The organism is Pontibacter liquoris (genome assembly GCF_022758235.1).
GTDB lineage: Bacteria > Bacteroidota > Bacteroidia > Cytophagales > Hymenobacteraceae > Pontibacter > Pontibacter liquoris.
The window spans coordinates 287,665-345,335 of sequence record NZ_JALEBG010000001.1; the positions used below are offsets into that span (position 1 = coordinate 287,665).

General features: G+C 49.9%; 54 protein-coding genes and 2 tRNA genes (2 of these 56 only partly in view). 33 read left to right on the forward strand and 23 right to left on the reverse strand.

The genetic code is table 11. The features are described from left to right. Positions 1–513 carry the 3' portion of a LysR substrate-binding domain-containing protein gene (locus LWL52_RS01155; protein WP_242916293.1) on the forward strand. The gene continues 390 nt to the left of window position 1, outside the view, so the window shows 513 of its 903 coding nt (coding positions 391–903); its start codon lies off the left edge, out of view; the stop codon is at positions 511–513. 72 nt (positions 514–585) lie between these two features. After that, complete coding sequence (locus tag LWL52_RS01160; RefSeq protein WP_242916294.1) at positions 586–1,527, forward strand: YeiH family protein; 942 nt, start codon at positions 586–588, stop codon at positions 1,525–1,527. 34 nt (positions 1,528–1,561) lie between these two features. On the opposite strand, the gene LWL52_RS01165 is transcribed toward LWL52_RS01160, so the two are convergent. Then, a complete protein-coding gene (locus LWL52_RS01165; protein ID WP_242916295.1) occupies positions 1,562–3,460 on the reverse strand; it encodes a BamA/TamA family outer membrane protein in 1,899 nt (632 codons plus the stop codon). A gap of 460 nt (positions 3,461–3,920) precedes the next feature. On the opposite strand from LWL52_RS01165, the gene LWL52_RS01170 reads away from it, so the two are divergent. Then, on the forward strand, positions 3,921–4,064 hold the full coding sequence (locus LWL52_RS01170) for a hypothetical protein (protein WP_242916296.1): 144 nt from the start codon (positions 3,921–3,923) through the stop codon (positions 4,062–4,064). 120 nt (positions 4,065–4,184) lie between these two features. Here the strand turns inward: LWL52_RS01170 and LWL52_RS01175 are convergent, their stop codons facing one another. Next, the gene (locus LWL52_RS01175) at positions 4,185–4,325 is read right to left on the reverse strand and encodes a hypothetical protein (protein ID WP_242916297.1); all 141 of its coding nucleotides are present in this window, start codon (positions 4,323–4,325) and stop codon (positions 4,185–4,187) included. 258 nt (positions 4,326–4,583) lie between these two features. Between LWL52_RS01175 and LWL52_RS01180 the strand changes: the two genes are divergently transcribed. From LWL52_RS01180 to sigZ, 7 genes are all read left to right on the forward strand, one after another. Next, on the forward strand, positions 4,584–4,952 hold the full coding sequence (locus LWL52_RS01180; protein ID WP_242916298.1) for a hypothetical protein: 369 nt from the start codon (positions 4,584–4,586) through the stop codon (positions 4,950–4,952). A gap of 485 nt (positions 4,953–5,437) precedes the next feature. Further along, on the forward strand, positions 5,438–7,480 hold the full coding sequence (locus LWL52_RS01185; RefSeq protein WP_242916299.1) for a DUF3858 domain-containing protein: 2,043 nt from the start codon (positions 5,438–5,440) through the stop codon (positions 7,478–7,480). 114 nt (positions 7,481–7,594) lie between these two features. Then, the gene (locus LWL52_RS01190) at positions 7,595–9,484 is read left to right on the forward strand and encodes a DUF3857 domain-containing protein (protein ID WP_242916300.1); all 1,890 of its coding nucleotides are present in this window, start codon (positions 7,595–7,597) and stop codon (positions 9,482–9,484) included. Positions 9,485–9,493: 9 nt separating this feature from the next. Next, positions 9,494–10,282 (forward strand): hypothetical protein, encoded by a 789-nt coding sequence (locus LWL52_RS01195; protein ID WP_242916301.1) that lies wholly within the window; start codon positions 9,494–9,496, stop codon positions 10,280–10,282. Between the two features lie 82 nt (positions 10,283–10,364). Continuing rightward, complete coding sequence (locus LWL52_RS01200; RefSeq protein WP_242916302.1) at positions 10,365–10,781, forward strand: ArsI/CadI family heavy metal resistance metalloenzyme; 417 nt, start codon at positions 10,365–10,367, stop codon at positions 10,779–10,781. Positions 10,782–10,870: 89 nt separating this feature from the next. After that, a complete protein-coding gene (locus LWL52_RS01205) occupies positions 10,871–11,380 on the forward strand; it encodes a GNAT family N-acetyltransferase (protein WP_242916303.1) in 510 nt (169 codons plus the stop codon). Continuing rightward, positions 11,377–11,994 carry an RNA polymerase sigma factor SigZ gene (gene sigZ / locus LWL52_RS01210; protein ID WP_242916304.1) on the forward strand — a complete coding sequence of 206 codons (618 nt, stop codon included), beginning with the start codon at positions 11,377–11,379 and terminating at the stop codon, positions 11,992–11,994. The genes LWL52_RS01205 and sigZ overlap by 4 nt, the downstream gene beginning before the upstream one ends. 701 nt (positions 11,995–12,695) lie before the next feature. Here sigZ and LWL52_RS01215 read toward each other — a convergent pair. From LWL52_RS01215 to LWL52_RS01225, 3 genes are all read right to left on the reverse strand, one after another. After that, the gene (locus LWL52_RS01215) at positions 12,696–14,786 is read right to left on the reverse strand and encodes a ComEA family DNA-binding protein (RefSeq protein ID WP_242916305.1); all 2,091 of its coding nucleotides are present in this window, start codon (positions 14,784–14,786) and stop codon (positions 12,696–12,698) included. A gap of 156 nt (positions 14,787–14,942) precedes the next feature. Next, positions 14,943–15,776, reverse strand: coding sequence for a PorV/PorQ family protein (locus LWL52_RS01220; protein WP_242916306.1), 834 nt, complete (start codon positions 15,774–15,776; stop codon positions 14,943–14,945). Between the two features lie 375 nt (positions 15,777–16,151). After that, a complete protein-coding gene (locus LWL52_RS01225) occupies positions 16,152–18,482 on the reverse strand; it encodes a S46 family peptidase (RefSeq protein WP_242916307.1) in 2,331 nt (776 codons plus the stop codon). An 89-nt stretch (positions 18,483–18,571) separates the two neighbouring features. On the opposite strand from LWL52_RS01225, the gene yidD reads away from it, so the two are divergent. From yidD to LWL52_RS01250, 5 genes are all read left to right on the forward strand, one after another. Continuing rightward, positions 18,572–18,793 carry a membrane protein insertion efficiency factor YidD gene (yidD, locus tag LWL52_RS01230; RefSeq protein ID WP_242916308.1) on the forward strand — a complete coding sequence of 74 codons (222 nt, stop codon included), beginning with the start codon at positions 18,572–18,574 and terminating at the stop codon, positions 18,791–18,793. Positions 18,794–18,939: 146 nt separating this feature from the next. Continuing rightward, entirely contained in the window at positions 18,940–19,242 is a 303-nt protein-coding gene (locus tag LWL52_RS01235; protein WP_242916309.1) for a hypothetical protein, read from the forward strand. A 436-nt stretch (positions 19,243–19,678) separates the two neighbouring features. Continuing rightward, the gene (locus LWL52_RS01240) at positions 19,679–20,314 is read left to right on the forward strand and encodes a peroxiredoxin (RefSeq protein ID WP_242916310.1); all 636 of its coding nucleotides are present in this window, start codon (positions 19,679–19,681) and stop codon (positions 20,312–20,314) included. A 123-nt stretch (positions 20,315–20,437) separates the two neighbouring features. Further along, positions 20,438–21,370 carry a DUF1684 domain-containing protein gene (locus LWL52_RS01245; RefSeq protein WP_242916311.1) on the forward strand — a complete coding sequence of 311 codons (933 nt, stop codon included), beginning with the start codon at positions 20,438–20,440 and terminating at the stop codon, positions 21,368–21,370. 304 nt (positions 21,371–21,674) lie between these two features. Next, on the forward strand, positions 21,675–22,337 hold the full coding sequence (locus LWL52_RS01250; protein ID WP_242916312.1) for a thioredoxin family protein: 663 nt from the start codon (positions 21,675–21,677) through the stop codon (positions 22,335–22,337). A gap of 85 nt (positions 22,338–22,422) precedes the next feature. Here LWL52_RS01250 and LWL52_RS01255 read toward each other — a convergent pair whose 3' ends face one another. Then, positions 22,423–24,381, reverse strand: a complete 1,959-nt coding sequence (locus LWL52_RS01255; RefSeq protein ID WP_242916313.1) for a peptidylprolyl isomerase — start codon at positions 24,379–24,381, stop codon at positions 22,423–22,425. 417 nt (positions 24,382–24,798) lie between these two features. On the opposite strand from LWL52_RS01255, the gene LWL52_RS01260 reads away from it, so the two are divergent. The 4 genes from LWL52_RS01260 to cysK all read left to right on the forward strand — a co-directional run bounded on the left by LWL52_RS01260 (position 24,799) and on the right by cysK (position 28,997). After that, positions 24,799–25,242, forward strand: coding sequence for a hypothetical protein (locus LWL52_RS01260; protein ID WP_242916314.1), 444 nt, complete (start codon positions 24,799–24,801; stop codon positions 25,240–25,242). Between the two features lie 218 nt (positions 25,243–25,460). Beyond that, entirely contained in the window at positions 25,461–26,645 is a 1,185-nt protein-coding gene (locus tag LWL52_RS01265) for an MFS transporter (RefSeq protein ID WP_242916315.1), read from the forward strand. A 581-nt stretch (positions 26,646–27,226) separates the two neighbouring features. Next, positions 27,227–28,060, forward strand: coding sequence for a serine O-acetyltransferase EpsC (gene epsC / locus LWL52_RS01270; RefSeq protein ID WP_242916316.1), 834 nt, complete (start codon positions 27,227–27,229; stop codon positions 28,058–28,060). Positions 28,061–28,079: 19 nt separating this feature from the next. Continuing rightward, positions 28,080–28,997 (forward strand): cysteine synthase A, encoded by a 918-nt coding sequence (cysK, locus tag LWL52_RS01275; RefSeq protein ID WP_242916317.1) that lies wholly within the window; start codon positions 28,080–28,082, stop codon positions 28,995–28,997. Between the two features lie 75 nt (positions 28,998–29,072). Here the strand turns inward: cysK and LWL52_RS01280 are convergent, their stop codons facing one another. The 3 genes from LWL52_RS01280 to LWL52_RS01290 all read right to left on the reverse strand — a co-directional run bounded on the left by LWL52_RS01280 (position 29,073) and on the right by LWL52_RS01290 (position 30,645). Beyond that, a complete protein-coding gene (locus LWL52_RS01280) occupies positions 29,073–29,858 on the reverse strand; it encodes a hypothetical protein (RefSeq protein WP_242916318.1) in 786 nt (261 codons plus the stop codon). Positions 29,859–29,939: 81 nt separating this feature from the next. Next, positions 29,940–30,374: a DUF2267 domain-containing protein gene (locus LWL52_RS01285; RefSeq protein ID WP_242916319.1), complete on the reverse strand. Its 435-nt coding sequence runs from the start codon at positions 30,372–30,374 to the stop codon at positions 29,940–29,942. 199 nt (positions 30,375–30,573) lie between these two features. Continuing rightward, positions 30,574–30,645 (reverse strand) — tRNA-Ala (locus tag LWL52_RS01290). 144 nt (positions 30,646–30,789) lie between these two features. Between LWL52_RS01290 and LWL52_RS01295 the strand changes: the two genes are divergently transcribed. From LWL52_RS01295 to LWL52_RS01340, 10 genes are all read left to right on the forward strand, one after another. Next, a complete protein-coding gene (locus LWL52_RS01295; protein WP_242916320.1) occupies positions 30,790–32,079 on the forward strand; it encodes a site-specific integrase in 1,290 nt (429 codons plus the stop codon). An 11-nt stretch (positions 32,080–32,090) separates the two neighbouring features. Next, positions 32,091–33,602 carry a hypothetical protein gene (locus LWL52_RS01300; protein WP_242916321.1) on the forward strand — a complete coding sequence of 504 codons (1,512 nt, stop codon included), beginning with the start codon at positions 32,091–32,093 and terminating at the stop codon, positions 33,600–33,602. 120 nt (positions 33,603–33,722) lie between these two features. Beyond that, positions 33,723–34,007: a helix-turn-helix domain-containing protein gene (locus LWL52_RS01305; protein ID WP_242916322.1), complete on the forward strand. Its 285-nt coding sequence runs from the start codon at positions 33,723–33,725 to the stop codon at positions 34,005–34,007. A gap of 106 nt (positions 34,008–34,113) precedes the next feature. Next, positions 34,114–34,296 carry a hypothetical protein gene (locus tag LWL52_RS01310; protein ID WP_242916323.1) on the forward strand — a complete coding sequence of 61 codons (183 nt, stop codon included), beginning with the start codon at positions 34,114–34,116 and terminating at the stop codon, positions 34,294–34,296. Beyond that, the gene (locus LWL52_RS01315; protein WP_242916324.1) at positions 34,293–34,745 is read left to right on the forward strand and encodes a hypothetical protein; all 453 of its coding nucleotides are present in this window, start codon (positions 34,293–34,295) and stop codon (positions 34,743–34,745) included. Before LWL52_RS01310 ends, LWL52_RS01315 begins: the two co-directional genes overlap by 4 nt. An 11-nt stretch (positions 34,746–34,756) precedes the next feature. Beyond that, positions 34,757–35,617 (forward strand): DUF4373 domain-containing protein, encoded by an 861-nt coding sequence (locus LWL52_RS01320; RefSeq protein ID WP_242916325.1) that lies wholly within the window; start codon positions 34,757–34,759, stop codon positions 35,615–35,617. Between the two features lie 102 nt (positions 35,618–35,719). Beyond that, the gene (locus LWL52_RS01325; protein ID WP_242916326.1) at positions 35,720–36,241 is read left to right on the forward strand and encodes a terminase small subunit; all 522 of its coding nucleotides are present in this window, start codon (positions 35,720–35,722) and stop codon (positions 36,239–36,241) included. Then, positions 36,238–36,498, forward strand: coding sequence for a hypothetical protein (locus LWL52_RS01330; RefSeq protein WP_242916327.1), 261 nt, complete (start codon positions 36,238–36,240; stop codon positions 36,496–36,498). The genes LWL52_RS01325 and LWL52_RS01330 overlap by 4 nt, the downstream gene beginning before the upstream one ends. A 36-nt stretch (positions 36,499–36,534) precedes the next feature. Next, on the forward strand, positions 36,535–36,780 hold the full coding sequence (locus LWL52_RS01335; RefSeq protein ID WP_242916328.1) for a hypothetical protein: 246 nt from the start codon (positions 36,535–36,537) through the stop codon (positions 36,778–36,780). A gap of 98 nt (positions 36,781–36,878) precedes the next feature. After that, a complete protein-coding gene (locus LWL52_RS01340) occupies positions 36,879–37,535 on the forward strand; it encodes a hypothetical protein (RefSeq protein ID WP_242916329.1) in 657 nt (218 codons plus the stop codon). Positions 37,536–37,590: 55 nt separating this feature from the next. Here the strand turns inward: LWL52_RS01340 and LWL52_RS01345 are convergent, their stop codons facing one another. Next, a complete protein-coding gene (locus tag LWL52_RS01345) occupies positions 37,591–37,776 on the reverse strand; it encodes a BrnA antitoxin family protein (RefSeq protein WP_242916330.1) in 186 nt (61 codons plus the stop codon). 136 nt (positions 37,777–37,912) lie between these two features. On the opposite strand from LWL52_RS01345, the gene LWL52_RS01350 reads away from it, so the two are divergent. From LWL52_RS01350 to LWL52_RS01360, 3 genes are all read left to right on the forward strand, one after another. Continuing rightward, positions 37,913–38,215 (forward strand): hypothetical protein, encoded by a 303-nt coding sequence (locus LWL52_RS01350; RefSeq protein WP_242916331.1) that lies wholly within the window; start codon positions 37,913–37,915, stop codon positions 38,213–38,215. Between the two features lie 65 nt (positions 38,216–38,280). Next, complete coding sequence (locus LWL52_RS01355) at positions 38,281–38,505, forward strand: hypothetical protein (RefSeq protein ID WP_242916332.1); 225 nt, start codon at positions 38,281–38,283, stop codon at positions 38,503–38,505. 112 nt (positions 38,506–38,617) lie between these two features. Continuing rightward, positions 38,618–38,890, forward strand: coding sequence for a helix-turn-helix domain-containing protein (locus LWL52_RS01360; protein ID WP_242916333.1), 273 nt, complete (start codon positions 38,618–38,620; stop codon positions 38,888–38,890). A gap of 262 nt (positions 38,891–39,152) precedes the next feature. On the opposite strand, the gene LWL52_RS01365 is transcribed toward LWL52_RS01360, so the two are convergent. The 11 genes from LWL52_RS01365 to LWL52_RS01415 form a co-directional block, all read right to left on the reverse strand. After that, positions 39,153–39,434 (reverse strand): hypothetical protein, encoded by a 282-nt coding sequence (locus LWL52_RS01365; RefSeq protein ID WP_242916334.1) that lies wholly within the window; start codon positions 39,432–39,434, stop codon positions 39,153–39,155. 164 nt (positions 39,435–39,598) lie between these two features. Then, a complete protein-coding gene (locus LWL52_RS01370; RefSeq protein ID WP_242916335.1) occupies positions 39,599–42,361 on the reverse strand; it encodes a hypothetical protein in 2,763 nt (920 codons plus the stop codon). Positions 42,362–43,005: 644 nt separating this feature from the next. Further along, positions 43,006–43,470 carry a HEPN domain-containing protein gene (locus tag LWL52_RS01375; RefSeq protein WP_242916336.1) on the reverse strand — a complete coding sequence of 155 codons (465 nt, stop codon included), beginning with the start codon at positions 43,468–43,470 and terminating at the stop codon, positions 43,006–43,008. Then, entirely contained in the window at positions 43,467–43,982 is a 516-nt protein-coding gene (locus LWL52_RS01380) for a hypothetical protein (protein ID WP_242916337.1), read from the reverse strand. The genes LWL52_RS01375 and LWL52_RS01380 overlap by 4 nt, the downstream gene beginning before the upstream one ends. A gap of 799 nt (positions 43,983–44,781) precedes the next feature. Continuing rightward, positions 44,782–45,369, reverse strand: a complete 588-nt coding sequence (locus LWL52_RS01385) for a hypothetical protein (RefSeq protein ID WP_242916338.1) — start codon at positions 45,367–45,369, stop codon at positions 44,782–44,784. Positions 45,370–45,682: 313 nt separating this feature from the next. Beyond that, positions 45,683–46,189 (reverse strand): hypothetical protein, encoded by a 507-nt coding sequence (locus LWL52_RS01390; RefSeq protein ID WP_242916339.1) that lies wholly within the window; start codon positions 46,187–46,189, stop codon positions 45,683–45,685. Positions 46,190–46,208: 19 nt separating this feature from the next. Next, positions 46,209–47,231, reverse strand: a complete 1,023-nt coding sequence (locus tag LWL52_RS01395; protein ID WP_242916340.1) for a hypothetical protein — start codon at positions 47,229–47,231, stop codon at positions 46,209–46,211. Between the two features lie 97 nt (positions 47,232–47,328). Next, positions 47,329–47,402: transfer RNA gene (locus LWL52_RS01400), tRNA-Ala, on the reverse strand. A 150-nt stretch (positions 47,403–47,552) separates the two neighbouring features. After that, positions 47,553–51,341 (reverse strand): TonB-dependent receptor, encoded by a 3,789-nt coding sequence (locus LWL52_RS01405; RefSeq protein ID WP_242916341.1) that lies wholly within the window; start codon positions 51,339–51,341, stop codon positions 47,553–47,555. A 216-nt stretch (positions 51,342–51,557) separates the two neighbouring features. Beyond that, entirely contained in the window at positions 51,558–54,671 is a 3,114-nt protein-coding gene (locus LWL52_RS01410; protein ID WP_242916342.1) for a TonB-dependent receptor, read from the reverse strand. Positions 54,672–54,800: 129 nt separating this feature from the next. Further along, positions 54,801–55,415, reverse strand: coding sequence for a C40 family peptidase (locus LWL52_RS01415; RefSeq protein WP_242916343.1), 615 nt, complete (start codon positions 55,413–55,415; stop codon positions 54,801–54,803). Positions 55,416–55,495: 80 nt separating this feature from the next. On the opposite strand from LWL52_RS01415, the gene LWL52_RS01420 reads away from it, so the two are divergent. After that, positions 55,496–56,944 (forward strand): FAD-binding oxidoreductase, encoded by a 1,449-nt coding sequence (locus LWL52_RS01420; protein ID WP_242916344.1) that lies wholly within the window; start codon positions 55,496–55,498, stop codon positions 56,942–56,944. A 98-nt stretch (positions 56,945–57,042) separates the two neighbouring features. On the opposite strand, the gene LWL52_RS01425 is transcribed toward LWL52_RS01420, so the two are convergent. After that, positions 57,043–57,228: a hypothetical protein gene (locus LWL52_RS01425; protein ID WP_242916345.1), complete on the reverse strand. Its 186-nt coding sequence runs from the start codon at positions 57,226–57,228 to the stop codon at positions 57,043–57,045. Between the two features lie 84 nt (positions 57,229–57,312). Beyond that, on the reverse strand, positions 57,313–57,671 hold the final stretch of the coding sequence (locus tag LWL52_RS01430; RefSeq protein ID WP_242916346.1) for an alpha/beta fold hydrolase. 529 nt of this gene lie beyond the right edge of the window; only the last 359 of its 888 coding nucleotides appear in the window; the start codon falls outside the window, past its right edge — the gene reads right to left on this strand; its stop codon occupies positions 57,313–57,315.

Here is a 57,671-nt window from a genome sequence, read left to right on the forward strand (position 1 = left end):
GAAAAGATCGAGCAGCTGCTACTGGAAGGAAAGGTGGATGTAGGCCTGATTGAAGGAAGCGGAACCCTGCCGCAGCTGCAGTATAGCCCGTTTGTGCACGATGAGATTGTGTTGGTAACCAGCACCAGCAACAAAAAAACGTACCCGGTCGAGTTGCCGGTGGCGCAGCTCAAGCACATCCCGCTCGTTATCCGCGAGGCAGGCTCGGGCACGCTTGCCGTTATTGAACAGGCGCTGAAACAACACCACCTCAGCCGCAAAGACCTGCAGATAGAGATGCAGCTGGGCAGCACCGAAAGTATAAAACAGTACCTGCAATATGCCCGGGCCTGCGCGTTCTTATCAATCCATACAATCATAGAAGAGCTGGCAGCCAACAAGCTGCAGGTGATCGAGGTGACCGGCTGTGAAATAAACCGGACCTTTCAGTTTATCAACCTGCATGGACGGCAATCAAAGCTGCTGCACCTTTTCCGGCAGTTCTGCATCAGGCAGTATAACCTTAGGCAATAGCTTAGCACTTTTAGTGATTGGTACCCCCTGCGCAGCGGGCGTAAGTTTGCAGAAAATAAAGCAAACAAGGCAATGCAGACACTAACGCTAAAAGAGAGGGGTTTTCAAAAGATTATTTTTATAGGGGCGTTACTGGTGTGTGCTACGCCCTGGATCAGTGCGCCCGTTGCGTTGGTAGGCGGCTTTCTGTTTACTTACTGCTGGGGCCACCCGTTTCAGCAGTTGGGCCGCAAAGCAACAGGCTGGCTGCTGAAAGCATCGGTGGTGGGCCTGGGGTTTGGCATGAATCTGCCCCAGGTTATTCGGGTGGGGAAGGAAGGGCTGGTCCTGACGGCTGCCTCGATCGGGGCCGTGTTTGTGCTGGGTGTGGTAGTGGGTAAGCTGCTCCACATGAGCGGCCGCTCCACGCATCTGGTTTCGTCCGGGACAGCTATTTGCGGGGGCAGCGCCATTGCGGCGGTGGCGCCCGTGGTGAATGCCTCCGAAAAAGAGATCTCGGTGGCGCTGGGCACTGTTTTTCTGCTAAACGCCGTGGCGCTGGTGGTTTTCCCGCCGGTGGGGCACTTCTTTCATTTATCGCAGCACCAGTTTGGGTTATGGAGCGCCATTGCCATACATGATACCAGTTCGGTGGTGGGAGCGGCTGCCACGTATGGCCAGCAGGCGCTGCAGGTTGCTACTACCGTGAAATTAGCCCGCGCCCTTTGGATTATACCTGTCAGCCTGCTTTCGGCGCTGGTGTTTAAAAGTGATGCCAAAAAGATTTCTATTCCTTGGTTTATTGCTTTGTTTATGGGGGCGATACTGGCCAACAGCTACCTCTCTTTTGCCGGGTTATTTAACACCCAGGTGGTAGCAGCCTCCAAAGCGGCTCTGGTGGCCACACTCTTTCTTATTGGCGCCGGGCTGTCCGTAGAACAGATAAAAGCTGTCGGCTGGAAGCCGCTGGCACTGGGGGTGGTGCTCTGGTGTTTTATCGCTGTGGCCTCGCTGCTCGTTATCCTGCATCTGTAGCTGCAGGTAGAATGCCGAAGTATAACCGCACTTTTTACCTGAAATCGGCTACGCCGGGGCTGGAGAACCTAAAATCGGTGAAGTCATAATAGGAGCGCGAGGAGCCGAATGTTTTAAAGCTGCGGTCTTCATTTACCGGCAGCCGCGGGTAATAGCTCACCAGGAATTGAATGGTGCTGAAGGCCAGGTACTCGTTGCGCAGCCGCACGCCCAGGCCGTATCCGCGGTAAGGCGTTTCTTTAAACGGCGAGCTTTTGTTGCCCGTCGAGAGCCAGGCCACATCAGCAAAGGCCACGGCGGCCAGGCGGAAACCGAAGAGCGAGAGGGGCGTGTACAGGTTTGCTTCGTAGTTTAACGTGACGCGCCGGGAGCCCCGCACCCGGTCGGAACGAAAGCCCCGCAGGCCGCTTTCGTTGTTGATGGAGAGTAGTTCCTCGGGGTGGCGGTTGATGCCAAAGGTAGCCCGACCCTGGATGTAATGCCGCAGTTTCCATTCCTGCCATTCATACAGCTTTGTGAAGTATAGCGACTGCACTTCCAGCACGCCCTGCTCGCGGTTGCTGTTGCGAAGAAAAGTGCCATAGTTCACGCTGCCGTACAGGTAGCCAAAGCTCTTGCTATACCTGGCCAGCGAGGTGGAGGCGCCAAAATACCGCCTGTTGGTAAGGGCTCCCTTCTCAAAGCCTGAAGTAATGGTAAGCAGGGCGCCTGCCGGAATATCCTCGGTGCGGCCAAAACCAAACAGGTACCGGTCTTTGTAGTACTTTCGGATGCTATAGCCCAGGCTTCCCAGCAGCAGCGTGTTATTCTGGAAATTGTCGGTAGGCGTGGTCCCATACCGGGTGTCGATCACCCGCGCGGCGGCAATCATACGTCCCTTCGATTCGTAACCAAGATTATAGGATTTAAACTTAAAAGAGCGCCCCAGCCAGGCATCGCGGCGCGAGTAGCTCAGCTGGCCATATTGGGCCACGGTATCTTCGGGCAGGGAGGGCAACAGCAACCGCTCGTCAATGTAGCTCACACCCACGGCACCGGCATACTTGGTATTGGTTGCGTAAAAATCGCGCCGCAGAAAGGCGCTTTTCTCTTTGTAATAGTTTTCGTTTACATAGTTGATATCCGCCGAAATGTAGCTTTTGCTGATGTTCTCTATCCGGTAAGAGCCCGAAAGTTCCCAGGGCCGGGGGCGGTCCAGGTTAAAACGGTAGCCGGTGCGGAACTGATGGCCCTGCCCCAGGAAGTTGAGCTCGCGCAGCGAGATGCGGCCGGAGCCGGAAGAGGGTGTGAAAGACCCGGAACCTCCCAGGGTGAAAATGTCTTTTGTTATCACAAAAACATCCACGCTGTCGTTGGTGGTGGTTTCTTCGTTCACGATGATGCGGGCATCGAGCAGGTAATCGGTCTGGCGCAGCAAACGCTCCGATTCTACCAGCGCCAGCGGCTCCAGTGGCTCCATTTTCTCAAAAAGCAGCTTGTTGCGGATCAGGCCGCGGCCCGTTTTGACGTGCAGCGAATTGCCTGCCTTTTCCAGTATGTTCTGCGGTTTGCGGGTCGAGTCGTTGATCGAATAGCCAAAGGCATCCAGGCTCACAATATCAATGCGGCGCACGATCTTATAGTTGTGCTTGGCATACTCCTGCCGGATCAGCTCGGCGTCCATGCCATACACGGTATCATCTTTGCGGTCAAATACCAGAATGGCCTTCAGCAGCTTGCCCATAATGGTTTTGCGTTCCGATATGCGTTGCAGGTTACCCATAATGCGGTCGTCAAACGTTTGGCGGGTCGAATCAGCGGGAGGGGGTACCTGGGTCGTGTCCTGGGGTGCTTTCGGAACCTGCTGCGCCTGCCCCGTTCTGGCCCACAGGCACAGGATGCACAGCAGGCATACCGGAGCAAAGCGGGTAGAGAAGCGGTTTGGAAGCAGCATGAAATTGAGTTGGTGGCGGTAATGCTTTTTGAGCCTACTAATATAACGGATTCTGGTATCAGATGCACTAACAGCGGCCCGTAAACTGCCCGCTAGTGGCTGGCGGCAGGTTTTTTGGCAGGAAGAAAGTATACATTAAAATGCTAATATATTTAGCGTAATAGGGTTTGTTGATAACCATGTGCATAAGTAAATGCTAAAAGTATTGGCTTTGTGTCGGCGCGTTACGTATCTTTAAACCGGTAAAAGGATTGAGCAGCAGGTAAATGGCCTCTGTGATGCAGGGTAAGCTAATAAGTTTAGTATAGTCGCTTGTTAGCCGGCAATGCTGACCTGCAGCGCAGGAAACCGGGAGTGGCTGTTCTTCTACTTTTAAAAGTATAGTGCCATGGCAGTTGTTAAGAAATCGAATTTTCAGAATCATACTTCCCCATCAAGTCAACCTAAAAAGATTATTGTTATGAGAAAGAACCAGAAAGTTGCCCGCGTATCCCTGTACTGCAAACTGAATATGCTGGTACCGCACCTGCAAAGTCTTTCCGGCCGCATGCAGGGCGAAGGCAACGAGAAAAGCCGCAATGGCAGCCATACTTCCAAGCAGTAGGTTTACGGCTGTGCCGTAACAGGCGGCTGCACCAGCCCCACACCAAGGGCTATGATGTATAGCGCAAAAAAAAATGCGCAGCGGGTTTCCGCTTTTGGGCAAGCGCCAGCTTTGCTTCGGTTACAAGCCCTGCGCCTGGCGTGAACTGCCCTTTTTCTGCTTGGCTATGTAGTCGCCACAAGCAGGGGGATTGCTGATGTTGGTATTATCGCGGGAGGGACGATGCTCGACCACATGCGGCGCATACATGATCTTAGCCAAACGGGTAAGCCGTAATGCTGATTCTTCTTATTTTTTTCTCAACCAGGTAAAGCGAGCCTGTTTTTAATTGCTTCTTTTTCAGAAGGATAAGCAAAAACTGATTTCATACGGGAATTATTTATACTTGTTACGGAACTTTTTGTGGGGCAAATACGTTAAAAACAGTATATATAATTCTAATTGTACTGCACACAGACGACCTATCCGCCCGCTTTAAAATTCCGGATAGCTGTTTGCTGCAATAAAAATACTTGCTCTATGAATGCACGCGTACGAAATAAACTCATTCAGGTAGCTCGAGGCAGAGCCCACCTGATGACGTTTCAAAACCTCATTTATGAAGCCGAATTAGGACTTAACCTGGAGAATCCGTATGAAAAATCGCGATTGGCCGAGGTAGTGGACGAAATATCGGAACAGGAACATGCTGCCGGCCGCCCTTTATTAAGCGCGCTTGTGCGGGTAAAAGGACAAAAGAACCAGGGCGATAGCTTTTTCAGGCTTTGCGAACGGCTGGGCTACGGCCCCTGGAAAGATTTGAAACGCGATAACAAGTTTATCGAAGATCAACGGGAAGCTTGCCGCGAGTTTTGGCAAGATAGTACAAATTTTACCTCCTACCTATAACATTGGCTGAAGCGGCAGACCCCTGTCTCACCCTGGCTGTCGCTTCAGTTTTTCCTTTTCCTTCCTTTCAGACTGTTAATACCGTTGTTTTCCTGCCTCCCTATTTAGTTATATGGGGTGCTGCCTGCAGCCTATTCATATTTGTAACCACTGCCGGAGGGTAGCTTTAATATAGTACCTGCTTTTTCTTCAGCCCCTCTCTATTCTTTCTTTTCAAAATACTTTTATTTAGCTAAGCTGTTCATGGGCCACTACGGCGCTTCTGAATCTTTTCATTTATCCATACAGCTCAGAAACCAAGTTATTGGATGAATTGATGAACAAATTTTACAGAATTTAGTATGTGAGTTTGAATATATAATAAAAGTCCTTTTCTTTAATATATCAAACAAACAGCCTGTAAAAGAGCATATTTGCGTCTCTTTATGCCTGCCTGGCAGGCGTTGGCTGCACGTGTGCGTGTACTAATCCTTTTATGTTCATCTATGAGAACTATAACTTCTACATTATCCGGAGTGCTTCTTTTTGCGTTGGTGCTGAGCGTGCATGTGGCACAGGGCCAGGCAGCTAAATTCGGCAAGGTCAGTGAGGAGGAGCTGAAAATGCGCGTGTATGAAAAAGATACCAGCGCTGCTGCCGTTATCCTGTCCGATTATGGCTACTCGCATTTTCAATATTCCAATAGCGGCTTTCAGCTGGTCTTTGAACGGCAGATGCGCATCAAGATCCTCAAAAAATCCGGTTACGATTGGGCGGATGTGGTGGTGCCCTTCTACAAACGCGGAAGCGACAAGGAAGCCGTATCCAGCATCAAAGGCTTTACTTACAACCTGGTAAACGGAAAAGAAGAAAAGACCAAGTTGGAGTCTAAAGCTGCTTTTGAAGAGCAGATGAGCGAAAACTGGTTTGCCAAAAAGTTTACAATGCCCAACGTGAGGGAGGGCTCGGTAATCGATGTGAGCTATGTCATCTACTCCGACTTTTTCCAGAACATGCGCGAGTGGGAGTTCCAGCACACCATTCCCGTGGTGTGGAGCGAGTACAAGGCCCGCATCCCCGAATATTTCGATTACAAGCTACTGCAACAGGGCTACCTGCCTTTTTATAATTCCGGGAAAGAAAAGACTACCGAAAACTTTACTGTAAAGTCTGCAGCGGAAATAGAGCCGGGGCTAAATGGCGGCAGAACGCCCTCTGCCACATCAACAGTAAAAGCAGATGGCGATGCCTATGTATGGGTGATGAAAGACGTGCCCGCGCTGCAACCCGAAAAGTATATTACCACCCTAAGTGATTACCAGGCCAAGATTGAGTTTGAGCTGCAGCAGGTAAAATTCCCGGGGCAAATTGCGAAGGTGGTGGTAGGTACCTGGGAACAGGTAACCGATGAACTGCTCAGATCCGATCGGTTTGGCACCCAGCTAAACCGCAGCAGCTTTTTCAAAAATGAGCTGGCTGCGCTGATGATCAAACATACTACCCCAGAAAGCCGGATGGTGGCCATCCACAACCTGGTGAAAAGCAAGATGCAATGGGACGGCAAGAATAGCATCTATGCCCATACGCCGATTCGCAAAGTATATGAAAATAAAAAGGGCAGCGTGGGCGAGATAAACCTGCTGATGACTTCCATGTTGCTGGAAGCCGGCCTTGATGCCGCCCCGGTGCTGGTAAGTACCCGTACCAATGGCCGCGTGTACAAAGGCTCGCCTATGCTGAGCAAATTTAATTACCTGATCACACATGTGCGCATCGGCGACAAGGAATACCTGCTGGATGCCACCGAGCCTTTGCTGGCTGCAGGAGAGTTGCCGGTGCGTAGTCTTAACGGCGAAGGGCGCCTGATAAAAAAGGATGACCAGCGCTGGGTGGAGCTCAAGCCCGGGACGGTTTATTCCAAATTGTTTAACGGTACCATTACCATCAGCAGCAACGGCGAGATGAAAGGCACAGGCATGGAATCAATGGGTGGTTATAACGCCTTTTATACCCGCAAGTCGATCCTGGAAGAGGGCGAAGCGAAATTTGTGGAAGGTTTTGCAAAGGAAACAGGCGATATGAAGGTGCTCAAACCGAAGATTGAGAACCTCAGCGACGAGAAAAAGCCCATCAGTATTTCCTTCGAGATCGCAACTGCCGGAAACGGACAGGAGAACAGCGTGATCTACCTGAACCCGATGCTGGGCCACAACGAAAAGGAAAACCCTTTTAAGCTGGAAGAACGGGCTTACCCGGTGGATTTTGCCACGCTGCAGGACGAGACCTATATGTGCAAGTTTATTCTGCCGCCGGGCTACGAGATCGAAGAAATGCCACAGAACAAGATGGTGTCGTTGCCCGAAAACGGTGGCCGTTTTATGTATGTGGTGCAGCAGGAAGGCAATACGGTGCAGGTCATGAGCAAGGTTAATATCAACAAAACGGTGTTCTATGCACCCGAATACGGCCACCTGAAGGAGTTCTACAATCAGATCGTGACCAAACAGGCCGAACAGATCGTGCTGAAAAAAGCTACTGCCCGCAACTAATCGGACTACAAAACGGCAGCCTTACCAGCCATACTTATACCTTGCAAGTATGGCGATGATACGGCTGCCGTCTTCTCTTCTAAAAAATCAACTTACGTTGTTACCCGTCTTTTTATGCGTTATTTATACTTTTTACTTGCCTTTTGCTTCTGGGTGCCGCCAGCGCACGCCCTGCCCGCCGAGGATATTACCAAAGATGCCAACGCAGTGATCCGCTCCGAGGAAACGGTCTTTACTGTTCAGTCCGTGAGCAGCGGCACCACCTATTTCAAAACCACCATCACTATTCTGAACGAGAACGGGAACGACCGGGCCAAACTATACGTGCCCTACGATAAGCTGAAAAAGGTCGATTACCTGAACGCCACTTCCTTCGACCGTGCCGGCAAGAAGATCAAATCGCTGCGCAAAGGCGATATCGGCGATGTGAGTGCTATTTCGGGTATTAGCTTGTTTGAGGACAATCGGGTAAAAATTGCCGACCTGCGGCATACCGTTTTCCCGTATACCGTGGAGTTCGAGTACCAAACCACGACCACCAACATGCTGCTTTACCCGGTATGGACGCCGCTGGATGAAGAAAAGCTGGCGGTAGAAAAATCACGTTTTCGGGTGGTAATGCCGCAGGGCATGGAGCTGCGTTATCTGGAAAAGAACCTGCCTGTCCCGGTAAAGAAAGAGCAGACCGCTACCCAGCAATTTTATACCTGGCAGGTAGAGAACCTGGCGCCGGTAGAGATGGAGGCTTTCGGGCCCGCTCTTTCGGAGCTGGTGCCGCTGGTGCGCACAGCCCCCGTTACCTTCGAAGTGGAAGGCTACCAGGGCAACATGCAGACCTGGAAAGACTACGGCCAGTGGATAAATAAGCTCAACAGCGGCCGCGATATGCTGCCCGAAGCCACCAATCAGAAGCTGCAAACCCTGGTGGCAAATAGCAAAACGCCCGAAGAAAAGATCCACAAAGTATACGATTACCTGCAAGCCAACACCCGCTATGTGTCCATTCAGCTGGGTATAGGAGGGTGGCAGCCCTTCGAAGCTTCTTTTGTAGATAGCAAAGGCTATGGCGACTGCAAAGCCCTGACCAACTACACGCAGGCCATGCTGCAGGCGGTGGGCATTACCTCGTACCAGGCGCTGATTCGCGCCGGGGATGAGATGCCCGATATTTTAACCGAGTTCCCGAGCCAGCAGTTTAACCATGTGGTACTATGCGTGCCGCAGGAGCGCGACAGCCTGTGGCTGGAGTGCACCAGCCAGAACAAGGCCGCCGGGTATGCCGGTAGCTTTACCGGAAACCGCCATGCTTTACTTATCACGCCCGAAGGTGGCAAACTGGTTAAAACGCCGGCTTACGGCACCTCCGAAAACAAACAGATACGGAGCATCCGGGTAACGCTGGATGAAAAAGGAAATGGCACGGCGCAGGTGAAAACCCTGTTCAGCGGAGAGCAGTCGGAAGAGCGGAGCGAGGCCGTGCATAACGCCAAGCCCGACGAGCAGAAAAAGTGGCTGTATAGCCAGGTAAAAGTACCCGCATTCGATATTACCAGCTATAAGTGGGAGGAGAAGAAGGCCGCAGTGCCTTCTGTTACTGAAAACCTGGAACTGGCTTTGCGCCAGTATGCCATCGTCAGCGGCAAGCGCCTTTTCCTGAAGCCAAATTTGATGAACAAATGGACGTACACGCCTGCTTCAAAAGAAAAACGACTGACTGAGGTGGTGATGCGCGGCATAGCTTTTCAGGATGTGGATACCGTTGCGTTTGCCTTGCCGCCTGGCTTTACACTGGAGTATCAGCCGCAGGACGTTCATCTGAACACCGCCTTTGGCGAGTATCATGCAACGACCAAAGTCAGCGGCCAGCAGGTGCTTTATATCCGCAGGCTGCAGATGCCCAAAGGCCGTTTCAAACCCGAAACCTATCCGCAACTGACCGAATTTCTAAACAAGCTAGTGTCTTCTGATAACCAACAGATCGTGTTTGTAAAGAACGTGCCTTAACATACAAGGATGCAGGAGGAGCTTACAGAACAATTGCCGGTAATGGAAGAGGCGCTGCCCCCGGCCGGCAAATTATACAATGCCCGGGCCATTGCCGTCTGCGCTTTAGTGGGCGGCCCGCTGGGCGGCGCTTACCTGCTGGCAAAGAACTATATCAGCATCGGCGAAGAGGAAGCCGGCCGTAAGGCGCTTTGGTGGGGTATAGCAGCAACCGTTAGCTTTATGCTGATAATGTTTTTGCTGCCGCAGTATACCAACGTATTACCCAAATACCTGATCCCCGTGCTGGAAGCAGGCCTGTTTTACGGGCTCACGCAGCGGCTGCAGGGAGCGTTTCTGCAGGAGCACAGCCGCTTGCAGGGGGCCTTCCGGTCCAGGTGGCGTGCGGCGGGCGTGGGGCTCATCAGCGCGGTGAGCACCATTGTGCTGGCCGTGGCGCTGTGGCCCTTTTTGCCCGAGGAGCAGCCGGCGATGGTAAAGTTTGGGCAGGCAGGCCACGAGATATACTATGATGAGGCGACCGTAACAGCAGAACAGGCTAAAAAAGTAGCTTACTTTCTGGCAGATCACGATTTCTTCGGGCAGTATGTCCGCAAACAGGTGCGCGTAGAGCAAAGTAAGTGGGCATATAAAGTGCTGATTCCGGCCACCCCGGACGATTTTAACAGCAGCTCCATTATCGGGTATTACCGGCTGGTGCAGCAGGACCTCGATGCCGGGCATTTTGAGAAACCCGTTAAGCTGGTTCTGTTCTACCAACCGGAAGGCCAGGAGCGGCAAATCAAAAATATCGAGTAAAATTTTTCGGCAAACCTGCGTCTTTTCAGTTGCGGCGCCGTCATCAGGGTGAACATTAAAAAAACACTCAGACAGCAAAGCCATGAAACGATTTCACGTAAACGTAAGAGTAAAGAACCTCGAAGAATCCATCGCCTTTTACAATGCCCTTTTTGCAACAACGCCCACTGTGTGCAAAGCAGATTATGCCAAGTGGATGCTCGAGGATCCGCGTATTAATTTTGCCATCTCGCTGCACCCCGAAAATGCCGGCATCGAGCACCTGGGCATTCAGGCCGAGAGCCTCGAAGAACTGGTTCAGGTATACGGCAACCTGAAAAAAGCCAAAGGCGCCATCCGCGAAGAGGGCAAGTGCACCTGCTGCTACGCCAAATCCGAAAAATCCTGGATCACAGACCCGCAGGGGGTGGATTGGGAAGCCTTTTATACCTACGGCGAAGCCACTATCTACGGAGAAGGCCCTAATGCGCGACCAGCCAAAGAAGCCACGGTCCTTTAGTATAAAATAAAACCCCTCCGCAGCAGGAACAGGTAGCAAGTATACCTGTTCCTGCTGCGTTGTTTCTAAATTTTTAGTTTCTTAGCGCCATGCAAGCAATCACGCCAACGCTTACAATAACGGCTATGCTGCCGGAACATTACGAGCAGGTAAAAGCGATCTACGAAGCAGGCATCGCCACTAACAATGCGACCCTGGAAACCAGCGCACCCAATTGGTACGAATGGGACGAAAAGCACATGCTCTCTTGCCGGCTGGTAGCGTTGCAGGATGGACATATCGTAGGCTGGGCAGCGCTGACGTCAGTGTCGGGCCGCTGCGTGTACCGGGGCGTAGCCGAAGACAGCGTGTATGTGCACCCGGCACATGCTGGCAAGGGAATAGGGCGCTTATTGTTGCAGCAACTGGTGGCGGCCTCAGAGCAGGAAGGCATCTGGACCTTGCAGGCGCATATTTTAAAAGAGAATCATGCCAGTATACAACTGCACGAGCAGTGCGGTTTCCGGGTGGTGGGGCTGCGCGAGCGGCTGGGCCAGCTGCATGGCCAGTGGCGCGACACTTATTTGCTGGAAAGAAGAAGTAATACTATAGGCGTATGACCGAAAATTGCTGTAACTCGTCTGAAACATTTCCGGCCGCGGATGCCTGCGCGGCCGTTGCCCCTGTTTTCCTGGCTTACGAGGCCCGGTTAAAAGGCTTTGTGCTGAAGCGCATTGCCGATAAAGCCGACGCCGACGATATGCTGCAGCAGCTTTACCTGAAGCTATATAAAAACTGCGAGCAGTTGCAGGACGTGCGCGATATCAAAGCCTGGCTTTACCAGATCACGCGCAACGCCCTCGTCGATTTTTACCGCGAGCACAGCCGCCATACTAGTATAGCCGATGCCGGGGAGCTGCCGGAGGAAGACTTTTCCGAACACGCCCAGCCGGAAATAGAAGCCCTGGTGCTGCCGCTCCTTACCTTGCTGCCGCCCGAATATGCCGAAGCATTGCGCCTGAGTGAGCTGGAAGGCATCAGCCAAAAGGAAATTGCAGCACGCCTCGGCATCTCTTACTCAGGCGCAAAATCGCGGGTGCAGCGCGGCCGCGAAAAGCTGAAAGCCCTCTTTCTGGAATGCTGCCACATGGAGTTTAGCCCCGACGGAAGCATTGTTTCCGCAAGTATAAAGAGCGCTTGCAAGCCGCTGGAGCACTTAGCTGAAGGAAGGTAGGAGAGGAGTTACCGGGTCCAACCACCCCTGCCCCTCCTTATTTAAGACGGGGAGCCTGTTGTTGCTACTTTCAAAGTATAAGCATTGTTGTTTTAGCTTCGTCTCCCTTCCAATAGGATCCTTTCAGGATGACAAAGAAGAAAGAGGCGAAGAGAGAAGGTTCATACTTATACTTAGTTTAATGTTTCATAGCTAATGTTTCATGGCGAGCGTCATCGCGCGGACAGGTCGCGACCTGTCCCTACGTAAATGCAATGCTAATAAAGTTAAAGCTTATATTTATGCTCAAGTATAAACAGCAGCTATTGGAACAGATCCCAGTCCTTGGGATGAGCGCCTTGGTGTATTGCGGTGCCTGCAAGGCAGCCCGCTAGGGCAGCTTCACACCACAGCGCGATGCCCGAGAGAGTTTACCCCGAAGCATTTCGGGGAGCCCCCGCGGGCTTGGAGCGCTCCAAAGTATAAGATGAAACAAGGCAAGTATAAAACTGAGGAAGACAGCTAGCTAGCAAGTATAGCAGGAAGTATAAATCATCACATCAAACTCAAGCTGCCAAATATAGCCAAAGGATAAAACTGTCATTAAACGGCTCCTGGCAAGTATAGCGTCATAGGCTAGATCCGCATCAGAACAGTATCAATAAGTGCCACAACAGTTCCACCTTACCACTCTACCTACTTACTCTCACCACCACCATTCCTCAAAACTGATACCTGACCTGTACTTTCACATCCGAGCGGCGGGAACCTTCGATCAGATCCAGGCCGGAGCCGATGGAGTCCTGGTGGCGGTAGTGCGTGAGGCCATACTTTACCCACACATCTAGCGAACGAAGTGGACTAACCTGCAAAAGCGCATACACCCGTGTGCCGGTGCCGCTGAACGCCGGAATGGAAAACGCAGACAGCACATCCCGCTCATACACATACTGGCGCGTATCATAGCTGTCGGTATCGAAAAGGGCATAACGGGTGCTGAGGCGTATTTTACGGAAGGTAACGTTTACATCCTGCGCAATCAGATAGCCGGTCGTTTTCGGGGATTCCTGCGCATAGCTGCTGCACTGTACCCGCGATTTGAAGCTTACCACTGCGGTAGGGGCAAACTCATAGTATAAGAGGTAATTCCGGCGCAGTGCCTGGGCCACGTAGTCTATTGGCGTGGTGTTGTTGGCCATATTCAGGCCTTTGCTTTCGGTACGGAACTGCCCGTACAGCATCGTTTGCTTGTTTGGTTTAACAGATAGCCGCAACAGGTACTCATATCCGCCGGAGGGTGCATCCACGCGGTAGCGCAGCCACGGAAAACGAAAGCGGTCGTAGTAAGCGGTGAGCTCCCATGGCCCGAAAGGCTTTATTTTGATGCCCGTATACAGCCCCCGTTCGTTGATGCTGCGCGTGGCCTCGCCAAAGGCGCTGCCATAAAAGGTGTGGAAGTGACGGGTATAGGCCCGGTAGAGCATCGCCAGTTCTACCCGGTTAGACAGGCTGGCCACAAAGCCGTTTACCATGCCCAGGCCGCTACTTTTGCTGATAGCCGTTTCGCCAAATAAGTAGACATTCTGCCAGGTATAGCCATAGTTGGCGCCCAGGTTATAGTTGGTTGCGCCGCTGAACTCAAAGCGCTGGTAGGGCGCGCCGGCTTTCCGGATGGGCGAACTATAATGCAGCCCGAAGGCCGTTACGCCCAACAGCAGTGTTTTATCACGGCTCTGGTAACTAGCGTTCGCTCCGAAGAGCTGCTCCCGCGCCTGGCCCTTGTTGGCCAGCTCAGTAGGCGTACGGTGGAAGCCGGTCGTCTGGATGCCGCTGAAATATGCATCGGAATTCTCTAACGTATCCTGCTGTACCTGCAGGCTGGCGTCCACGCGCTTGTTGGAGTAAAACCCTGTCACGTCCACCATTCCTAATGTATAGGTAGCTGCCGCACCCCTGAAATAAGCATATTCCAGCACCGAGCTGTAGGGCCTGATGCCCAGGTTTGGCCGGCTCACGGTCGTAATAGTTTCGCTGCCCTTGCCCACGCTGTAACCTGACGAGAGCAGCAGGCCCTGCCCGAACTGCAACTGGTAATCGCCGAGGGCAATGGCTTTAAACCGGCCTTTGTTGTAGAACTGCAGGTGCGCCGAGTAATAATCAAATCCATAGCGGTGGGTGCGGCTATCCCAGGTAAACTGCTCGCCGGCATCTTTCTCAGCGGTTATGCCAAAACTATAATCGCGGGCGTGGCTGATGCGGTAACGTAAGTATAGTTTATCCGGCGAGCCCAGGTAGCGGCTTGTCGAACGGCTGTCCGGGTCCAAAGGGGTATAGCCGCGGCGTTGTTGCAGGGTGCGCTCATAGCGAAGTATAAGGGCATTGTTGTCTTCGCCCACCATCCGTTGCCAGAGCGGGCGCTGGTCGGCTGCCAGGCCGGCATCCTGCACCTGCACAAAATACACCAGCTTATAGATGGTGAGCAGATCAAAATCGGGGATGGCCTGCAGCTCATAGATGCTCAGCAAGGGGCCATTCGCTGCCAGGTAGCTGAAAAAGGACGTGATCTGCGGCCGTGAAAGTATAAAGAGGGCGGCCAACTCTTCGGGGCTGGTGTGGTTCAGGTCGATGGGGCGCTGGTAGTACTGGAAGAGCGTTTCGTAATAATCCTCGTAGGGCACCTGGTCGTCGTCCTGCTGGGCAAAGAGCTCCTGTACCAATAGGTCGAAATCCAGTTGCCGGCGCGGATAGTCCTGCGCCTGCAGCAGGGGCAGCCCACAAAGTATAAACCAGCAAAGCAGTAAACTTCGTCGCATAGGCAGAGGTGAACGGTTACTTGTTAAATGGCCCGTTGGTGCTTGCTAAACTGTTGTAAAAACCATGGCTGCGCACTCCCAATCAAGCAACCCTCATCATCTCCTACCTATACTTCAGTCGGGAATAGTTAAAGGTGTTCTTTTCTATTCTCCTTTCTAAGACTTTCCTTTTCTGAACTGGCAGGCAACAGATAGATGGTGGCTCTGCCCCAGCACGGTGTAGGTGCCGAACGCATACGCGAGCTGCAGCTGCCGCGCCCGGAAACCGGCTCCAAACGTAGCCTGGCCTGTCAGGGTACTGAAACCGGTGCGCAGCGCCAGTTTTTCCGGAAGCAGGAAATACTCCAGCCCCGCCTTAAAATCGGCATCGTAGTCGAGGTTCTTTTCTGTTTCAATGGCCAGCAGCAGCTTTTTGTAGGGGCGGTAAGCAAGCCCCGCTTTCATGATGGCCGGCATCCGCTCGTCGGCTATGTCGGCAAGTCGGGCCTGGTTGAGGTTATAGGCGTATGCGCCGAAGTATAAGCCTGGCACCACTTCGGCCTGCAAGCCTGCCGAGAGCGTTACAGCTTTGCGGCTGCCATACCCGCTCACCGCCACCTGCCATACTTCGGCTTTGGCACCCAGGCTAAACTGCCCCAACTTATGTGCCGCGCCAATCCCTATCGACTGCCGGCTGTACTGCGTATCACCAAACCTGCTCAGGCTTACCCCATAGCTGCCATACCTGGCTGTGGGGTAAACAGCCGTCAGAGCCACCGTCGTGAACGCCTGCACGCCAAAGCGGTTCTCGGTATAAGCGCCCACCTGCAGCTGTTGCACGCTTGCCATACAGGCTACGTTGTTATGCAGCGCCCACAGGTCAGGCAGCGTAACGGAGGCATTGCCCATACCGGCAGCGCGGCCGCCGCCGGGCACATCAGCCTGGGCCTGCGCCAGGCAGGGGAGCAGCACGAAAAGCAGGTATAAGCTGAAGCGTAAAGCTAGCCTCATTCCGTATAGGTTGGATTTTGCACTTTAAGAAGTATGATTGTACGGTGACTTGCTTTTTTGTTTACAATTTTATAGGAAAATCTATACTTCTGGTTGAAGATGAGAGTGGATGCGCAGGAGTAGCGGCAATAAGTTTAGTAGCTATACTTTGTTTCCGGTAATCAGCAACCCTGGATCTCTGCTTGAATGTAAAGCTATGAACTGCCACGAATCTGAGTGCAGCACCATCTTGTAGTTAGATGACGTCCGTCATTTTATGTGGGAAATCCAAAGGATGAGGTAACGCTTTCCCGATTGTTTAGGTAAATCAAAGCTAAACAAAAAGGCGCCGGAGATGTCTCCGGCGCCTTTCCTATACTTTAAAAGCAGGCTTGTTTAGTCTTTTACCTGAAGTTTTACCTTCGCGTCGCCTTTTTTCTTTTCGATCTTGAACTCTGTTTTGCCGGCGCGAAGCTTTTCGTTCGCTTCTTCCATGGTGGCATTCAGCAATTCAGCCTGCGGGGTTTTGGTTTTTACCTCAGCCGTGGCCGCATCGGCGGCACCCGGGTTGCCGTCGTTTACCAGCGTCATTTCCTGGATCAGGTTGGTAGCACCGGCATACTTGTCGATGATGAACAGCACATACCGGATGTCTACGTTAATGCAGCGCTTGTAATCCGGGTCATATACCAGGTCGCCAGTCATCGCTTCCCAGTTGCCGTCGAAGGCCAGGCCCATCAGCTCGCCTTTTCCATTGATAACCGGGGAGCCCGAGTTACCGCCTGTAATGTCGTTGTCGGTGATGAAGTTAACAACCAGCTCGCCTTTGGAGTTGGCATAGCGGCCATAGTCTTTGGCCTGGTAGAGCTGCTTCAGTTTGGCTGGCACCACAAATTCCTCGTTGGTCGGGTCTTCTTTTGCCATCACGCCATCCAGCGTAGTATAGTAGTTGTACATCACGCCATCCTGCGGGCTGTAATCTTTCACGGTGCCGTAGCTCAGGCGCAGCGTTGAGTTGGCATCCGGATAGTATACTTTGTCGGGGTTCATCAGGCGCAGGCCGGCCACATACAGGCGGTTGGCTTTGTCGAGGATGGCGTTGCTTTCAGCCATTTTAGGCGCTATGTTGGTCACATAGTTCATCATGATGGCGTTGATGAGCTGGAAAGCAGGATCGGCCTCCAGTTTTTTCTGCGACGGATTTTTCAAAAAGTCATTTACCTTCTGCTCCGACATCAGGAAAGAGTTGCCATACACATAATCGGCCAGCTTGCTGAAGTTGCCTTTATACTTGCTTACCAGGCTTTTGAATGCCTCGGGCTGCTGGTCTTTGGCAATGTCCTCCGAATAAGCCTTCATCATGGCAGCAAACACCTTCTTGTCGGTGGGCAGGTTGTAATCCTTGAAGTGGGACTCCACACGCGGGCGCAGATCTTCGATGGCTTTCTGGGTAGCGGCAGCATTGCCGGCTTTCAGGGAGTTGTAAAGCGGGATAAAGCGGTAGCCCAGCATCATCGCCTCGGTGCCCAGCACAGCTTCGTTGAGGTAAATGCTGCCCAGGTTATACTTCTCGATGGTGGCGTAGGCGCTGGCAATATCGCCCAGCACGTTGCCGTAAGTGGCTTTGCGCTGCGCATCGGCGTTGGCCCAGGCCTGGAACTTATCTTCGTCGGCTATTTTGCCTTCGATGGTGTGCATGCGCTTGATGCCTGCGTTCTGGCCGATAGAGTATTTGTAGTAGTTGGAGGTAGAAGCATACTTAGACGCATACTTGATGCGGGTAGCGGCGTCCTTATCCATGTCTTCCTTCCAGAGGTTCAGCTTCTGGTCGCGCAGCTTAATGCGGGACTTGTTCAGCTGGTTTACTTCCAGTTTCAGGCCATGCGAGGTCATAAAGCGCTTGGTGCGGCCCGGAAAGCCAAATACCATCGCGAAATCGCCTTGTTCTTTATCGCTCAATGAGATTGGCAGGAAGTGCTTTGGCTTGTAAGGTACGTTGGTTTTGCTGTAAGGAGCGGGCTTGCCGTCCGGGGCCATGTATACGCGGAACATAGAAAAGTCGCCGGTATGGCGTGGCCACATCCAGTTGTCTGTGTCGCCGCCATACTTGCCTACCGATTGCGGCGGTGCGCCTACCAGGCGCACGTCAGTGTAGCGGTTGTAAACGAAGAGGTAAAACTCGTTGCCATTGTAAAAATCCCGCACATAGGTTACGTACTGGTTGTTTTCGCTGGCTTCCTGGGCAATGGCTTTCGTGCGCTGCGCTACCAGTTGGGCGCGCTCTTCCTGGGTAGTAGCCGGTGTAATGCCTTCCAGCACTTTGCTGGTCACATCGTCCATGCGCACCAGGATGTCTACAAACAAACCTTCGTTCGGAAGCTCCTGGTCTTTGGAGGTGGCCCAGAAACCATCGGTCAGGTAATCATGCTCCGTCGTGGAGTGCGACTGGATTGAACCGTAGCCGCAGTGGTGATTGGTGATCAGCAATCCTTCCGGGGAGATAAACTCGCCGGTGCAAAAGCCACCGAACTGCACAATGGCATCCTTCAGGCTCGAATTGTTGACACTATAAATTTCTTCGGCAGTGAGCTGCAGGCCCTTTTTCTGCATATCGGTGTAGTTGAGGCGCTTTACCAGCATCGGCAGCCACATACCCTCGTCGGCTTTAGCGGCAAAAGGCACGCTAAGCGAGACAAGAAGTAAGAAGGAAAGGATTTTTTTTAGCATGAATTTATGTTTAAATGTAAACAGCAGCAAAATTAGCAAAAATTAACGCATTTTGCCTCTATAACAACGGATATGTGTAAAGACCAACTATGATCTGGGTATTTAAAAAGCTGGTGCTGGCGCTGCTTTGGGCCTACCAACACCTGATTTCGCCCTTAACCCCTTCTGCCTGCCGCTATACGCCTACCTGCTCGCAATATGCTGTGGAAGCCGTAAACAAGTATGGTCCCTTTAAAGGCGGGGTGATGGCCCTGAAGCGCATTGGCCGCTGCCACCCCTGGGGCGGCAGCGGGTACGATCCGGTAAAGTAAAAAGGGCCTGTGCGGGCTTTTTAGGCCCTGCTACAAGTATAATCGGCAACTTACTGGCAACTTACTCGATAATTTGTTAAACTGCACATGCTTTAGCTCAGGAGAGCTTCCGCCTAGGTTTTCATCTATTTTTAAACATAGGCAACATGGTTACCATTATACCCGGGCCCGTAGATTCCACTAGTACGACTATCAGTATCGAAGATATTGTGCGTGTAAAGGCGCATACCCTTGCCTGCCCGGGAATGAATTTTTATAGCCTTTACGTGTATGTGGCCAAGGCCGCCGGCGAGCATTTTTACCTGTTCAGCTACAAGCAACTCTCGGACATGGAGCTGGCCTACAAGCAGCTTAATGCGCTTATAAAAAGCAATAACTCCAAAGAAAACGCTGTACAGATCGTTCCGTTTGAAGGCGCTATGCCGGTCCTGCGCGACACGGCCGTTTAAACCCATACCTGCGCAGTATATCATCCCATTCCTGTTCTTACTTCATTACGTTCCTGGCATACGCTCTAGCTTGCGGCTATGAACGCCGTCTAGGCATTTCTGTGCCGCATCACTTCAGCCATACTTAATTTTTCAGAGGCCGGGAGTTTCATAATTATTCAGGCCCGGCAGAAGCGCCTGGGCAGCGAAACGCCAAAGCGGTCAGGGCAGCGCTTCAGCTGTACTTTCTCCGGAGGAAGTCTGCCTAAAGGAGCGAAATCAAAACAAATAGCTTTTCTGGGATGTTAAAGCAGTAGCATAGCCTGTCTACATTATAATCTCTACTAACCTTGTAGGAAATAAGGAGATTGGCTATATTTGATATAGGATGCTCGGGCTACCCAGGTAGTTGGAGCATGCACAGCCTATACTTATCATGTACTAAAAACTATCGAAAATGGCACTACAACTAAATGACGAGGCTCCCAACTTTAGAGCACAGACCACAGAGGGAGAAATAAATTTCCATGAATGGCTCGGTGACTCCTGGGGCGTTTTGTTCTCGCATCCGGCCGATTATACCCCGGTTTGCACCACTGAGCTGGGCGCAACGGCCCGCCTGAAAGATGATTTTGCCAGACGCAATGTAAAAGTGGCCGCCCTGAGCGTAGACGAAGTAGAATCGCATAAAGGCTGGATCAACGACATAAACGAAACACAGAACACACAGGTGGAATTCCCGATCATTGCTGACCCGGACAGGCATATTTCGGAATTATATGGCATGATCCATCCCAAAGCTTCCGGCACCCTGACCGTGCGCTCGCTGTTTATCATTGGTCCGGACAAAAAGATTAAGCTGATGATCACTTACCCGGCTTCTACGGGGCGTAACTTCCAGGAGATCCTGCGCGTGATCGACTCGCTGCAACTCACAGCTAAGTATAGCGTGGCCACCCCAGCCGACTGGAAAGAAGGCGAAGACGTGGTGATCTCGAATGCTGTGAGCGACGAAGAGATTCCAACTAAATTCCCCAAAGGCCACCGCGTTGTGAAGCCATACCTGCGCATGACGCCGCAACCCAACAAATAACAAGGCTTTTAGTTACCTGTCAACTCCTGCTCAGGCGGTGGCTCTAGGCACCTGCGCTGCGCAGGAGTTGCTTTTATACCTTCCTTTTATATTTCCCCCATCCAAGTATAAATTACTTTTCTCATGACTTACTTCTTTGGCAAGTTGCTTGCCTTGTTTGCCGCATTGCTGTTGCTGGCTGCCTGCACCCAACAAGAAAAAGCGCCTGCTGCCACCACGCCTTTACCAGATACCGAAACAGCGTATGTGGACAGTGTCAACCAGTGGCACCACGAGCGGGAGGAAAACCTGAAAAAAGAAGATGGCTGGCTCTCGCTGGCCGGGCTGTTCTGGCTGAAAGAGGGCAAAAATACCTTTGGCAGTGGCGACGGCAACGACCTTGTTTTTCCGGAAGGCAAGCTGCCCGCGCAGGCAGGTGTGCTGACACTGGACCACGGTAAAGTTACGGCAAGTATAGCCAAAGGGGTGGACGTAAAACTGAACGGAAAACCAGTGCAGCAGGAGGCCCTGGTGTATACCGAAGGGCAGGAACCTCCCCAGATGACGTATGGGCCGCTTACCTGGTTTGTGCTGAAGCGTGGCGACCGCTACGGCATTCGGCTGCGCGATGCGGAAAGCCCGGTGCGCACCGCCTTCAAAGGTGTCGATCGTTTTCCGGTGGCAACAAAGTGGCGGCTGCCGGCGCGGCTCGAGCAGAACCCGCTGCCCAAACAGATCCCCATCACAAACATACTGGGGCAAACCGAACCGGAGCCTTCGCCAGGAGCGCTGGTGTTTACGGTTGGAGACAGCACCTACCGCCTCGATGCGCTCGAAGAGGGCGACGAGCTCTTTATTATCTTTGCCGATAAAACCAACGGCACCGACACCTACGGCTCCGGCCGCTACCTTTACGTGCCCAAACCCGGCCCGGATGGCTCTACCACCATCGACTTTAACAAAGCCACCAACCCGCCCTGCGCTTTTGTGCCGTATGCCACCTGCCCGTTGCCCCCGAAGCAGAACTTTTTACCGCTAAGCATCACCGCCGGCGAGAAGACCTATGGGCATCAGTAGTATAGCCGAAAAGTGATTTTCCGGTATCGTTTACTGGTTACAACCTAAGGATGGCCAGCTTGGGGCATCAAAACTCTACTTGCTTGTGGCGGAGTGCTGTGCAGTCAAGTATGAGGACTTGCTTTCCGGTTAGGGTAACTCATTGCTTTGTGAAGTATAAGGCAGCGTACGGAAGCAGGAGAGCAGCAACCCAGCTGCGACACCCAACCAACCGCCAGCCTGCTAGAGGAACTATTTATACCAGGCACTTGTGGTATTTAGATAGTAATATATTTTATCAGGATCAAAAATAACGCATTCAATTATGACGCACATACTTAAGACACCATCTCCGGTTACGCCCGATTACCTGGCGAAAGCCCTTACCTATACACAATACCGGGAACTGGCAGACCAGCTCATGGCAGAAAACAAAACTACCGGAAACAACCACTCTGAAGAAATGGTAGCCTACACGCGCATGAACCTGCACCGCATGCGCCGCGTGGAAAAAACCACCCGCCTGGACGATGAACTGGTGCAGTTGCTATTAAGCGTACAAACCAAGATGGTATGGCTGGTGCTGACAGAAGCCTGGTGCGGCGATGCGGCGCAAAACCTGCCTGTGCTGGTGAAAATGGCCGATGCTTCGCCGCTGATCGACCTTAAGCTGTTGCTGCGCGACGAGAACCCCGAGCTAATGGACCAGTACCTGACCAACGGCGGCCGTTCCATCCCAAAGCTGATCGCTTTAAAAGCTGATACACTGGAAGAGCTTGGCACCTGGGGCCCCCGCCCGGAGCCGGCCCAGCGGTTGTATGCTGACCTGCATGCGCAAAACATCCCTTATAAAGAGTTTGCCGAACAGTTGCATGGCTGGTATGGCAAAGACCGCGGCAAGGCGCTGCAGCAGGAGTTCAAAAGCCTTCTGCCCCAGTGGTCGGAGCTGACCGCGCCGGAAGACCAGCCGCTAGAGCGCAGATATTAAAGTATAACTATTCTTAAACAGAGAAAGGCGACACCCACGTGTCGCCTTTCTCTGTTTTTGGGATGCTTCTTCTGGGCTAGCCGGTTTATAAGGTGCCTGCACCGATGAGTTCTACGTCCAGGATCTTGTCGCCTACTTCCAGCTGGTGCACTACGTCCATGCCTTCTATCACTTTGGCAAAGATAGTGTAACGGCCGTCCAGGTGCGGGGTAGGGGCGTGGGTGATAAACCACTGGTTGCTTTCGGTGTCTTTTCCGGCCGAGGCCATCCCCAGGTAACCTTCGCCATACTTCAGGTGTGCAAACTCAGAGCGGATGGAGTAGTCGGAGCTGCCCCAGCCGTCGCCGCGCTTATCGCCGCCCTGCGCCACAAAGTTGGGTACCACGCGGTGAAAGTATAAGCCGTCGAAAAAGTTCTCCTTTACCAGCGCTACAAAGTTGGCCACTGTGCCCGGGGCATCTTCTACAAACAGCTGGAGCACCACATTTCCTTTGTCGGTATGCACCACCGCCTGCTGCGCTGCCGGAATGCTGGCAACCAGCGCCCAGTCAATAGGGTGGGTGAATGGGTTCTGGGGTGTTTCGCCTTCGCCTTTTCCGCTCAGGAAATTAATGGTTTTCTGCAGCTCAATGTTGGTTTCCATGTCGCGGGGCAGTTGCAGTTTCTGCTGGGCCAGGGTCAGGAAGGTCACATCGCGGTACTGGCTCCGGAAGTTCAGCTTCGGATCACGGATGGCAGCGGCCGCCATGCCTACTAGCGCCACATCGCCGGAGCTCACCGCCCGTTGGAAAATAGTGGCAAAGTTGTTCTCGTAGCCTTTCGGAAAATCAGGCTGCTGCCGCATAAAGATCAGCGCATCCATGCCCGAAGTAGAGATAACCGGCTGCTGGGCCGCAAAAACCTCATCGGCAATAAAAGAATAATTGGCATAATCGCCGGCAAGTCCTTTCAGGAAAGCAGCTTTCTCGTAAGGAGTGCGGGCATTCTGATACTGCTGCTTGTAGCGGGTGTTAAGATAATAGCGGTTTTGCTGCGGGCTGTTGTGCAGGATTACCCATATCAGGCTGCCCCGCACCCGCGCATCCTGTAGCCGGGGCATCACCTCCAGCAGCGCTGCGGCATCTACGCCAGCAGGGTTTGCCTGCAGAAATTCGGCAGTGGCCACGGCCGTGTTAATGTTCTTGTCCTGCAGGGCAGCAAGTATGGCTGGCTTCACTTCCTCAAAATCCAGGCCGACCATCGCCTTTATAGCACTTAACCGCACCCTGTAATCGGGGTCGCTCTGGGCAATGGTAGACAGGAAACGCGCCTTGTCCGGAGCCCTTACTTTACTGAGTGCCTGCGTGGCCGCCATGCGTACCTCAGGAGCCTTGTCGGACGTGGCGGCATTTAAAACCGCCTGCCGGTAGGGCGTCAGGTCCAGTTTGGTAATGCGGGTCAGGAATTGGGCTGCCGGCACGCGGGCTTCCAGCGGGTTGGTTGGCGCCAGTAACCGGATAACCTGCTCCACAGCCTGCTGGGTATATTGCTGGCGCATGCCGGCGCGGTAAAGCCCCCATGCCTGCCCGGCAAGGGCTGTCGGGCTGGTAGCTTTGTAAGTTGCCAGGTAGGCCACGCCGGCCGGTGTGGCGATCTTGCCCAGGGCCTCGAGCAATTCACCCTGCACCTGTGGCCGCCGTTCCTGCTGCAGGTGTTGCAGTAAGGCGGTCTCTGCCTTGGCATCGCCGATCTGCCCCAGAGCATAAGCGGCAGCTACGCGAACGGCTATGGTGGTGTCGCTAAGTTGGCTGAGCAAAGGCGCTATGGCCAGTGTATCCTGCACCGAAGCAAAGGCCAGTGCTGCCTCGCGGCGGTATTCTGTTTTAGGATGCTGCAGGTAGGTAAGCAGCCCGGCTGTCTGGCGCTCATCCTGCAAGGTATGGATGCGCTGCAGAATGGCATCGCCGAACTTGTTTTTAGCGGTAGGTTTTGGACTTTGTTGCGGTACCTGCTGGCAGCCGGCTAGTGCGCAGGCAGCCACAACCAGTAAGTTGCGTATTTTCATGACTGATGCTGTTTCAATCCTCAATATAATCAAAAACTCGGAGACCGGCCCTGTTTCTCCTTTATTGCATCATCTGCATAAAAAATTTTGAAATATAGCGGGCAATACCTACATTGAACCCGATATGATACTGGAAGGATGAAGGGAATAAAAATTGGCTTCTTTGTAAGATTGAGTCTTTAAAAAATTGCATTATATTTGTTGATAGGTGCGTAAGTGTTTCACTCACAAAGAGCGGTGCGATTTTTAGTTGAAGTTTATTAAGTATAAAAAAATATTTTTTTTGCCTGCGGGCCAAGCCCAAAAGCAGGTAAGCTTAACCTGAATTATAAAACAAAACCCTGAATCCTAATTCGTCAGATCAGCATGTACGTATCCCTGTATTCTTCACAAAAACTTAAGCAGACAAAAAGCTTTATGATGTTCGTCGGTCTATTCTTTGTAGGCGGCGGCGGTTATGCCCTTGTGCGTGAGCTGCTTTGGCAAAGCCCTTTGCGCCCGGGCTGGGCAGCGGCCAGCCTGGTGTTGGTTGTGCTGGGACTCGCTTGCCTGGCTGTTGCAACCGACATTATTCGCTTAAAGGATACGTATTTCTCGATGACGCCCGAGCAGGTAGCCTACCGGGTAGCGCTTTTCGGCGGCGAGCGCACCTTGTTGTGGAGCGATGTGATAAAGCTTTGGGTTACGGAGTATTTCGTGGTGTTTGAGCTCGAAAACAGCAAGCCGGTGGTGTTGCGCCTGGGCAGCATTCAGCAGGAAGAAGTGGCCCGCAGAGTAGCGGACGAACTACGCTCGATGGCCCTTCAGAAAAACATTGCCATCAATGGGGTAAGTACTCAGCTGCACCACGCCCTGGTTTAAGGCGCACGGGTTCTTGTGCAGCCCGCAAACCATTTCTTATACTGACAGAAAGAACCTGCTAAGCGAAGTATACTTCGCTTAGCAGGTTCTTTTTTGATGATGGGGCACGAACCTCCTGTGGCGGTTACTAATTTTAGATGTTGTCCTCCGAAGCGGGGCGGCGAATAATTAGCACTTTTAAAAAAGCTTTGGCACCTTTGCAGCTGGAAAAAGCAGGTATGGAGAATCAGATTTCGCGGGTATACGGAGTGCAGTTTGGCTTGCTTTGCCTGAGCTCGTTCCTGTTCTTCGCCAGCTTTAATATGATCATTCCGGAGTTGCCCGACTACCTCACCAGCCTGGGCGGCGAAGAATACAAAGGCCTTATTATTGCGCTCTTTACCCTCACCGCCGGCCTGTCCAGGCCGTTCAGCGGCAAACTGGCCGATAAGATCGGGCGCGTACCTGTGATGCTGGTGGGCAGTATGGTGTGCATTATCGCCAGCGCCCTTTACCCGCTGACTGGCTCGGTAGCCGCATTTCTGTTGCTGCGCTTTCTGCATGGTTTTTCCACGGGCTTTACGCCGACCGGTAAATCGGCTTATGTAGCCGATGTGGTGCCATTGGAAAAAAGGGGAGAGGCTATGGGGCTGATGGGGCTTTCGGGCAGCCTGGGCATGGCGGCAGGGCCGGCTATTGGCAGTGCGGTGGCTGATCAGTTCTCCATGGATATTATGTTTTATACTTCGTCGGCCATGGCGTTTCTGTCAGTAGCCGTTATTGCACACATGCGCGAAACCATAAAACACCCGCAGCGCTTTAACTTGGGCATGCTGCGCCTTTCGCGGCAGGAGTTGGTGGAGCCGCGGGTGCTGGGCCCCTGCTTTGTGATGTTTTTCACCTACTTTCCCTACGGCATCATTTTAACGCTGATCCCGGATTTCAGCGAGTTCCTGGGCATTCACAACAAAGGCCTTTTCTTTACCAGCTTCACCCTGGCCTCGCTGGCCATTCGTTTTCTGGCCGGCAAAGCCTCCGACAAGTATGGGCGCGTACGCGTGCTGCTGCTCAGCACGCTGCTGCTGACACTGGCTATGGGGCTGCTGGGCCTGGTGCGCTCGCCGGAACTGTTGCTGCTGGTAGGTGTCTTGTTTGGCGTGGCAACCGGGATGAACTCGCCTACTATTTATGCCTGGACGATCGATCTGAGCCATGAGGCGCACCGGGGCAGGGCCATGGCCACCATGTATATCGCCCTGGAAGCCGGCATCGGCATTGGTGCCCTTGCCGCAGGATGGCTATATAACAACCGCCCTGAAAACTTCCCGCTGGTTTTCTGGACAGGGGCCGGATTTGCCGCCATTGCGCTGCTGTTTGTATTGCTTAAAACCTATCGTGCCCGGCAGGAGAGCCCGGTAGCTTAGCTTTAAGCTTTCTCTGCAAGTATAAGCAGCAGCCGCCAGGTTTCCCCGCCTTTCTCTGCCGATGCCATTCTCCCAATCTACCAGGTGCCTTTTATCCTCTTCTGTTTATCATCCTGAAAGGATCTTGGGAGCTCGTAGCGAAAGCTTCACCCCCGGAGGGTAAGGACCCTTTTTCCACTAGGTTTCTCTGTGTCAGATTCGGGATGAAAACGTAGCAGTAGGACAGGATTTATGTCGCCTGATTTAAGAATAAAATAACCCTACACCTCTCTACCTGGTTTTCCTGAACGCATGTTTTTAGCCTTTCCGCATCCTTTTGGCAAGAGGGTAAACAATCAGCGCTCTTGATAGTATAGAAAAAGGAACCAACGCTGTACCCGGTGCCGAAGGACAAGGAGGGGATCATCCGGAAAGCAGTACGGGCTATTCTTGCCTGGCTGCTTGCTGCAATACCTCAGCGTAAATCTGACCAATAAGATAGGGAGCGGCGCGAAACAAGTTGTTCTTAAGTGAAGCACGACGTATAACGTATCATCTGTTCGCGCACGGCGCTGTGTTGCTACCTGCATTGAGAATGAAGTATGAATAACCAGTTTTTACATGTGCTTTTTGAGCAGCATAAACGGGCGCTGCACCAAGTGCCGGCCTCCGCGATTTGCCACCTGATGGAGGGCGTGCTGCAATTGCTGTTCCCGGTGCTATCGGATAAACGCTTCACGTCGGAGGAGGAACTCAAAGCTTATGCAGCCGACCTGGAGCGCAAGCTAAAGCAGATCCTCAACAGCATGGAGGCGCGGCTGCCCGTACCTCCTGATGCGGTGGCCAGGGCCCTGATGGAACAACTGCCGGGCATCCACCGCCTGCTGCTCGACGATGCCGAAGCTATTGCCAACGGCGACCCGGCGGCACAAAGTATGGAAGAAGTGATCCGGACCTATCCCGGCTTCCGGGCTGTGGCCGTTTACCGGCTGGCCCATGCCCTGTATGAATTGCAGGTGCCTTTGCTGCCGCGCGTGCTCTCGGAGCATGCCCACGCCGCTACAGGTATCGACATCCATCCCGGCGCGCAGATCGGTACGCACTTCTGCATCGACCATGGCACCGGCGTCGTGATCGGCGAGACCTGCCGCATCGGCAACCATGTCAAGATCTACCAGGGCGTTACGTTGGGGGCACTAAGCGTGGATAAAGCCATGGCCAGGATAAAGCGCCATCCTACCATCGAGCACGATGTGGTGATCTATGCCGGCGCTACCATCCTGGGGGGCAACACGGTGGTGGGCGCCCACAGCATCATTGGCGGTAATGTATGGCTTACCGAAAGCGTGCCGCCGTATTCCAGGGTGTACCATCAGCCGCAGATCAACGTCCGCAAGTATGAGGACCCTGCCAGTGTACTCAATTTTTCAATTTAAACAGCAGCTAAAACCTCCTATGAAAGCAAGATCCATTTTAGAAACGATAGGCAATACACCCCTGGTGCGCATCAACAAACTTTTTGACAAAGAAGTGGACGTATGGATGAAGCTGGAGCGCAGCAACCCAGGCGGAAGTATAAAAGACAGGATTGCGCTGGCCATGGTGGAGGATGCTGAGCAGAAAGGGCTCTTAAAAGAAGGCAGCCTGATCGTGGAGCCCACCTCGGGCAACACAGGCGTGGGCCTGGCGATGGTGGCTGCCGTAAAAGGATACCCGATCGTGTTGGTGATGCCCGAATCGATGTCGATTGAGCGGCGGCGCCTGATGACAGCGTACGGCGCGCGCCTGGAACTGACGCCGCGTGAGAAAGGGATGAAAGGGGCCATTGAGCGGGCGCAGCAAATGGTGCAGGAAGACCCCGGTATCGCCTGGATGCCGATGCAGTTCGAGAACCAAGCCGGGGTGGAGATTCATGTGCAGACCACCGCGCAGGAACTGCTCCGGGACTTTCCGGATGGCGTGGATTACCTGGTGACAGGCGTGGGAACAGGCGGCCACCTGACGGGCGTGGGCAAAGTGCTTAAAAGCCGGTTCCCGGACCTGAAGATCTATGCAGTGGAGCCGGCAGCCAGCCCCGTGCTAAGTGGCGGCCAGCCCGGGCCTCACCCGTTGCAGGGTATCGGCGCTGGTTTTATACCGCCCATTATGGACAGCACGCTGCTGGACGGCACCCTGCAGGTAGAACAGCAGGACGCCTTTGATTATGCCCGCCGTATTGCCCGGGAGGAAGGCATCTTTGTCGGTATTTCGAGCGGCGCTTCGCTGGCGGCAGTAGCCCAGCTGCTGCCCGACATACCGGTTGGCGCCAAAGTACTCACCTTCTGCTACGATACCGGCGAGCGCTACCTATCGGTGGAAGGGCTGTTTGTATAAGTATAAAGTATAAGTATAACGCCGCTAAGCTGTAGGCTGAGCCTCGTTTATACTTGGTGCAGCAGTGGGTGCTGTTTAATCTCCGGAGACCAGGGCTGTCATGCGCCAGCGGCCCTGCTTGTTTTTGTTCAGCAGTGCCCTGAATCCTACAGGGCTGTACATATCTGTGTTGCTCACGTAACCTTTCAATCCGCCATCCGGCGACTCCACATACCACCACTCTTTTTCGCGCACATAGTCCTGTTGCGGATAAGATCGCTTATAATCCGTTTTCAGGATCACCCGGCCCAGGGTGCAGACAGCCGGCGCATTGATGTCGGGTTCTTTCCGAAGTATGGCCCCGTCGTGCACCACCGCTCTGAAAGAGAACGCATCCAGCGTATCAGGCCAGGCACTGTATACATAGGGCAATGCAAACAGGTTTTTGCTGTTGCCCTGCAGCACAAAGGTGCCGCCCAGCTCGAGCAGCTGGTTCAGTAACGGCCATAGCTCCGATTCTTTCCGTTCCGGGTGCCATTGTGCATTAAAGCTGGTTTTGCCGCCGCTGGCATCAAACCCGGTTGCAATGCTGGTATCCAGCAGGGAGGTAAGCAGGCGCGCATCCTGCTGCTGCACCGCCTGCCTGAGCTGTTGTAAATAGGCCTGCAATGTTTTGTCCTGCATGCTTTCGTCTTTTGGCGTGAAAAGGGGCGCCGTGGTCTGGCAGCTGACCGGATTGGCGGTACTGTCTGTTACGATCGTATCTGTGGCGGCAACGGTTTGCGGCGCTTCCTGTTCCTGTTCCAGGATAGTGGTGGTTTGGTTGCAGGCTGAAAAGGATAGCAAGGTTGCTAGCAAGGCAGTGAAGGGTGTTTTTAGCATAGCGTGTTAGGGTGGCAGGTGTAACGTGTTTTGTTGCCACCTATATACGCAGGCGAACGGTTTTGTATGTGCACACCCGGGCTATACTTCCAGTAGCTCCTGTATCTCCTCGTTAAGCGCTTCTTTTACCTGCTGCAGCTGGCCCTCGGGCATGCAGTTGTGCAGCGCCCGGAAGACGGCCCGGAAGGCGCCTATGATCTCATCATCCTGCTGGAAATCATTATTGGCCGCGAAAGCATTTTTGTTCCGGATATAATCTACCCACTCCTGGCGATCAAGGATCTGAACGGGTACTTTGTCCGGATCGTAGTGGTCGAAATAGATGCCTTTCCAGATAATGGGGAGCTGTGAGGCGAAATGAACGGCATCGGTTACGGGCAGCCGGTCGCGGACGGCATGCAGCACGGCCCGGAAAATACGGCCGGCCTGGTTCATGTCCTCGGTATTCAGTTCTGCTGCTACTGCCTCCAGCAGCACGATCGCATCTTTCCGGTTATCTTCAAAGCTAAAAGCCATACGCTACCTCCTTCCGATAATTGAAATGAATGATTTATACTGGTACGGTGCTAAAAACCAGTAGTTTGGCTTTGCTATACTTAGCAGGTGAGGGCGGCTGAAAACTGAGGGAAAACCCGCAGGCGCAATGAACTTTAGTAAGTATGTGAAGAAGTAGCAGTAAAACAAAAAAGGCAAAGCTTGCTGCTTTGCCTTTCGGTGGAGAATATCGGAGTCGAACCGATGACCTCTTGCATGCCATGCAAAATGAATTGTATTTCACCAGTTTTCTTTGCTTTATACTTTGTTTATAATACGTTGATAAATAGAACTTAAAGCGTATAAATAGACGGCATATATTTTCCTTAATTTTCATTTATTCCGTATACTTGTGTGTTCCTTGTGTGTTCCATTCACAATTGACAACAAGTATACTATGTTTGATTATTCAGATAGCGGGGTTACGCTGGCTGCCATGCTGGACACCCGAAAGCACAACAAGAGCTGCCTATACCCGGTTAAAGTTCGCGTAACTTATAGGCGGGAGCGGCAATATTACTCTACGGGTAAATCTCTCACTCTGGATGATTGGGAAAAGCTCCCAACAACCAGGAGCAAAAACCTGGCAGAAACCCGGTCCCAAATTCAGGACACCGCCGATAAGGTGAAGGACCAGGTAAAGGACTTGATTAAAAACGACCTGTTCAGCTTTGGTACCTTAAACATGCGCCTGGGGCAGGGCCTCAGCACCACCCTCAATACGGCCTTTGTGGCCAGGATTGAGGAGTTGGAAGAGAGCGGCAAAGTGAGTACTGCAGACTGGTACCGGTACACGCTCCGCAGCATTATCCTGTTTGAACACGGCAATATTGAGCTGAAAGATCTGAAAGGGGACAAGTTTAAAAGCACCGCCCTGCTGGGGAGTAGTAAAATCAACTTCTCGCAAATTACGGCCGCCTGGCTAAAGCGGTACGAAAACCATTTGCTGGACAAAGACAAAAGCTATACTACCATTTCCATGTACATGCGGGCCCTGCAGGTGATCATGAACGACGCCAAAGCTGCCGGCATTGTGAAGCTTGCGCAGCACCCCTTTGGCAAAGGCAAGTATGAGATACCGCAGCACGAGGGCCGCAACATTGCCCTGACTTTGGCAGATATTGGGAAAATAGTGAAGTATGACTGTGAAACCGATACGATAGCCATGTGCCGGGATTTGTGGTTCTTCTCCTACCTGTGCAACGGGGCCAACATTACAGACATTTGTAAGTTCCGGTACTCCAGCATTCGCAACGGAGAGATCTGCTTTTACCGGCAGAAGACCGTGGCGAAGGCCAAAAAGAAAAAGCTTATACACGCCATCATTACCCCCGAAATGCAAGCCATTATCAAGCGCTGGGGCAACCCTGCCGACAACCCGGAGGGCTTTCTGTTTCCGTTCCTGAAGGGTGGCGAAAGTCCTGGAGACGAACGCCGCCTTATCAAGAACATCACGCACCTGATGAACGACAAAATGAAAGCCATAGGGGAGAAACTAGGTATCGGCAATATCAGCACCTACACGGCCCGTCACAGCTACGCCAGCGTGCTCAAAAGGTCTGGTGCCAATATTGCCTTTATATCAGAGAGCTTGGGCCATAATGACCTGAAAACTACCGAAACCTACCTGGCCTCCTTTGAGCAGGAAGAGCGGTTAAAGAACGCGGCCTTATTAACCAACTTTTAGCAACGGTTCTTATGGATACTCTTCAGACCCAATATGGGAAACAATCCACGCCTAAAGAAAGCAGCAATAATAAACATACTACGAGGCTATTTCCGCTAGATGATATTTTTTGTGAGGCAGCTTTAAGTAAGGAAGAAATGTCTCATCTGCATGGATTAAGCGTGCACCTAAGGATCTACATCAATGATGCAAGTCAGGTTATCAATGATCAGGACTCTTCAGTTTTAGAGCTGAAGAGCCAAAAGCTATCACTAGAAAAGCATGTTGTCCAATTGATTGATGGGCTCCGCCGCACTAATCTTGATACTGAAAGGCGAGTATTAGAGCTTGGAATTGAAAAAATAAATGCACTAATAAAATCTGCCAAGCAGGCTATTGCTTATAAAAAGTTAACCAAAAAAGCGATGGCCTATAAAAAAGTACAGGGAGATTTAAACTATGTATTCTTAGCTCAACAGCCAAGATTTGAAGTACAAAGCCCTCAGCCGAGTGAAACACTTACCCCATCCGGCTCAACGCAGCCTGCAAAAGGCCCATCATTACCTCCAGCTGACATGACGAAAGAGATCCGCTATCTTTTTAGACCTAAAACCAATAAGGAAATTGCAGATGATTATGAATACTTCAAAAGGGAGTTTTTGGAAGACGAGCCAGGCTTTGTTCCACTCTCTTATGATGGCTTTACATCGAAGGTATACACGGCGGAACTTGCAACGTTATTGTGTGGCGAAAACATAACCCTTTGGGTGCAGGGCACGGAAGGAGTATCTATCAAGTTAAACAAGTTGGAGCAGGCATTCTTTGCAAAGGCGTATGTGGTAGCCTACCAGGAAGGGAGAAAACAATTTGATGCAGATTTCAGCTTAAGTTCCGACATACTATACGGGCCTAACGTTGAAAGATATGTTATGAACCTACACCACAATTGCTTCCATGCGGAGTGCTTAGGCAGTAAGGAAGGCTGGTACGCATCGAAGGAAAGATATCCAAGGATACTTACCAGTGAAGTAATGAGTGATTTTGGTTTTTATGCCGGTATGCTATCCCGGGCAGAAGAGGTGTTTAAAAAGCATCCTTTCCTGTTTCAAGCATTTGCAAAATGCGAGCACCCAAAGCAGGCAATTGTTAATACAGGAGATAAAGCAAAGAAGCCACATCACCCTAATGTGAGTACATTAGAGGAAATGTTTGAAAATGCAAAATATGCCGAAGTTTGTTTGGACATACTAAGAAAGTTGCCAAAGCCTGTGCTTGATAGTGCCAATAACTACATTGGTAAAAATAAGGGCATATTCCCCTTATGGATAAAGATACTTCAACAGCACAAGCCTTTGCCTTTAATTAAGCCTTTAAAAGATATCGAGTATAAAGATATTTTGAATGCAACTATACATGGTTTAAAGCTAACAGACGATGCAAGCGAGTTCAGAAAAGATTATAAAAGACTTGCTACAGATAATGTCGAATTAGATATGAGAGCCATTCTTTCCCAAATTTCCCAAAGTGGAAAGTTAGGAAAGTAAGCCCTTTTTCTTTGCTGACTTTTACCATATCAAACTTAAACAGATATGGAAAAGACAGTTTTAATATCATTGCCGATTGATGAATTACAGACTGTAATTATCAATTGTGTGAATGCTTGTTTGAGAAACAATAAGCACCACCCTACCGCCCTACCAAAGCCAGACCGCTGCACCTTTGATGACGCTTTAGAGATAACGGGGTTAAGCAAGTCCAAGCTTTATAAACTCACCTCCTCTAATGAAATCCCGCATAAGCGCTATGGCAACCGATTGATCTTTAATCGCAAGGAGCTGGAGGAATGGGTAGAGTCGCAAACGGTAGAAAAATACGACACTGAAAGTGTGGCCCTGACCGTAGCCAGAAGCGCCAGGTCTAAAATGAAAGGAGGTTGCCGTCATGTCTAAGACGAACAACCTCCCGCGTAATATCCAATCATGTAAAGATAACACCCGGCCGCGGCAATTATTAACCATATTTCAATTTCTTAGCCAGCATATCGCGACTGCCTCCATGGTTGCGGCAGCTACGGGCATACCACAAACAACCATCTGCCGCTATAAAAGCGACCTTGAGAAAGCAGGCAAGCTTTGGGAGGTAACAAAAGCTCCCTGCAAGCTCACCGGCTTCAAAGCCTACTACCTGACCACAAACAAGGATAAAGCCATGCAAGCCCGGGAGGGGCAACATTTATGAATGCCCTGGCCGAACTATGCCGCCTCTCGCTGGAGCGGAAAAGAGAGCGCTACCCGAACGTCCCGCCTCATGGCATAGTTGCGCCTAAGCTATCCGACAAAGACGCCAACGGCCTCACCAGGTGCATCCTGGAGTACTTTCGGCTGCATGGAGGCTATGCCGTTCGCATCAACACGCAGGGCCAGTACAACGAAAAGCTTAAAAAGTGGACCAAGAGCACCACCAGGCGCGGTACAGCAGATGTTCACTCGTGCCTGAACGGAATACATTACTCCATTGAAGTAAAGGTAGGCAGGGATTCACAAAGCGACTACCAGCAGCTGGAGACACAGGAGCAGGTAGAAGGCGCCTGCGGCCGATACTATGTGGCACAGGATTTCCAAAGCTTCTATGACTGGATAAACCAGGTTAAGTACGACTATCAGGAGGAAGGCACCCATAGTAAATAATTCATGAGAATATGGCGAAAGAAACCTACTATTTCAAGCATGATTATAATGCGCGAAATGATTTTAAAATATCAGCTCTTATTTCAGATCACGGGGCCGCTGGCTACGGTATCTACTGGTGCCTGGTAGAAATGCTGCATGAAGAATCTGAACACAAGTTGCCGCTTGAAGAATACTTCTATAGAGTGCTTGCTAAGCTAACCTCAACAAGTGTTGATGACGTGTCAAGTATAGTTCATGATTGCTTAAATATCTATCACCTTTTCACTGAGAAGGAAGGCTTCTTTTATTCAGAGCGTGTTCTTCGCAATCTTGAAGAAAGAGAAGATATAAAGAAAAAACGATCAGAAGCAGGTAAAATCAGTGCTGAGAAACGCAAAATAGCAGCACATGTTCAACAAAGCTCAACACGTGTTAAGCAAAGCTCAACAAGGAAAGGAAAGGAAATTAAAGGAAAGGAAATTAAAGAAGAAGAAAATAGAGAAGAGGAAAATCTAAAGGCATCAGGTAAACCTGATGATTCAAATCAAGATGTTGAGTTGCCTAAAATCATTTTCCCATTTAATGGACCGGCGTTCCCGGCAGCCTGGAACGACTGGAAAGAATATAAGCAGGAGCAGCACAAGTTTAAGTACAACTCCCTAAAGTCTGAAATGATGGCGTTAAAAGCGCTTTGCACCCTGGCTGAAAACAATGAAGCAAAAGCGATTGAGATCATTGAGTACAGCATAGGTTCGGGCTACAAGGGTCTTTTTGCCCCTAACAACTATTCTAAATCGCAAACGCCACAGAGTGCGGGCACGGATAAGAACCCGGGAGCAAAACCATTCAATATCAGGGAAGAAATCAGGAGACAGCAGGAACGCGCATGAACCCAAACACTAATATGAATTTTATCGATTTATAACATAGGGTAAACATGAAATCCGGCCAACTGCCTTGCCATTTTGCTTGCTACGCTTATAAAAGACAACATGAAAAAGAAGAAATTAACCGATAAACAACAGCGCTTTTGCCTGGAGTACCTAAAGGACAGCAACGCTGCAGGAGCAGCAGAACGAGCCGGCTACAGTGAGAAGACAGCCATGGAGCAGGGGTACCAACTACTTCAGAAAACTTCAGTTCAGATGGAGATATCACGCCTGCAGGCAGAGCTGTCAGAAGCTACAAGGATCAAGGTAGAAGCGTTAGTGCTGGAACTGGCAAAGATCGCTTTTACAAACCTTCCCGATATCCTGGCGCCAGGTGATCAGTTGCAGGTAAAGGATCTGAATGAACTGACAGAAGCTCAACGCGCCTCTATTCTTGAGATCAGCGAGACGCGGGGCAAACTGGGCACTACCAGAAAGGTAAAGTTACACTCTAAACTCACGGCTATTGACATGCTCATGAAGAATCTGGGTGGCTATGTAACCGCTTCAGACCTGATCGATAAGCTGCCGCCGGAAAGGCTGGACCAGTTAGTAGATGATATACTTAAAAAGTTACAGAAATGAGCATAGGAAAGGACAACGTCAGATCGCTTCTGAAGAAGATACTGACAGGCAGTTTGGCGGCCGATTCAGCGGCTCTGGAGCTGCTAAGGGCTAAAGGCACCATACCCCTGCTGATAGTCGTCCAGCATGAAAACGGGCTGTATTCCATTGGAGAAGACACGGGCTTAACGCAGGTGCAGATGAAGGAACGGGTAAAAGGAGCGGTTCATGCGATAATAGATAGCGAAGATTATCAATTAGGTTCAACAGCAATTTAGCAGGCAGAATCTTACAGTAACCAAACAGATAGACACATGGAAAATAACACAAACGAAAGCCTGCAAAGACTGCAGCAGCTGCAAGACGAGGCGGCGGCCGAAAAGATCATGGAGCATCTCTCCAGTGTGGTTGTACCCGTACGCACGGCCGACGGGCTATACACCGTTGGCGACGAAACAGGACTGACGCATGAACAGATGTTGGCCATCACGGAGGGAAAACCGCGCCTGATCTTAGACGTGAACAGCATCTTTTTAGGGGGCAACGGCGCTACATCTTAGGAAGGCAAGCCTGAAATATCAGTGAATAAACAGTGAACTAAGATTAATACCGGGAGCGGAAATTAATAAACTACTCATAACATTTAACCACTTATTTTATGAAGACCAAAATAGAAATTCCTTCAGAGCCGATCGTGTTGGAACAGGCGGCACACCACATCGATGGTTACCGGCAACGAGCCGGAGAAGCATTAGAGCGTGTGCAAAAGGTAGTGGCAGCCTACAAAGCCATAGGGATAGGTGAGCTGACACAGGCTGAACTGAAACGGATGATCAAGGAAGGACCGGAGGCCCTGGTACGGGAAAAAATTGCAGGTACAGATCCGGTGCAGATAGGGGCCCTGAAATTAGCCTCGGAGAAGGTGAAGCAGTTGGTGGAAATACCGGACCTGCACGAGCTCAGCAATGAACTGGATAAGGTGCAGGAGCTCCAGCGGCGCGAGGCCCGTAACCCTGGGCCTAACGCGCTGGATGCTGTTGTCATCGTCGAGGGCATGGCCATAGCGAACGATGAGCAGATCAGGCGGGTAGAGACGGGCCATACAACCTACGCGGAAACAGAGGCAGAGAAAGAAGCTTACTTGTACCTAAGGGAAGTGGCAGACATCCTGGACTACCTGACCGACAAGTACGGCACTACCTTCCTGGACGGCGTTTTAACTCAGCAGCACAAATGGACGCCTGGTGGGGGCTACGAAACCAAAATTAACTTTGGCTACTTGAAAGGGAAAGTGAACCGGTCAAGAGGCAGATAAAGCCATTGTTTAAGAGTTCTTTCGCTTAAAGGGCCGCTCCATTGGGGCGGCTTTTTTATACTCCAAGCTGCCCTTTGGCATTTTGTGAGGACTTCTCCTTTTCATGTTCCACTGCTTCAGTACAAAGCATCCGGATATAGCCGGCGAAGCTTATGCCTTTCTTTTTGGCCAAGCGTTTAAGATCTTCTTGCAAGCCCTGCTCCATTTGGAAATTGACAGTCACTTTTTTCTCTTCATCCATAACGTTATGTTTTATGTTCTATACAAATATATAAAACACTATCAGAATACATTTAAAATAATATCAAAAATATTTGCAAAGTATCTTTTACCGTTGTACTATTGTTGTATAACACTATCAAAACGCTATAGCAATTATGTCAAAAGAAACACATACTCTGCCCCAGATCGAAGGACAGCCTTCCACTCTCTTTCACCACATAGATGCCAGTGCTGATATGTTTGATGTCGCGCCCCTACTGGAAATAATTTTAGATGGCGCCGATGCGCCTTTGGAAGCGGCGCAGCATCTCGAAGAGGCACATACCCTATTGCTGGATCATTTCCTTAAGCAGGGAGGCTATAATAACGTTTGGGCCAGTAACATTCTCCACACTTTGCGCCAGTTACGTAATGGCTTGCTTAAAGGCTCCAAAGGAATTGATTTAGAGGACTGTTAAAAATCATCACATCCGCTGGGAAATATCACATTCCATTGCATCAGATAAAGTTCTAACTAACACTTATGGAAAAGACACTATCTGACGAAGAACTAAAGCAAGTAAAAGCTGCGATAGCTGATCGCAGAAATGTCATGCAAGAGATTTTGAATCAGGCTGAGGCAGAGAGCCCTGAAGAGCTTACTAAACATAGGGGAGTAGGTCAAGCTATATGGTCGAAAGAAGTGCTCGAAAGTGCTCTCAACAAGCTTGAGGGCTGCGTGGAAGTAGTAATACACTCGACGAACTAAGAATAGGGAAAGGGCCGGGACATTGCCCCGACTTTTCCTCAAATTCCTTTGTTTTCAGTAATATAGGATTGTGAATATGGTATCAATTTATACAAAATTAAAATACTTACTAATGGGCATTATTGAAACACTACAGGAGGAGAACAGGCAGCTAAGGCGTGATTTTGAAGAGTTCTTAGCATACGTCACCGATTACATCGAAAGTATAGATGATGAAATAAAAGGCTACACCGCAGCAAGCAAATATACGGGTGTATCCGCCCGGCAGCTAAGAAGACTGGTAGAGGCGGGCAGCCTTCCTTTTAAGAAACACGGCCGCTCAGTAAGCTTCTCCCGCAAAGACCTGATCGAATATAAGCATAGTCGCCGACTCGTCAAAGTGTAATGGAGTTTATGCAAGGTGCCGTGGGAGAACTGAGCCGGTAGGTAGAGTATAAGGCGAAGGACTTACTAGTGACGAGAAATAAAAAAGCGGCTGATGTGGCCGCTTTCCTTGTTGCATTGAATAATAAGGCCACTCTATCTGAATATTTTTAGGTAGTACTTGAATTATTTTTAAATTAAATATACTTTCCTAAAAAGTAAGGACATTTTCACTGATCGACAGCGTCAAACATGTTCTTCATATAATCACCTTCTATTAATTGCTAACTGGGTAGAATGTTGTTTAAGAGCCAAGTAGAGCCTTTATCTTTAAACCCTGCCCAAGCGGCCTCACCTGTAAGGCCAGCAACAAGTAATTCATCATTAGCATCAATATAGAGTTTCAAATCATCCCGAATATCTTTTGCAGAAGAATTGCTCTTTATTATCCAAGTTGAGTCTAAGTTATGCCACCAAATACTGGATATTTCTTTAATCCGGTTAATCAACGCATCGTAGTTCTGTCCTGATTTGTTGAGGTCATAACCTATAAGGTAAGTTTTCATAGGATTGTTTGTTTTATAATTGCAAATATTTATGTACAAGTTAATGCTTATATATTAATAACAAAGTATTTAAAATCTTTTTTGAAAAGAGAAATGTTGGAGAGTAGGTAAACAGAAAAGCCACCCATAGTAGGTGGCTTTAACTTTAGTATGTAAATGTTCTTCTATTGCTGTACCACATTTAACTTGGCTGTATACTTGTCGGCTTTGCTGGTGATCTCCTTCACTGACGCCACTACTTTGAGTTTGGCTATAGTGGCAGCTAATCGTTCATAATCAAAATCTACTCCTCGTGGCGGGGCCATCATGTTGCTACTGGCCAAGGGTGCTGTAACACGGGGTAAGCTGGTATATCCCCCGTTAGCATACCCGCCTAGGCGAATATGCTCCAGTTGCTGAATAGCGGCCCCATAGATAGGATGTTCCACCATCCAGGCTGGTGCTACATACTCGTTTTCATGCACTACGCCCGCAACCTTGAAGCCTGTTTTATCTGCAGTGCCGGCACCTGGTCCGGTAAAGCCACCTGAGGCAAACACCTTCGGCGTGTCGGTGGTAAGCGTAGAAGCAATTTGAGACCTGAACAGCGCAAAGGCTCCTTTTATCAAACCCGTGATCAGGGCCGCTTTTGCAAGGCCCGCAATGCCGAACGTGGCCACGGAATCGGGAGAGCTTAACGCCTCGGCCGTAGTCTTTAATGTGGCCTGCAGCACGGCAGCTGTCGTGGCTTTCTCTAAGGTATCCAGCAGCAGGAACATGATGCCCTGGGTAAATTTCTCCATGTCCATGCCCTGCTGCGTGAGGGACTGGGAAAACAAATCCCCTACGTGGGCAATCATGGCGGCGGTAACTTCTCCCTGCTTCTGCAACCGTGCCTTGGTAGCGGCGGCGGATTCTGCCTCCTGTTGTTCTACTTTCTGGTTGTTGGCAATACGCTGGTCTGCCAGGTAGTTGCTAAGCTCCAGCTGGCGGGCCGTGATCTCTTCCTCTATACCTACAACCTTTCCCCTGAACTGCTCCATAGCCACGATCTCGGCCACCATGCGGGCAGCGGCCGCGTTCTGCAGCTTTGCCTGGTAGGTCTGTTCATCCAGCAACCCTTCGGCCCGCTGCTGCTTCAGTTCCAGCATAGCCGCGGCAGACCCTTCGGCCACATACTTTTTAGCATTGGCCAGCTGCAGTTTAAGGCGCTGTTCTTCAGCATCCGTTTTTTCCTGTGCCTGCTGCTGCTCATAGGCAGCCCGCAAATCGGCTTCTTCCTGGGCAGCTTTGGCCCGCAACACTTTCACCTGCTGGGCTGTGAGCCCTTCGGCCAGCAGTTCTTTTTTAAGGTTGGCCCGTACCAGCTGCAGACGCAGGTCCAGCATATCGCGCTCAGAGTTCAGGCTATTCTGCGTGCGGATATCGAGCAATGCGGCTTCGGCTTCCAGCTGCTTCACCGCGGCGTCCCTAGCTTTGGCTGCCCCTTCCTTTCGTATGCTGTTGAGCTTGTTTTGCAGCTCGATGGAGCGCGTAGTGCTCTGCGCCTCCAGCTGGTAGAGCTTGGCATTCGCTTCCGCAAGTTTGTCGTTGCCTTCTGTTAATGTTTCCGTTAGACGATTTTCAGCTACAATATTAGCAATGCGCTCCTTTTGCAACTGCAGCTGCCTTTTGGTAATTTCCTGCAAAGCTTTATCGGCCTCTTTAGCTGCCTTAATGCGTACTGCTTCGGATTGGCTCGTATCATCGGCCAGCTTCTTGTTCTTTTCTATAAGAACATTCGCCTTTTCACGGTCTACGTTCAGCTGTCTTTCCGCATCCCGGAGGCGTTGCGTCTCACGTTCTACCGCCTCTGCAGATAGTCGGGCTTTATCCAAATTCTCGGCCCACGCTTTCGATTTGGCGCTGGCATCCGTTACGCCAATGGTAGTCTGTGCGATGCCGTCCTGTATCTTGGTGAAGTCACGTTCTGCCAGTCCCTGCAGCAGCACCCCTAGTCCTTTGATGCGGGTAATGAAAGCATTCAGCGCTCCCCTGCCCAACTTTTCCAATAGGTCGCCAAAGTCCTCAATGCCGTTGAACCAGTCCAGCGTGGCCTTACCAGCTGCCGAAAGCTGATCCACGATCACGCCGATGACGGTGGTAAAGCCCTTCATTTTGGCAGAAACGGTATCTATACCCTCCTGGGTGCGTGTCAGATAGGAGATCAGGCCGCCGATAACGACCAGAAAAGCACCTATACCAGTAGCGATCAGGGCAAATTTGAGCAGTTTCAACGCTGCCACGTTACCGATAACGGCCGCTTTGTTAATGTTGGTAGCGATGGTGCTGCCTTCCGTAGCTGCTTTGGAAGCAAGCTTTGCTTCCGCTTCGGCCTGGATCGCTTCTTTGGCACCGATGATCACGTCCTTTGCCTCGCCATATACTTTCTGCAGGGTACCGATCACCCCCGAAAGCTTACCCGAACCGTCTGCCGCATTAAGGATGCCCTCGGTATAGGCACCCACACTGCGGCGGTTGTCGCCTACACGGGCCTCCAAGGTCTTCAGCTCATCGCTTATCTCCTTGGTGCGCTTTTCCAGCACGCCGCCGATCTCGGCATTTTTCCGCTCTTCATCGCTCAGGTTATTCCATTGGTCAGTGAGCACACTTAGTTTGGCACGCAGCTGGGTAATGCTGCCCTCATTGCTCTTATAGACCTTATCCAGGTTCTCCATCACGCGCTGGGTATTGCGCTGCTCTCCCTGCAAATCTTTCAGGGTACCTTCCAGCTGCAGCTGCTTCTGAATCTGTGCATCGGTCGCGCCGCCTGCTTCTTTGATAGCGGCAGCCAGCTGCTTCTGCTCTTCCTTTACCAGGTTGATGTTTTTGCGCAGGTCTACCAGCTTCTTTTGCTCGGCTGCTTCGTCAACCTTGATGCGTAATATGATGTCATCGGTGTTTGCCATATCATAAGGGCATCGCCCGTAAATTAGTTTATTCTAATTTACGATATAGAATATTCATCAGGGAACCATATTTCTAGTGTCTCAGCACTGGAACATAGAAGTGCGTACTTCGGTATGGCGGAGTAAGTTAAAGAATTTCACTTCAATACGTGAGTAAAGTGAAGCGGACGAAAGATGTGGCAAATTAATGTTGCTAGTGACCCAATAGTGGCCAGCCTTAATGTATAACTTTTTGCCAGTCACCTCCAAGGTCGCTTTAGCGGAGCTTGGCGGCTGGAGCGGCTTTGAGGGGGCGTGGTGGCGCGCCTGAAACAAAAAGATCGGCTGCTGGCCAGTCTTTTTTATGTCATTGAATGAATGTATGATACACCAAGTTTGAACGCTGCAAAATTAATTTACTAACATAGCGAAAGGGTCGGGGCATTGCTCCGGCTTTTTGATATCTCTATTATCACGTCTGGTTTACCCGAGTGTCATTCGGGGAGGGTACCTTAAAGGACACCCCCGGTCAGAAAGACGGGCAATCCGGAAGTATATTTATTGCTGTATAAATTCTAGGAGGAGAGATTCTGTCGATGAAGGGTATTCTCACGACCTAACGTGCTATAGGGTAAGCGGTGTAAAAGGTAAACGAAAAAGCCACCCTATTCGGTGGCTTCTGCTTCTTTTGTTGGAGGTGTTTTGGGGGACTTTATCTTTAAGCCTCTTTCTTCTAAAAATTTCCTCACAATTTCTAGGTTCTCTCTACAGTCTTGTAGATGCAATTCCTGTAGTTCATCAAACCCCTTTTGAGATAAAAATCCATCATATCTTGCGCTTTTGCTATGGTGATATAAATCCTCAAAGGCCCCATATATTTCTTTTGGGAAGGCCAATTTAGGCGTAAACCCATTAGGCTTTGGACTTATACACTGTAGAACATCATGATGGCTGCCACCTGGGTCCTTCTTACTCTTACACAGATAGGCACGAACCATGTGTAGGCAAGAATAAAAGGTGACTGTAACTTTCCAGTCAAAGAAGGAAGTTAGCGCATTTTCACAAAGAAAGTTAAAAAAGGTTTCGTTATGACTTGCCTGTTCTAAATGTTGCGTCTCCGCTTTACTCATGCAGCAACTTCTATTTTTACAGCCTTGTCATGCTGTATCCCAGAAGCTAAGCGCTCAGGAAGATATCGGAAAACGATGGGTAAGCGAGAACTTAACCCGGTGCATTCATAACTAGTTAGAAACTCATTGAACACACTTCTACTTTGTAGATTGTAGTCTTTAAGTACAATAACAAGTTCAAGAGTTGCCTCAGAATCATTTATTTTCCACACTGAAGAAATGAGATGAGAGTTCCGCTTAATTAAGCCACGAACTACAGTGTACATCATCGACCTTACCCCCTCCTCAGCTGAAGCATATGTTTTTACCATAGCCGCCAATGGATCAGAAAGAGTCTCCTGCACCTGTCTTGCAAAGGCAGTAGTTATATTACTTTCTATCAATTGCGCAGAATGACGCGCCTCACCACTTACGTTTTGAAGTACGTCTGCAAATTGATTTAGTATAGTGTGCAGCTGTTGGGTTTTCATATCCAAAGACTGCTTATTTTCGCTTTTTGTAGCCGTTTTCATTTTTGCTGACCTTTCCGCCTGCTTTCGTTAGTCACTGTTTACTTAGCAGAACCTTTTTAGGTTTTACGTCTCTGTATTTTTATAACAAAAAATTGAGGAGATTGGGTCTATTTATCCACATTTAAACCAACGAATTACTTCAAACTTAATAAGTAATAACAACAACAACAACAACCATTGCGGCCAGACAGTATTAAACAGGGCCAAAATCAAGGGCCTGACATAAAGCATATAGTACTTTATTAAGTGGTTGGCTTGCTACAGCTGTAGCCAATTGGATATTCATTGCACATATTTTTTTAAAAAAGTTATTCACAGCTCCATTAAAATTTAGTACTCCGGATACATTAACATCATCTGGCTTGACTTTTTTGCTCAAAAATAAGAATTACAACCTCCAAAGCTGGCATTCAGTCGGCTCCTTCTCTTTGAACTCGTACAGCGTTCAGGTAAAAAGTATCCTTGGTAACTGATCAGAATAGATCGGCATAGAGCAGTCATAATTCTATTCGTTTTGGGTGTTGAGTGTGTCACATAAGGAGGGTTTCCGAGAATCCACCCCCGGTCTAAAAAGCAGCGAATGCGGAATAAGTGTTTTTTTACCTGTAGTAGACTATAGTACGAGAGATTATAGCTGCCATCTTTTCGTTTACTGCCAGGTGCTGAGGGTGACGTACTAAGTGGCAGCTGACTTAATTATTCATATTGACGTTTCAGCTTGCGCAGTTCGTAGCCCACTCTGTTGGGGTGGGTAGTGAGCAGAATCAGAGCATACTTTATGTAATAGGAGACGGGCATTTTATAAGTCAGACATGTTTGCTGCTTTTCTCTTCTCAATTGCTTTATCAGTTAATTCACTGTCTTGGTATACCATTTTAACTAATAATTTATCAGTAATTTCTAAGCTGATGTAGTTCTCTTGTCCATTGTCCAACTTTGTTTTCCAGTAAGTTGAGAATGTAGCTTTTTCTAGTTCTATAGCTGTCAACTCAAGCCCGTCTCCTTCCTCAAAGGGGTAGTCAAAGTTGCGGTAGGAGTCTCCTTCACCATATACACCCGTAATCTCTTCAATCAATGTTTCATATAGGTCTATTATTCTGCTTTCTGATGAAGCTTCAAAAAAAGCAGTGCCTTGGTAAAACTTGCCTTCATGCAAACTGAAAGCAGTGCTATAGGTGGTTCGCTGTCCTATTTTTACATTGTCATAGAATAGCATTCCAGGTTTCGATAGCTTAGCGTTATATACTCCACCTTTGGCTTTTGCTACTGCTATAACATCCTCCTTCGATGACCCGAATTTCAAACCAAGAAAAGAATCAATTTTCTTCTGAGGGAAAGCTAATAGACTAACAAAACATAAAGCAAGTGCTGTAAAAAGTGTTTTCATGTGGTTTAGATAAAGTCTGCTTTTTTAATTGTTCTTTAAGACGACGTCTTGCTAGTGGTGTATTTGGTTCAACGAGAGGATATTAATCTTTGCAATTTGTAAAAATATTAATAATGAATTACATTAATTACTAAAAATGTTGTGCCACAAGTGCCGCTTGTGCCATGTGCCGGCAAGTACAAATATATTTCCCTACATAATGAAAGAGCCCACAGGAAAACTGTGGGCTCAATGTAGTGAGGAGTCTTGCGCAGATTATTAACTCTTATATAAGTAGGCAGAGTTATTTTTACAGAGGTTACATTTAGGAAAGTTAGAGACCTGGAGCGGACTCATTGACTTCATTCTCAAATAAAGAGTACATCCTTTTAATAACCATAAGAAGCGTCGTAAGGAAAACAAATAACAAGAAATAGCTTATGAAGTTTGTAAAATGTAGGAGGTAACAATTAAAGTTTATAAGAGTCATAATGCTGGTTAAAATACATGCAACAGACAGCAGTATTGTATACATTATATTCGCAAGTACCTCTCTTACTAACTCTACCTTAACCTTTCTAACATCAGCTTTGCGCACTATATCGAATAGGAGTACAACAACATTAAGAAGCAGCCCTACAAATATTGCAAGTACCGAAACAATAGTACTGATCATGCCTTCCTTTATCAATGCACCAAAATACACTAATAAGGCTGCAGCAACTAGAGGACCCCAGAAGAAGGAAAGTTTATCAGTGATATCAGGTTTCCCATCATTTTGATTAACGAGGGTACTTTTGTGATCACGAATAATTTTTCGGATATCTATTTTAAAAGACATAGAGCAATTTTGTTGAAAATCATTTAGTTGCTTTGTTATACCCCATTTCTTCTTTTATTGACTCAAGATAATCTACAGAGTAAGAATGTATGCTGTCAAAAGTTGGATGTTTATTTGCATTCAGCACAATCTGATCATCAGGTACGTAAACATTGGGGGAAATATTAAAGTTATTGCTCTTCTTTGCCAAAGCTTTTCTTCCATTAAATTCATATTCTACCAGAATATCATAGTCTTCATCAAAGCCCAATTCATCTAGATCTGGTATATCAATAATCTTCGTTCTTTTTCCAGAGAACACATCTAAAATAGCTTTTTTGGCTTCTGGTATAGATGAAACGCCTTTAACTACTATATCAATTCCTAATTTACTATACGGACTGTATTTTGCTCCAAATAAATTGCTGCTTTTATCCGCTGGTAAAGAATGTCTTCTAAGAATAACCTTATCTATTATGCCTTCTTCTTTCATGGCATTAACAACAGCTTGTGAAACTCTTGTATTTATCTGTAAAGAGTATCCTGTAACTGCTTGGTTGAAAAATTTTCTTAGATGGGCTTTGATGGCTTCTGTAATAGACTTACTGGTGAAGCTCTGCACAATTAGAATACCCATATCGCTATTATCTGGAATCCAGAGAAGATAGTAGAAAGGAGTACTTACTATCTTCTCTGGCGTTATCTCGAAAGCATCTTCATCATCAAACCTTTCTTTGTGCTTTACCTTGCCGCCGATATCGGAGGATCCTCCTTCTACTAATCCACATATTATCCTCTTTGCTTTATGTACGTGAAAGCCATTAGGATCTAAACAGATTGCCTTTTGAGTACTTTTATGCGTGTGGAATCTATTATCAAAGCTATTGATATATTTTTCAAAGAAACCATAAAAGGTGCAATCCACAAGAGGTTCGTTTACCCCTGAGCTATTCTTAAAGAGTACTGCCTGTTTACTGAATACTTCGTCAAACATTAGGTACTCGTCAGCACCATGTTTCTTTATTCTTAAAGTAAAGCAATCTAGTTTGATGTTTTGCGCCATAGCAGAGGTTCAATATTGGTAGAGGTTGTGTGCAAATTGTGTGTTCCAATAAAAAAGGCACTTACAATTTTTAGTTGTAAGTGCCTGATTATCAATGTGGAGAATATCGGAGTCGAACCGATGACCTCTTGCATGCCATGCAAGCGCTCTAGCCAGCTGAGCTAATCCCCCGTTTGAGTGACACAAAATTAGAACAAATTTCGAATATCCAAAACACTTGAGCAGGAATTGCGAAATAAAGTAAAATAAAAAAGGGCTGCACTGGCAGCCCTTTTTTATTTTATCAAACTACAAAATGGAAAACATTTTGTAGTTCATTAATTAGAAGCTATAGCGCAAGCCAAGCTGCATACTCCATGTACTAGCAGTGCTAATGTTCTTCTCGAATTGATCAGTTACCAACTTATCGTTTATCTGCTTCATACGATATACCGGCTCACCATCGCCATTGATGCTTCTAAAAGCAAGCGGGTTGTTGATGATGTATCTTTGCTGAATACCCCAGTTCTTGTTAATCAGGTTCGCTGCGTTCAGGATGTCAGCAGTAAACTGCAACGTGTGCTTGGTCTTGTTCTTACCAGTTTCGATATAGAAGTCCTGCATGAAGCGAACATCTAGCTTGTTATACCAGGGAGTCAGAGCAGCATTTCTTTCAGCATACTCACCTCTGTGGTTTTTCAGATAAGAAGAGTTATTGATAAATTGCTCGAAAGCTTCTTCCTGCTGAGCTACAGAATAAACAATGTTGTTATCAGTATACTGCTCGAAGTTCATCTCTGAAGCATTTCTTGGAATGTACATCAGGTCAGTAGAGCTGTTGCCATCACCATTCAGATCACCGTTAACTACATAGCTGTATCTTGCCTGGTTTGACCCTTCGTAGAAGATAGAAAGAGTTGAAGCAAAATGATTCGCATATGCTTTCTTGTATGACAGGTTAGCTACCACACGGTGAGGAACACCATACTGAGAGTACCCTAATTCTTCTGCATTAGATGTGCCGACATTTGGGTTAGAGTTCCATACTGAAGAAGCCTGAGAACCTGGGTTTGCAGTTACCTCTTTCGCATAGGTGAAATTATAAGCAACTGAACCGTAGAAACCGTTTGCGAAAGACTTGCTTAACATAGCAGTTAAGGCAGATGAATAACCTTTGTTTGTGTTCTCCAACACAATAGCTGTATTAGTATTTGGATTGAAGCTTCTGTCCTTAGCATCTACCTTGTTGTCGCCGTTAATATCTACAAAGCGTGGTCTTGTATTGTCCCCTTCAATAATTTGTCCGGTAGCTTCTTGTAAATTTGCATTACGCATTTTTACCCCGTTCACATCTTTTGTGTACAAGCCTTCTAAGGTCAGCGTGAAGCCGTTGCCAAGCTCTTTGTCAACAGCAAGGTTTGTTCGGATTACCTGTGGGAATTTAAAGTCAGGATCCATCAATACAATGTTGCCTAATTCTTCTGCATTAGATGTGCCGACATTTGGGTTAGAGTTCCATACTGAAGAAGCCTGAGAACCTGGGTTTGCAGTTACCTCTTTCGCATAGGTGAAATTATAAGCAACTGAACCGTAGAAACCGTTTGCGAAAGACTTGCTTAACATAGCAGTTAAGGCAGATGAATAACCTTTGTTTGTGTTCTCCAACACAATAGCTGTATTAGTATTTGGATTGAAGCTTCTGTCCTTAGCATCTACCTTGTTGTCGCCGTTAATATCTACAAAGCGTGGTCTTGTATTGTCCCCTTCAATAATTTGTCCGGTAGCTTCTTGTAAATTTGCATTACGCATTTTTACCCCGTTCACATCTTTTGTGTACAAGCCTTCTAAGGTCAGCGTGAAGCCGTTGCCAAGCTCTTTGTCAACAGCAAGGTTTGTTCGGATTACCTGTGGGAATTTAAAGTCAGGATCCATCAATACAATGTTGCTCGGTACAGAAGTTCCAGCTGTTTTAGGGAAAAGGTCAGCATAAGCATCCGGGTCAGCGCTGAAGTGGATAGTTGACAGAGTAGCAGCGTCTTTGATCGCTCCACCAAACTGGTACATACCAGAGTTAGTAGGCATGTTTGTCAGGAACACAAATGGAATACGGCCAGTGAACAGACCTGTACCACCTCGAAGTACCAGAGACTTGTCGCTCAGCACATCCCATCTGAAACCAACCCTTGGAGATAGCAGGATCGGGCTCTTTGGCCAGTTACCTGAGTTGTAAGTAGAAAGCTCACCATGCTTGTTATACAGCTGCAGCTTGTTAATCTCTGGGTTAGCAATTGGCTGCTCATGGTAAATTGCTTTGTCGGCACGTACACCAAAAGTTACATTCAGGGCGTCATTTACCTGGACTTCATCCTGAGCGTACAGACCTAACTGGCCCACTTTCAGTTCAGCAGAGAAAGGGTTTTTAACACCTGGTACCAGGGAGTAAGTATAAGCATAGTATGCAGGGGCACGGTCTTTTGCAAAGTCATCAAGTGAGCTGTAAACATAGTATCCGTTAGAAGCAGCCATAAACATGTTACCAACGTGCTGATATTCGTAGGAACCACCCGCTGTAAAAGTATGCTTACCAAGATAATAAGTGAAGTTATCCGTAATGCTGTAGATATCATTCACTACTTCGTTGTTGTAAGTATAAGGGTCCATACCTGCACTCATGTAGTTGCCGCCCTTGCCATCGAAGATATCGATAGTTGGAAACACGCCGCCAGGGAAAGTACGAACTGTCTCAATCTTACTTACAGTAGCCAAGAACTGGTTTGCCATTTTGCCACCAAAGTTGCTGTTCAGTTCCAGTGTACCGGTTTTTACCGCATCCTTAAAGCCATAGCTGCTATTGGCAAAAGCCATAGAGTTGTTGCTGAAACGGCTGTAAGGCAAACGGCTAACTGAGCTTTTCGCACCCGTTGGAGTGAAGCCACCACCGTTTGGTACACTAGTGGCATTAAGGGCTACATCGTTGGTGTTTTCGAAGTCGCTATACTTTAAAGTAAGCTTGTGGATTGCGTTAATGTTCCAGTCGATCTTACCTAAGATCTTGCGGTTCTTATTCTCGAAGTTAGGGAAATTGTCGTATGCGCCAGTTTCGTAGCCATACTTAGACTTCAAGATATCTGAGAATTTCTTCAGAGAGTCAATTGATGTTTCAGAGACGTTACCTATGCCAGAGCCACCTTTAGGAGACCAGGTAATGCCTGGCTTAGAGCCTTTCTCATACTCACCATTCAGGAAGAAGAACAGCTTGTTTTTAATGATCGGGCCACCAAGTGTACCACCAATGGTTTGGTTTTTAGAGTCTGTGATGGAGTTGCTGATATCATTGTCACCTACTTTAGTGCCAAGGAAGTCTTGGTTTCTGTAGTACGTATAAGCAGAACCTTTGAAAGTGTTAGTACCGCTCTTGGTTACCGCGTTGATACCAGCACCTGTAAAGCCAGACTGGCGAACGTCGTAAGGAGCGATGTTTACCGAGATTGCTTCGTAAGCGTCCAGAGAGATTGGCTGAGCACCGCCACCTGGAAGTGGGTCGTTGCTAAGACCAAAGTTGTTGTTGAGGTTTGCACCGTCTACCTGGATGTTGTTGTAACGAGCGTCACGGCCAGCAAAGCTGTTGCCGCTTGCCTGTGGCGTAGTACGGGTGAAGTCAGTAATGCTACGGGAAATAGTAGGGAGTGTAGCAATCTGTTGGCTGCTCACGTTTGTAGCAGCACCAGTTTTGGTTGAGTTGAAAACCGAAGCACGATCCGCACTTACTACTACTTCCTGCAGTTCAGTGCCTGAATCAGATAAAGTAGCGTTCAGCACATACGGTTGGCCTAGTTTCAGATCAATACCGTTGTAAGACTTGGTTTGGAAACCAATGTAGCTTACTTCGAGCAAGTATGGGCCGCCAATACGTACGTTCGGGATATTGAAGCGTCCCTCTACGTTCGTTGCAGCACCATAAACGGTGCCCGATGGCTGGTGAGTTGCCTTCACTGTTGCACCAATAAGTGCTTCGCCTTTGGCATCCTTTACGTAGCCGGTAATGCTACTGGTTGTTACCTGCGCCCAACTGTACTGACTCGAGAGTACCATCGTCAGCGCGAGGAGCATTAAACTATAAAACTTTTTCATAAGGGGTTGATTGATTTTGGGTGCAAAAGTAATTCACCCTGAGCGTATTCTCCTAACCCAAGTGTTAAATTAAAATTATTTTTTGTACCCTCTGCCGATATGCTGGATAATGATTTTTAAGGTGTAACTTTGCAAGCTGTGCAATAAAAAAGGGCTGGTTTTTACACCAGCCCTTTTTTATTTTCCTTCTCTTTAAACGGCAATTCAGCAACCTTTTCAGTTAAAAATATAGCGCACGCCCAGCTGCCCCTGCCACCTGGACTCGAACGGTGACACGTTGTATGCCCGGTTGCTGGGGTTAAAAGTATAGGTGGGCAGGCCCTGCGGGTCGCGGCCATTGTAGCGGATGAGCTCGTTGGCATTGTTGTTTACAAAATACTGCCGGCCCCAGTCTTTGTTGAGCAGGTTGCCCACGTTAAAAATATCTAATGTGATCTGCAGCGTGTGTTTGTTCTCGCCGGTGGTCAGGTAAAAGTCCTGCAGCAGCCGCAGATCGAACTGGTGCGTCCAGGGCATCCGGCCACCGTAGCGTGCCACATACCCGCCGCGCTGCTCGCTCAGGTAATCATCCGAACTGATAAAGGCATCCAGTGCCGCCCATTGCTCTTCCGGCGAGTAGGTAACCCCGCCAATAGTTACCGGCACCAGGTTGATCTCTTCGCGGTTGCGCGGCACATACAGCAGGTCGTTGGAGAAGTTGCCGTCGCCATTCAGGTCCTGCGCATACAGGTAGGTGATGGGCAGTCCCGACTGGCCCTGGTAAAAGAGCGAGATGCCAGTGGCAAAGTTGTTGGCATACCGGAAAGTATACCCGCCTGAGCCTACAATCCGGTGGCGGATGTCATAGCGCGAGTAGCCCAGTTCCGGGTTGTTTGGGTTATTGACGATCTGGTTAAACTCATAATTGGATAGGGCCGTGGAGCTCGTGCCGCTGTTCACGTCCTTTGACTCGCCATAAGTATAGGCAAGCGATGTCTGTAGCCCATTGGCGAAATTCTTGCGCAGCTGCCCTGTTAAACTATACCGGTATCCCTGGCTGGTATTATCCAGAAAAATAACGTTGGTATAACTGGGGTTGATGCGGCGCTGTGCCGGGTACACGTTCCTGTTATCGGGCCCGGGTAGCTGAGCGTCCGGGCTGGCCAGGTTCAGATCTTTGTACACCACATCATTTACTGTTTTAGAGTAAATGCCTTCCACCGTCGCAACTATATCAAGAGGCAGGTTATAATCAAAAGCCAGGTTGCTGCGCCATACCTGCGGCAGTTTAAAATTTTCATCTATCACATCTACTTCCACGGTCTGCACCGCCGAGCCGGCGCTTTGCTGCTGGGTGGGGTCAGGCACAAAGCTTACCGGGTTGCGCTGGTCCACGGTGCCCAGGATAGTGCCCGTGTTGATAAACTGGTTGGAGAGCCATACAAAAGGCACGCGGCCAGTAAAAATACCTGTTCCGCCCCGCACCTGGAAAGAGCGGTCTTCGGTGGGGGTATAATTAAAGCCAAAACGGGGCGCCCAGAGCAGTTCTCCGCTGGGCGTGCGGTCGGTGCGCAGACCGGGGTAAATATTGGCAAAGTTGGTTTCGAAGCTGACATTCCGTTCCGGCTTATCGGGGAATACAGGCACATCCAGGCGCATGCCAAACGTTAACTTGAGCTGCTCGGAAGGAGTAAATTCATCCTGCACATAAAAGCCCAACTGGGCGGCATTAAACGAGGCGGCCGGCCGCGGATCGCCGGTCAGCGAGTAGGTGGCCCGCACCCGGTTCGGAACGTTGTTATAGAAGTCTTCCAGCGAGTTAAAATCCCAGCGGCCGTTCAGGTTGTTGAGAAACAGGTTGCGGAAGCTGAAGAACTCGTTGTGGGTGCCCACCGTGAAGTTATGCTGGCCCACCAGGTAAGTAAAGTTATCGGTTACTTCAAAAATATCCTGGTCCAGCTCGTTGGCCGTTGAGGAGCGCTCGGAGCCAAATACAATGGTGCCCACCGGATCAAAGATGGTTACCTGCGGAAACAGGGCGCCGGCCGTGGTGCGGTAGTCCCGGATGCGGGAGTAGGACAGGATCAGGTTGTTGGACATGTTGTTGCCGAAACGGCTGTTGAGCTCGGCTACCGTGCTGTTCGTCTTGCTGTTGAACTGGTAGGCATTGTTGCCCAGGCGTATCTCGGCGCGGCTTCGGGTAAAGTTATCCTGCACGGCATCCACAAAGTTATGGCGCAGCGTAAGCTGGTGGTTGTTAGTGATGTTCCAGTCCAGGCGGCCGAAAAATTTATCGCTCTGTGTTTCCCTGTCAAAGGTGCCCACCGATCCCACGTCGTAGCCATAGGTAGTCTGCACAAAACTGGCCAGCTGCTGCACCACGTCCAGCGGAATCTGCGACTCGGCCGACCCGGGCGCAAACCTGACCGGCTCTGTTACCCGGGTGGCATCATAGTTAAAAAAGAAAAACAGCTTGTCTTTGATCACCGGGCCGCCCAGGCGTGCGCCATACTGGTAGTTACTGAATTTATCAGCCTTTACACGGGGGCCTTCCACAGCTTTGCCGATCGAGTTCTCGTTGCGCCCGAACGTATAAACAGAGCCCGAAAATTTGTTGGTGCCGCTGCGGGTCACAGCGTTGATGCCACCGCCTGTAAAGTTGCCCAGCTTTACATCATAGGGGGCAATTACCACCTGTATTTCCTGGATGGCGTCCAGCGAAATGGGCTGCGAGCCCGCTTGCCCGCCCGGCGTGCCCGAAGGCGACAGGCCGAATACATCATTGTTGATGGCACCGTCTATAGTGATGTTGTTGTAGCGGTTGTTGGCGCCGGCAATGGAGTTACCCGAAGCCTGAGGCGTTAAACGGGTAAAGTCCTGCAGGCTGCGGCTAAGCGTTGGTAGGGTTTCCAGCTGCTCCCGCGATACGTTTGTGGCAGCACCAGTGCGATCCTGGTTAAACACGTCGTTGCGTTCGCCCACTACTTCTACTTCGCTCAGCTGGGCAGTGCTTTCGGTCAGCGCGAAATCGACCCGGGCTGCTTGCCCCAGCGCCAGGTTCACGCCCGTTGTTCGCTGCTCCTGGTAACCGATATAAGAAGTAGTGACGGTGTAAGGGCCACCCACCCGCATATTCTGAATATTATAAGCGCCTTCGGCATTGGTACTGGCTACATACTGGGTGTTGGTTGGCGTATGGATGGCGATTACGGTAGCGCCGGGCAAGGGGGTGCCGCTCTGGTCTTTAACCGTGCCGTTTAAGGCTGCCGTAGTAGCTCCCTGCGCCAGTGCCAACTGGAGATGTAAAATAAAAGTGCAGCACAGGAGTAATCGTTTGTATAAATTATTCATAGCATTTACAACTAGGTGATTTACAAGTACTTTTACTAGTTGTAATACGCGGATGTTCTTAATGTTTGTGTTAAGATTTTTGCATTAATCAGGTTGATTTTGGCTTACTAATAAAAACATACTGCTGACCTAGAAATTCTGCGGTCTTACCGCCCGAATGAAGATTTTCTGGAAGTAATCGGACATCAGGTTATTTTCTGTCACGCCCAGGGAGGTAGAGGCATGTATAAACTTAACCTCCTCGTCGTTGATCACTTCGGTAACCATGCCCACGTGCGTTACTTCGTTGCTGAACCTGCTGGGGCCGAAGAAAACCAGGTCGCCTTCGCGTATGTTTTTGATCTTCACTTCTTTACCAAAACGGCTTTGTTCTTCGGATGTACGGGGCAGCGTGACGGCTATACTTTGAAAGGAGGTGCACAGCAAACCCGAACAGTCCATGCCCACGCGGGTGGTGCCGCCCCATTTATACGGTACCCCAGTATAGGAGCGGGCTGTTTTGATCACAGTGTTGATCTGCCCGTCCAGGCTGCGGGGAATGTTGCGGCTTTTGGAAGTGGCAACACTGCGGCTTGCCGGGCCAATATGGCGGCTTTTGCGTTGCTGGCGTTTGGCGGCCGCAATCTCCCGGGCAGAACGGTATTCTTCGCCGCGCTTACTAAAAACGGGCTGCGTGGGCTGGCAGGAAGCCAGCAGCACCAGGAAAAAGATAAATAAGGCTGAAGTAGTATAAAATGTTCTCAAAGCTTATCTTTAGCGTAAGTCAAAATAAAAGTAACCAAATAGCAGTTGGCTAAATTAGCAATTAGCGCTTCCTTTTGAAAATGAAATTTAACCCCGTAACCCCAGATGTTGTCGCTGCCCTGGCGGCCATAGTAGGTGAGGAGCACGTTGTGCTGCCTGCTGCTGCCGACGACATGTTCCGCTATACCCACGACGAAACCGAAGACCTGCGCTACCAGCCGGAGATCGTACTTAAACCAGCTAACGCTGACGAGATCAGCCATATTATGCGCTATTGCCACGAAAACTTGCTGCCGGTAACTCCCCGTGGTGCCGGTACCGGGTTAAGTGGCGGCGCGCTGGCGGTGCACAAAGGCGTCGTGCTCTCCACCGAGCGCCTGAACCGGATTATTCAGATCGATGAGCGCAACCTGCAGGCCACCGTGGAGCCGGGCGTGATTACGCAGGTCTTTCAGGAGGCGGCCATCGCCAAAGGCTTATATTACCCGCCGGACCCCTCGAGCCGGGGCAGCTGCTTTCTGGGCGGCAACCTGAGCGAGTCGAGCGGCGGGCCGCGCGCGGTAAAGTATGGCGTCACAAAAGACTATGTGCTGAACGTAGAGGTAGTGCTGCCCACAGGCGAAATAACCTGGACCGGCGCCAACGTGCTGAAAAATGCGACCGGCTATAATCTCACGCAGTTAATGGTCGGTAGCGAGGGAACCCTGGGCATCATCACTAAAATTGTGCTGAAGCTGATTCCGTATCCGACGCAGAACCTGGTGCTGCTGGTGCCTTTCCGGCAGGAGGAGGAAGCCTGTGCAGCCGTATCGAAGATCTTTATGGCCGGTATCATCCCTTCGGCACTGGAGTTTATGGAGCGTGAAGCGATTGAGTGGGCCGATCGCTACCTGAACCTGCACCTGGACCGCCCTGCCGACGAGCGGGCTCACCTGCTCATCGAGCTGGATGGCAACGACATGGACCTGCTGTTTAAAGACGCCGAGCGCGTGTATGAAGTGCTGGAGCAATTTGATGTAGGCGATATTCTGGTGGCCGATACCGAAAAGCAGAAAGCTGAGCTCTGGCAACTGCGCCGCAACGTGCCCCATGCGGTAAAAGGCAACTCGGTATACAAGGAAGAAGATACGGTGGTGCCCCGGGCCGAGCTGCCCAAACTGCTCAAAGGCGTAAAGGAGATCGGCCGCAGGTATAACTTCAAATCGGTGTGCTACGGCCATGCTGGCGACGGGAATCTGCACGTCAACATTGTGAAAGCCGATATGAGCGACGAGGATTGGAACCACAAGCTGCCGGAAGGTATAAAAGAGATTTTCGAGCTATGTGTTAGCCTGGGCGGTACTATTTCCGGTGAGCATGGCATTGGCCTGGTGCAGCGGCCCTACATTGGCATTGCCCTTAACCCGGTGCAACTGCACCTGATGCGCGGCATCAAAGATTTGTTTGACCCGCATGGCATTCTGAATCCGGGTAAGATCTTCCTCTCCAGCAAGGAAGTGGCCATGCAGGCACCTGTGCTGCAGGCGTAATACCGCTTTTCTTATACTTCCTAAATAGCAACAGGCGCAGAAGATGAGTTCTGCGCCTGTTGTGTTATAAGGCGGAAGTACCGCTTGGTCGTCGTGTGTTAGCGTCTCTTTTGCCGTGCGGGCTTTTCTCCCGTAGCCAGGTCGTTATACTTTTGTTCGGCCAGGTTGCAATCCAGTTCGCGCAGTTGCTGCCAGGATCTCATCAGGCTTGCCGGCGATTCATTTAACGGGTTTTGTGGGGAGTTAACGCTTGTGTGTTTGTTATTTTCATTTGGCTGTTGCATAGTGTAAAGGTTTACGTGTAACTAATTGTTTGCTCATAGGCTTTGCCGGTGTGGCGGCAAAAAGGTTTATTCAGGATAAAGGGTTCAGGCAGCGGCTCGTTTCCGCTCTTCTTCATGCACAAAGTTCTGCACATACGTGGCGATCTCCTCTGCATTCTGCTCCTGCAGGAAGTGGCCGCCGCTCTCGAAATGGATCACATAACACTCATGGAAAAACCGCTTCCAGCGCTGTAGCGCCTCAATCTTTATCAGCTTGTCGCGCTCCCCCCAAAGTATAAGTGTGGGGATGTCCTGGATCTTACCGCGCTGCAGCCACAGTTCCTCGTACCACATGCTGGCGCCTACCAGTTCCCGGGCGCAGGCTAGCTTTTTAACATGTTCTTCGGGTTTCCCGAGGGCTTTCACGTAGTGCTGCTTTATAGGCTCAGGTATGTTTTCCATAT

Coding starts and splice junctions, on each gene's coding strand:
- LWL52_RS01190 (WP_242916300.1), top strand. CDS start 7,595: ATGCGTTATTTATACTTTTTACTTGCCTTTTGCTTCTGGGTGCCGCCA.
- LWL52_RS01405 (WP_242916341.1), bottom strand. CDS start 51,341: ATGAAAAAGTTTTATAGTTTAATGCTCCTCGCGCTGACGATGGTACTC.
- LWL52_RS01390 (WP_242916339.1), bottom strand. CDS start 46,189: ATGTCTTTTAAAATAGATATCCGAAAAATTATTCGTGATCACAAAAGT.
- LWL52_RS01345 (WP_242916330.1), bottom strand. CDS start 37,776: ATGGATGAAGAGAAAAAAGTGACTGTCAATTTCCAAATGGAGCAGGGC.
- LWL52_RS01245 (WP_242916311.1), top strand. CDS start 20,438: ATGACTTACTTCTTTGGCAAGTTGCTTGCCTTGTTTGCCGCATTGCTG.
- LWL52_RS01300 (WP_242916321.1), top strand. CDS start 32,091: ATGGATACTCTTCAGACCCAATATGGGAAACAATCCACGCCTAAAGAA.
- LWL52_RS01265 (WP_242916315.1), top strand. CDS start 25,461: ATGGAGAATCAGATTTCGCGGGTATACGGAGTGCAGTTTGGCTTGCTT.
- LWL52_RS01215 (WP_242916305.1), bottom strand. CDS start 14,786: ATGCGACGAAGTTTACTGCTTTGCTGGTTTATACTTTGTGGGCTGCCC.
- epsC (WP_242916316.1), top strand. CDS start 27,227: ATGAATAACCAGTTTTTACATGTGCTTTTTGAGCAGCATAAACGGGCG.
- LWL52_RS01350 (WP_242916331.1), top strand. CDS start 37,913: ATGTCAAAAGAAACACATACTCTGCCCCAGATCGAAGGACAGCCTTCC.
- LWL52_RS01375 (WP_242916336.1), bottom strand. CDS start 43,470: ATGAGTAAAGCGGAGACGCAACATTTAGAACAGGCAAGTCATAACGAA.
- LWL52_RS01180 (WP_242916298.1), top strand. CDS start 4,584: ATGAATGCACGCGTACGAAATAAACTCATTCAGGTAGCTCGAGGCAGA.
- LWL52_RS01330 (WP_242916327.1), top strand. CDS start 36,238: ATGAGCATAGGAAAGGACAACGTCAGATCGCTTCTGAAGAAGATACTG.
- LWL52_RS01250 (WP_242916312.1), top strand. CDS start 21,675: ATGACGCACATACTTAAGACACCATCTCCGGTTACGCCCGATTACCTG.
- LWL52_RS01365 (WP_242916334.1), bottom strand. CDS start 39,434: ATGAAAACTTACCTTATAGGTTATGACCTCAACAAATCAGGACAGAAC.
- LWL52_RS01200 (WP_242916302.1), top strand. CDS start 10,365: ATGAAACGATTTCACGTAAACGTAAGAGTAAAGAACCTCGAAGAATCC.
- LWL52_RS01225 (WP_242916307.1), bottom strand. CDS start 18,482: ATGCTAAAAAAAATCCTTTCCTTCTTACTTCTTGTCTCGCTTAGCGTG.
- LWL52_RS01205 (WP_242916303.1), top strand. CDS start 10,871: ATGCAAGCAATCACGCCAACGCTTACAATAACGGCTATGCTGCCGGAA.
- LWL52_RS01425 (WP_242916345.1), bottom strand. CDS start 57,228: ATGCAACAGCCAAATGAAAATAACAAACACACAAGCGTTAACTCCCCA.
- LWL52_RS01260 (WP_242916314.1), top strand. CDS start 24,799: ATGATGTTCGTCGGTCTATTCTTTGTAGGCGGCGGCGGTTATGCCCTT.
- LWL52_RS01360 (WP_242916333.1), top strand. CDS start 38,618: ATGGGCATTATTGAAACACTACAGGAGGAGAACAGGCAGCTAAGGCGT.
- LWL52_RS01355 (WP_242916332.1), top strand. CDS start 38,281: ATGGAAAAGACACTATCTGACGAAGAACTAAAGCAAGTAAAAGCTGCG.
- LWL52_RS01285 (WP_242916319.1), bottom strand. CDS start 30,374: ATGGCTTTTAGCTTTGAAGATAACCGGAAAGATGCGATCGTGCTGCTG.
- LWL52_RS01340 (WP_242916329.1), top strand. CDS start 36,879: ATGAAGACCAAAATAGAAATTCCTTCAGAGCCGATCGTGTTGGAACAG.
- LWL52_RS01160 (WP_242916294.1), top strand. CDS start 586: ATGCAGACACTAACGCTAAAAGAGAGGGGTTTTCAAAAGATTATTTTT.
- LWL52_RS01185 (WP_242916299.1), top strand. CDS start 5,438: ATGAGAACTATAACTTCTACATTATCCGGAGTGCTTCTTTTTGCGTTG.
- LWL52_RS01170 (WP_242916296.1), top strand. CDS start 3,921: ATGAGAAAGAACCAGAAAGTTGCCCGCGTATCCCTGTACTGCAAACTG.
- LWL52_RS01310 (WP_242916323.1), top strand. CDS start 34,114: ATGGTTGCGGCAGCTACGGGCATACCACAAACAACCATCTGCCGCTAT.
- LWL52_RS01240 (WP_242916310.1), top strand. CDS start 19,679: ATGGCACTACAACTAAATGACGAGGCTCCCAACTTTAGAGCACAGACC.
- LWL52_RS01335 (WP_242916328.1), top strand. CDS start 36,535: ATGGAAAATAACACAAACGAAAGCCTGCAAAGACTGCAGCAGCTGCAA.
- LWL52_RS01420 (WP_242916344.1), top strand. CDS start 55,496: ATGAAATTTAACCCCGTAACCCCAGATGTTGTCGCTGCCCTGGCGGCC.
- LWL52_RS01325 (WP_242916326.1), top strand. CDS start 35,720: ATGAAAAAGAAGAAATTAACCGATAAACAACAGCGCTTTTGCCTGGAG.
- LWL52_RS01370 (WP_242916335.1), bottom strand. CDS start 42,361: ATGGCAAACACCGATGACATCATATTACGCATCAAGGTTGACGAAGCA.
- LWL52_RS01255 (WP_242916313.1), bottom strand. CDS start 24,381: ATGAAAATACGCAACTTACTGGTTGTGGCTGCCTGCGCACTAGCCGGC.
- LWL52_RS01165 (WP_242916295.1), bottom strand. CDS start 3,460: ATGCTGCTTCCAAACCGCTTCTCTACCCGCTTTGCTCCGGTATGCCTG.
- LWL52_RS01195 (WP_242916301.1), top strand. CDS start 9,494: ATGCAGGAGGAGCTTACAGAACAATTGCCGGTAATGGAAGAGGCGCTG.
- yidD (WP_242916308.1), top strand. CDS start 18,572: ATGATCTGGGTATTTAAAAAGCTGGTGCTGGCGCTGCTTTGGGCCTAC.
- LWL52_RS01280 (WP_242916318.1), bottom strand. CDS start 29,858: ATGCTAAAAACACCCTTCACTGCCTTGCTAGCAACCTTGCTATCCTTT.
- cysK (WP_242916317.1), top strand. CDS start 28,080: ATGAAAGCAAGATCCATTTTAGAAACGATAGGCAATACACCCCTGGTG.
- sigZ (WP_242916304.1), top strand. CDS start 11,377: ATGACCGAAAATTGCTGTAACTCGTCTGAAACATTTCCGGCCGCGGAT.
- LWL52_RS01220 (WP_242916306.1), bottom strand. CDS start 15,776: ATGAGGCTAGCTTTACGCTTCAGCTTATACCTGCTTTTCGTGCTGCTC.
- LWL52_RS01410 (WP_242916342.1), bottom strand. CDS start 54,671: ATGAATAATTTATACAAACGATTACTCCTGTGCTGCACTTTTATTTTA.
- LWL52_RS01380 (WP_242916337.1), bottom strand. CDS start 43,982: ATGAAAACGGCTACAAAAAGCGAAAATAAGCAGTCTTTGGATATGAAA.
- LWL52_RS01385 (WP_242916338.1), bottom strand. CDS start 45,369: ATGAAAACACTTTTTACAGCACTTGCTTTATGTTTTGTTAGTCTATTA.
- LWL52_RS01395 (WP_242916340.1), bottom strand. CDS start 47,231: ATGGCGCAAAACATCAAACTAGATTGCTTTACTTTAAGAATAAAGAAA.
- LWL52_RS01235 (WP_242916309.1), top strand. CDS start 18,940: ATGGTTACCATTATACCCGGGCCCGTAGATTCCACTAGTACGACTATC.
- LWL52_RS01315 (WP_242916324.1), top strand. CDS start 34,293: ATGAATGCCCTGGCCGAACTATGCCGCCTCTCGCTGGAGCGGAAAAGA.
- LWL52_RS01295 (WP_242916320.1), top strand. CDS start 30,790: ATGTTTGATTATTCAGATAGCGGGGTTACGCTGGCTGCCATGCTGGAC.
- LWL52_RS01320 (WP_242916325.1), top strand. CDS start 34,757: ATGGCGAAAGAAACCTACTATTTCAAGCATGATTATAATGCGCGAAAT.